50 protein-coding genes (2 of these 50 only partly in view) are annotated in these 56,461 nt (G+C 70.8%); 23 read left to right on the forward strand and 27 right to left on the reverse strand.

What is annotated here, in order from left to right:
* Window positions 1-169, reverse strand: the beginning of a protein-coding gene (locus ACFFJB_RS01350; protein ID WP_376828919.1) for an ABC transporter substrate-binding protein. 1,118 nt of this gene lie to the left of the window's left edge; 169 of the gene's 1,287 nt are visible here — the first part of the coding sequence; it begins with the start codon at window positions 167-169; its stop codon lies beyond the left edge, outside the window.
* Between the two features lie 230 nt (window positions 170-399).
* On the opposite strand from ACFFJB_RS01350, the gene ACFFJB_RS01355 reads away from it, so the two are divergent.
* The 6 genes from ACFFJB_RS01355 to ACFFJB_RS01380 all read left to right on the forward strand — a co-directional run bounded on the left by ACFFJB_RS01355 (window position 400) and on the right by ACFFJB_RS01380 (window position 5,749).
* Entirely contained in the window at window positions 400-906 is a 507-nt protein-coding gene (locus tag ACFFJB_RS01355) for an urease subunit beta (protein ID WP_376828921.1), read from the forward strand.
* A gap of 122 nt (window positions 907-1,028) precedes the next feature.
* Window positions 1,029-2,741 (forward strand): urease subunit alpha, encoded by a 1,713-nt coding sequence (gene ureC, locus ACFFJB_RS01360; protein ID WP_376828923.1) that lies wholly within the window; start codon window positions 1,029-1,031, stop codon window positions 2,739-2,741.
* A 7-nt stretch (window positions 2,742-2,748) separates the two neighbouring features.
* Window positions 2,749-3,435: an urease accessory protein UreE gene (locus tag ACFFJB_RS01365; protein ID WP_376828925.1), complete on the forward strand. Its 687-nt coding sequence runs from the start codon at window positions 2,749-2,751 to the stop codon at window positions 3,433-3,435.
* Entirely contained in the window at window positions 3,332-4,222 is an 891-nt protein-coding gene (locus ACFFJB_RS01370) for an urease accessory protein UreF (RefSeq protein WP_376828927.1), read from the forward strand. The genes ACFFJB_RS01365 and ACFFJB_RS01370 overlap by 104 nt, the downstream gene beginning before the upstream one ends.
* A gap of 52 nt (window positions 4,223-4,274) precedes the next feature.
* On the forward strand, window positions 4,275-4,889 hold the full coding sequence (gene ureG, locus ACFFJB_RS01375; protein WP_376828929.1) for an urease accessory protein UreG: 615 nt from the start codon (window positions 4,275-4,277) through the stop codon (window positions 4,887-4,889).
* Window positions 4,889-5,749: an urease accessory protein UreD gene (locus ACFFJB_RS01380; RefSeq protein ID WP_376828931.1), complete on the forward strand. Its 861-nt coding sequence runs from the start codon at window positions 4,889-4,891 to the stop codon at window positions 5,747-5,749. Before ureG ends, ACFFJB_RS01380 begins: the two co-directional genes overlap by 1 nt.
* Window positions 5,750-5,923: 174 nt before the next feature.
* Here ACFFJB_RS01380 and ACFFJB_RS01385 read toward each other — a convergent pair whose 3' ends face one another.
* The 16 genes from ACFFJB_RS01385 to ACFFJB_RS01460 form a co-directional block, all read right to left on the reverse strand.
* A complete protein-coding gene (locus tag ACFFJB_RS01385) occupies window positions 5,924-6,727 on the reverse strand; it encodes an ATP-binding cassette domain-containing protein (RefSeq protein ID WP_376828933.1) in 804 nt (267 codons plus the stop codon).
* Window positions 6,724-7,521, reverse strand: coding sequence for an ATP-binding cassette domain-containing protein (locus ACFFJB_RS01390; RefSeq protein WP_376828935.1), 798 nt, complete (start codon window positions 7,519-7,521; stop codon window positions 6,724-6,726). The genes ACFFJB_RS01385 and ACFFJB_RS01390 overlap by 4 nt, the downstream gene beginning before the upstream one ends.
* Window positions 7,518-8,351, reverse strand: a complete 834-nt coding sequence (gene nikC, locus ACFFJB_RS01395) for a nickel ABC transporter permease subunit NikC (protein WP_376828937.1) — start codon at window positions 8,349-8,351, stop codon at window positions 7,518-7,520. The genes ACFFJB_RS01390 and nikC overlap by 4 nt, the downstream gene beginning before the upstream one ends.
* Window positions 8,352-8,464: 113 nt before the next feature.
* Window positions 8,465-9,409: a nickel ABC transporter permease subunit NikB gene (gene nikB, locus ACFFJB_RS01400; protein WP_376828939.1), complete on the reverse strand. Its 945-nt coding sequence runs from the start codon at window positions 9,407-9,409 to the stop codon at window positions 8,465-8,467.
* A gap of 2 nt (window positions 9,410-9,411) precedes the next feature.
* Window positions 9,412-11,004 (reverse strand): nickel ABC transporter substrate-binding protein, encoded by a 1,593-nt coding sequence (gene nikA, locus ACFFJB_RS01405; RefSeq protein ID WP_376828940.1) that lies wholly within the window; start codon window positions 11,002-11,004, stop codon window positions 9,412-9,414.
* Between the two features lie 580 nt (window positions 11,005-11,584).
* The gene (gene folD / locus ACFFJB_RS01410; protein ID WP_376828942.1) at window positions 11,585-12,481 is read right to left on the reverse strand and encodes a bifunctional methylenetetrahydrofolate dehydrogenase/methenyltetrahydrofolate cyclohydrolase FolD; all 897 of its coding nucleotides are present in this window, start codon (window positions 12,479-12,481) and stop codon (window positions 11,585-11,587) included.
* Between the two features lie 118 nt (window positions 12,482-12,599).
* Complete coding sequence (locus tag ACFFJB_RS01415) at window positions 12,600-13,232, reverse strand: sarcosine oxidase subunit gamma (RefSeq protein ID WP_376828944.1); 633 nt, start codon at window positions 13,230-13,232, stop codon at window positions 12,600-12,602.
* Window positions 13,225-16,230: a sarcosine oxidase subunit alpha family protein gene (locus tag ACFFJB_RS01420; RefSeq protein ID WP_376828946.1), complete on the reverse strand. Its 3,006-nt coding sequence runs from the start codon at window positions 16,228-16,230 to the stop codon at window positions 13,225-13,227. Before ACFFJB_RS01420 ends, ACFFJB_RS01415 begins: the two co-directional genes overlap by 8 nt.
* A complete protein-coding gene (locus tag ACFFJB_RS01425; RefSeq protein ID WP_376828947.1) occupies window positions 16,227-16,466 on the reverse strand; it encodes a sarcosine oxidase subunit delta in 240 nt (79 codons plus the stop codon). Before ACFFJB_RS01425 ends, ACFFJB_RS01420 begins: the two co-directional genes overlap by 4 nt.
* Window positions 16,467-16,558: 92 nt before the next feature.
* Window positions 16,559-17,812, reverse strand: coding sequence for a sarcosine oxidase subunit beta family protein (locus ACFFJB_RS01430; RefSeq protein WP_376828949.1), 1,254 nt, complete (start codon window positions 17,810-17,812; stop codon window positions 16,559-16,561).
* Window positions 17,813-17,887: 75 nt separating this feature from the next.
* On the reverse strand, window positions 17,888-18,772 hold the full coding sequence (gene purU, locus ACFFJB_RS01435; protein ID WP_376828951.1) for a formyltetrahydrofolate deformylase: 885 nt from the start codon (window positions 18,770-18,772) through the stop codon (window positions 17,888-17,890).
* A 91-nt stretch (window positions 18,773-18,863) separates the two neighbouring features.
* Complete coding sequence (gene glnT, locus ACFFJB_RS01440) at window positions 18,864-20,171, reverse strand: type III glutamate--ammonia ligase (RefSeq protein ID WP_376828953.1); 1,308 nt, start codon at window positions 20,169-20,171, stop codon at window positions 18,864-18,866.
* 161 nt (window positions 20,172-20,332) lie between these two features.
* Window positions 20,333-21,667 carry an FMN-binding glutamate synthase family protein gene (locus ACFFJB_RS01445; RefSeq protein ID WP_376828955.1) on the reverse strand — a complete coding sequence of 445 codons (1,335 nt, stop codon included), beginning with the start codon at window positions 21,665-21,667 and terminating at the stop codon, window positions 20,333-20,335.
* 11 nt (window positions 21,668-21,678) lie between these two features.
* On the reverse strand, window positions 21,679-22,365 hold the full coding sequence (locus ACFFJB_RS01450) for a GltB/FmdC/FwdC-like GXGXG domain-containing protein (protein WP_376828957.1): 687 nt from the start codon (window positions 22,363-22,365) through the stop codon (window positions 21,679-21,681).
* A gap of 131 nt (window positions 22,366-22,496) precedes the next feature.
* A complete protein-coding gene (locus ACFFJB_RS01455) occupies window positions 22,497-23,399 on the reverse strand; it encodes a class II glutamine amidotransferase (RefSeq protein WP_376828959.1) in 903 nt (300 codons plus the stop codon).
* Between the two features lie 523 nt (window positions 23,400-23,922).
* Window positions 23,923-25,314 carry an ammonium transporter gene (locus tag ACFFJB_RS01460; RefSeq protein WP_376828961.1) on the reverse strand — a complete coding sequence of 464 codons (1,392 nt, stop codon included), beginning with the start codon at window positions 25,312-25,314 and terminating at the stop codon, window positions 23,923-23,925.
* A gap of 591 nt (window positions 25,315-25,905) precedes the next feature.
* Between ACFFJB_RS01460 and ACFFJB_RS01465 the strand changes: the two genes are divergently transcribed.
* Window positions 25,906-26,544 (forward strand): helix-turn-helix domain-containing protein, encoded by a 639-nt coding sequence (locus ACFFJB_RS01465; protein ID WP_376828963.1) that lies wholly within the window; start codon window positions 25,906-25,908, stop codon window positions 26,542-26,544.
* A 14-nt stretch (window positions 26,545-26,558) separates the two neighbouring features.
* On the opposite strand, the gene ACFFJB_RS01470 is transcribed toward ACFFJB_RS01465, so the two are convergent.
* Window positions 26,559-27,329, reverse strand: coding sequence for an aminotransferase-like domain-containing protein (locus ACFFJB_RS01470; RefSeq protein ID WP_376828964.1), 771 nt, complete (start codon window positions 27,327-27,329; stop codon window positions 26,559-26,561).
* A gap of 36 nt (window positions 27,330-27,365) precedes the next feature.
* Window positions 27,366-28,028 carry an aminotransferase class I/II-fold pyridoxal phosphate-dependent enzyme gene (locus tag ACFFJB_RS01475; RefSeq protein WP_376828966.1) on the reverse strand — a complete coding sequence of 221 codons (663 nt, stop codon included), beginning with the start codon at window positions 28,026-28,028 and terminating at the stop codon, window positions 27,366-27,368.
* A 377-nt stretch (window positions 28,029-28,405) separates the two neighbouring features.
* On the opposite strand from ACFFJB_RS01475, the gene ACFFJB_RS01480 reads away from it, so the two are divergent.
* The 13 genes from ACFFJB_RS01480 (at window position 28,406) to ACFFJB_RS01540 (ending at window position 41,809) form a co-directional block, all read left to right on the forward strand.
* Window positions 28,406-28,939 carry a CinA family protein gene (locus tag ACFFJB_RS01480; RefSeq protein WP_376828968.1) on the forward strand — a complete coding sequence of 178 codons (534 nt, stop codon included), beginning with the start codon at window positions 28,406-28,408 and terminating at the stop codon, window positions 28,937-28,939.
* A 5-nt stretch (window positions 28,940-28,944) separates the two neighbouring features.
* Window positions 28,945-29,931 carry a CobW family GTP-binding protein gene (locus tag ACFFJB_RS01485; RefSeq protein ID WP_376828970.1) on the forward strand — a complete coding sequence of 329 codons (987 nt, stop codon included), beginning with the start codon at window positions 28,945-28,947 and terminating at the stop codon, window positions 29,929-29,931.
* A 133-nt stretch (window positions 29,932-30,064) separates the two neighbouring features.
* The gene (locus ACFFJB_RS01490; protein ID WP_376828972.1) at window positions 30,065-30,787 is read left to right on the forward strand and encodes an orotidine 5'-phosphate decarboxylase / HUMPS family protein; all 723 of its coding nucleotides are present in this window, start codon (window positions 30,065-30,067) and stop codon (window positions 30,785-30,787) included.
* Window positions 30,788-30,855: 68 nt separating this feature from the next.
* Window positions 30,856-32,319: an aldehyde dehydrogenase family protein gene (locus tag ACFFJB_RS01495; protein WP_376828974.1), complete on the forward strand. Its 1,464-nt coding sequence runs from the start codon at window positions 30,856-30,858 to the stop codon at window positions 32,317-32,319.
* 28 nt (window positions 32,320-32,347) lie between these two features.
* Window positions 32,348-33,598, forward strand: coding sequence for a metal-dependent hydrolase family protein (locus ACFFJB_RS01500; RefSeq protein WP_376828976.1), 1,251 nt, complete (start codon window positions 32,348-32,350; stop codon window positions 33,596-33,598).
* 29 nt (window positions 33,599-33,627) lie between these two features.
* The gene (nadC, locus tag ACFFJB_RS01505; protein ID WP_376828978.1) at window positions 33,628-34,515 is read left to right on the forward strand and encodes a carboxylating nicotinate-nucleotide diphosphorylase; all 888 of its coding nucleotides are present in this window, start codon (window positions 33,628-33,630) and stop codon (window positions 34,513-34,515) included.
* A complete protein-coding gene (locus ACFFJB_RS01510) occupies window positions 34,512-35,246 on the forward strand; it encodes a pyrimidine 5'-nucleotidase (RefSeq protein ID WP_376828980.1) in 735 nt (244 codons plus the stop codon). Before nadC ends, ACFFJB_RS01510 begins: the two co-directional genes overlap by 4 nt.
* Window positions 35,247-35,412: 166 nt before the next feature.
* On the forward strand, window positions 35,413-36,600 hold the full coding sequence (locus ACFFJB_RS01515) for an ABC transporter substrate-binding protein (RefSeq protein ID WP_376828982.1): 1,188 nt from the start codon (window positions 35,413-35,415) through the stop codon (window positions 36,598-36,600).
* Between the two features lie 151 nt (window positions 36,601-36,751).
* Complete coding sequence (locus ACFFJB_RS01520) at window positions 36,752-37,636, forward strand: branched-chain amino acid ABC transporter permease (protein WP_376828984.1); 885 nt, start codon at window positions 36,752-36,754, stop codon at window positions 37,634-37,636.
* Window positions 37,633-38,529, forward strand: coding sequence for a branched-chain amino acid ABC transporter permease (locus tag ACFFJB_RS01525; protein WP_376828986.1), 897 nt, complete (start codon window positions 37,633-37,635; stop codon window positions 38,527-38,529). Before ACFFJB_RS01520 ends, ACFFJB_RS01525 begins: the two co-directional genes overlap by 4 nt.
* A complete protein-coding gene (locus ACFFJB_RS01530) occupies window positions 38,526-39,305 on the forward strand; it encodes an ABC transporter ATP-binding protein (protein WP_376828988.1) in 780 nt (259 codons plus the stop codon). Before ACFFJB_RS01525 ends, ACFFJB_RS01530 begins: the two co-directional genes overlap by 4 nt.
* Entirely contained in the window at window positions 39,298-40,014 is a 717-nt protein-coding gene (locus tag ACFFJB_RS01535; protein ID WP_376828990.1) for an ABC transporter ATP-binding protein, read from the forward strand. Before ACFFJB_RS01530 ends, ACFFJB_RS01535 begins: the two co-directional genes overlap by 8 nt.
* 508 nt (window positions 40,015-40,522) lie before the next feature.
* Complete coding sequence (locus ACFFJB_RS01540; protein ID WP_376828992.1) at window positions 40,523-41,809, forward strand: flavin-dependent oxidoreductase; 1,287 nt, start codon at window positions 40,523-40,525, stop codon at window positions 41,807-41,809.
* Window positions 41,810-41,883: 74 nt separating this feature from the next.
* On the opposite strand, the gene ACFFJB_RS01545 is transcribed toward ACFFJB_RS01540, so the two are convergent.
* Complete coding sequence (locus ACFFJB_RS01545) at window positions 41,884-43,632, reverse strand: thiamine pyrophosphate-binding protein (RefSeq protein ID WP_376828994.1); 1,749 nt, start codon at window positions 43,630-43,632, stop codon at window positions 41,884-41,886.
* Window positions 43,633-43,865: 233 nt separating this feature from the next.
* Here ACFFJB_RS01545 and ACFFJB_RS01550 point away from each other — a divergent pair, with 233 nt between their 5' ends.
* Window positions 43,866-44,552: a TetR/AcrR family transcriptional regulator gene (locus tag ACFFJB_RS01550; RefSeq protein ID WP_376828996.1), complete on the forward strand. Its 687-nt coding sequence runs from the start codon at window positions 43,866-43,868 to the stop codon at window positions 44,550-44,552.
* Between the two features lie 309 nt (window positions 44,553-44,861).
* On the opposite strand, the gene ACFFJB_RS01555 is transcribed toward ACFFJB_RS01550, so the two are convergent.
* The gene (locus tag ACFFJB_RS01555) at window positions 44,862-45,299 is read right to left on the reverse strand and encodes an acyl-CoA thioesterase (RefSeq protein ID WP_376828998.1); all 438 of its coding nucleotides are present in this window, start codon (window positions 45,297-45,299) and stop codon (window positions 44,862-44,864) included.
* A 385-nt stretch (window positions 45,300-45,684) separates the two neighbouring features.
* On the opposite strand from ACFFJB_RS01555, the gene ACFFJB_RS01560 reads away from it, so the two are divergent.
* Window positions 45,685-46,926 (forward strand): ABC transporter substrate-binding protein, encoded by a 1,242-nt coding sequence (locus ACFFJB_RS01560; RefSeq protein WP_376829000.1) that lies wholly within the window; start codon window positions 45,685-45,687, stop codon window positions 46,924-46,926.
* Window positions 46,927-47,350: 424 nt separating this feature from the next.
* On the opposite strand, the gene ACFFJB_RS01565 is transcribed toward ACFFJB_RS01560, so the two are convergent.
* The 5 genes from ACFFJB_RS01565 to ACFFJB_RS01585 all read right to left on the reverse strand — a co-directional run bounded on the left by ACFFJB_RS01565 (window position 47,351) and on the right by ACFFJB_RS01585 (window position 54,670).
* Entirely contained in the window at window positions 47,351-49,558 is a 2,208-nt protein-coding gene (locus ACFFJB_RS01565; RefSeq protein ID WP_376829002.1) for an amylo-alpha-1,6-glucosidase, read from the reverse strand.
* Window positions 49,534-50,667, reverse strand: a complete 1,134-nt coding sequence (locus ACFFJB_RS01570; protein ID WP_376829004.1) for a glycosyltransferase family 4 protein — start codon at window positions 50,665-50,667, stop codon at window positions 49,534-49,536. Before ACFFJB_RS01570 ends, ACFFJB_RS01565 begins: the two co-directional genes overlap by 25 nt.
* A gap of 185 nt (window positions 50,668-50,852) precedes the next feature.
* Window positions 50,853-51,866, reverse strand: a complete 1,014-nt coding sequence (locus ACFFJB_RS01575) for an NAD-dependent epimerase/dehydratase family protein (protein ID WP_376829006.1) — start codon at window positions 51,864-51,866, stop codon at window positions 50,853-50,855.
* Window positions 51,867-52,071: 205 nt separating this feature from the next.
* Window positions 52,072-53,280, reverse strand: coding sequence for an ABC transporter substrate-binding protein (locus ACFFJB_RS01580; RefSeq protein WP_376829007.1), 1,209 nt, complete (start codon window positions 53,278-53,280; stop codon window positions 52,072-52,074).
* Between the two features lie 193 nt (window positions 53,281-53,473).
* Complete coding sequence (locus tag ACFFJB_RS01585; RefSeq protein WP_376829112.1) at window positions 53,474-54,670, reverse strand: ABC transporter substrate-binding protein; 1,197 nt, start codon at window positions 54,668-54,670, stop codon at window positions 53,474-53,476.
* A gap of 221 nt (window positions 54,671-54,891) precedes the next feature.
* On the opposite strand from ACFFJB_RS01585, the gene ACFFJB_RS01590 reads away from it, so the two are divergent.
* A complete protein-coding gene (locus tag ACFFJB_RS01590; protein ID WP_376829009.1) occupies window positions 54,892-56,202 on the forward strand; it encodes a glycerate kinase type-2 family protein in 1,311 nt (436 codons plus the stop codon).
* 50 nt (window positions 56,203-56,252) lie between these two features.
* Here ACFFJB_RS01590 and ACFFJB_RS01595 read toward each other — a convergent pair whose 3' ends face one another.
* On the reverse strand, window positions 56,253-56,461 hold the 3' portion of the coding sequence (locus ACFFJB_RS01595) for a hypothetical protein (RefSeq protein ID WP_376829011.1). It continues 712 nt past the right edge of the window; the window shows 209 of its 921 coding nt (coding positions 713-921); the start codon falls outside the window, past its right edge; its stop codon occupies window positions 56,253-56,255.

A 56,461-nucleotide genomic window follows, 5' to 3' on the forward strand; every position in this document is an offset into this window, starting at 1 on the left:
TCGGCGTGGACATGATCGAGAAGTCGCCTGACAGGTCGTCGATGGCGCACACCACGATCCTGTCTTTCTTCTTCGCCGCTTCCGCGGCGGTGGGGGCCAGCACGGCGCCTGCCGTGAGCGCCAGGGCGAACATGGAGGTAGCGACGCCGTACAAGAAGGACTTGCTCACCTTAGGCTCCTGTTTGGTCACGAACGCTGGACAGGGATCGTTGACGTCAGCATGGAGCCTAGAAGCGCGGGGCGCCGCCTGGCACGCTACCCGATTGGGGAAGCTGCGGGCGGCCGCGGCGCGCGGCTTAATCGTGGGGAACAGCGGCGCCTGTTCCGTCCGCCGGCCCGGCAGCCAGGCCGGCCGCGTGAAACGCCCGGAAACCTGTGTCATCCCCACGGAGCTGATCCATGTCCGCCAGATGGGTTCGACCCCCGATCCCGCAGTCCGTCGTTCCGGAAGAAGCCTTCCCGGTCGGTGAGCCCGAAAAGTGCGGCGCCATCGCGTTCGCCGAGGGCGACATTGAGATCAACGCCGGCCGCCCGACCATCGAACTGGTGATGGTCAACACCGGCGACCGCCCGATCCAGATCGGCGCCCATTACCACATCGCCGAATGCAACAAGGCCATGGCCTTCGACCGGGAGGCGGCGTTCGGCTACCGCCTCGACATTCCCTCGGGCAGCGCCGTGCGCTTTGAGCCCGGCCAGAGCCGCAAGGTGCGTCTCACCACCTATGCGGGCCGCCAGGTGGCGTTCGGCATGAACAACATGACCAACGGCTCCGTGCGTTCGGACATCATCCGGGAGCTGACGATGCAGCGCCTGCGCGCCCACGGCTACTGCTTCGAAGGGGAGCGCTACAAGGTGCGCGAGCGGCCCGACAGCCGTTTCGGCGACTCCGCCAGCGACGGCTAGAGCCTGGCGCGGCGGCCCTGCCCGGCCGCGCTCCTTCCTTCACGCACGCCCACGCAACCGCGCCGCAGGCGCCGGCGGCCCGCCCCGCCCTTCGCGCCCGGCATGGCGAAACGGACCGATCCATGAGCATGAAGATTTCGCGCCCGGACTATGCGGCGCAGTACGGGCCCACTACGGGCGACAGGATCCATCTCGCCGACACCGGCCTCGTGGCCGAGATCGAGCACGACTTCACCGCCTATGGCGACGAGCTGGTGTTCGGCGGCGGCAAGACCATCCGTGACGGCATGGGACAGGCCTCCAAATGGAAGGCCCGCGACGGCGCGCTGGATCTCGTCATCACCAACGCCGTGATCATTGATCCGGTGCTGGGGGTGGTGAAGGGCGACATCGGCGTCAAGGACGGGCTCATCGTCGGCGTCGGCAAGGCGGGCAACCCTGACACCATGAACGTCACGCCCGGCCTCGTGGTCTCGCCGAACACCGACATCCTGTCGGTGGAGGGCATGATCGTCACCCCCGGCTTCATCGACATCCACCCGCACTTCGACAGCGTGCAGCAGCTGGCCGAATATCAGGGCGCCGGCTTCACCACGGTGATCGGCGGCGGCTCCGGCCCCAAGACGGTGGGCATCGAATGCCCCGGCGTCTACAACCTGCACCGCATGCTGGAGGCGATGGCGGACATTCCCCTCAACTTCGGCAATTTCGGCAAGGGCAACTCGGCGACCAAAGGGGCGCTGGAGGAGCAGATCATCATCGGCGGCGCCACCGGCCTGAAGATTCATGAGGACTGGTCGTCCTCGCCGGCGGCGATCGAGGCCTGCATGGACCTGGCGGACGAGCTGGACTTCCAGGTGCAGATCCACGCCGACACGCTGAACGAGACCGGATACTACGAGGACACGCTCGCCGCCATCAACGGCCGCGTGATGCACATCTATCACGCGGAAGGCGCCGGCGGCGGCAACGCGCCGGACATCATGCGCTGCGTGATGGAGCCAAACTGCCTGCCCAGCTCCACCAACCCCACCAATCCCTTTTCGATCAACACGTACGATGAAGAGATCGACATGTTGATCACCTGCCACAACCTGAACAAGTCGGTGCCGACTGACATGGCCTTCATCCAGGGCCGCGCCCGCGCCGAAACCATGCGCGCTGAAGACGTGCTGCACGACATCGGGGCCATTTCGATGATCGGCTCCGACAGCCAGGGCGTGGGCCGCGCCGCCGAGAGCGCCCAGCGCGCCTTCCAGCTCGCCGCGGTCAACAAGGTCCGCTTCGGCAAGCTGCCGGAGGACGCGCCGGGCAACGACAATTTCCGCATCCGCCGTTACCTCGCCAAGGTCACCATCAATCCGGCCATCGCCTTCGGCGTCGACTCCTATGTGGGCTCCATCGCCCCCGGCAAGCTGGCGGACCTGGTGCTGTGGCGGCCAAAATTTTTCATCGCCAAGCCGGAAACCACGGTGAAGGGCGGCTTCATCTCCCATGCGGTGATGGGCGATCCGGCCGGCTCGCTGATGACCTGCCAGCCGCTGAAGTACCGGCCGCAGTACGGCTCCTACGGCCCCAATCCGGCGCGGCTGAGCTATTCTTTCGTCACCCAGGCGGCCATCGACGCCGGTCTCGGCAACCGCCTGCGCGCCCACCAGACGCTGGTTCCGGTGAAGGGCACCCGCACGATCTCCAAGCGCGACATGTACCTGAACAACGCCATGCCGCACGTCGAGATCGATCCGGAGACCTACAACGTCTACATCGACGGCCGCCGCGCTACGGTGAAGCCGGCGCGCACGCTGCCCCTCACCCAGCTGTTCTACTTCCGGTGAGCCCGCCATGAGCGCCATTCCCGCGATCATCACCGGCGTTCTCGGCCAGTTCGACGCGGCCGCCGCGACAGGCGAGACGGACGTGCTGGAGCTGACCTCCGAAGAACGCGCCAGCCCGCACTTCACCGCGTACACGCGCGCCGGCCGCCGCCTGCGCCTGTCGCTGCCGCGCGGGACCGAACTTCAGGACGGCGACGTGCTGCACCGGGACGACGCGCTCACCATCATCGTGCGCGCCGCGGCGGAGGAGCTGCTGCTGCTGCGCCCCGGCGCCGACCCGGTGGAATGGAACGCCGCCTGCTACCAGCTGGGCAACCTGCACCGGCCGGCGCGTTTCCTGCCTGGCGGCGTGCTGACGCCGCGCGATCCCATGGTCGAACAGTTTCTCGCGCGCCTCGCCGTGCGCGTGGAGCGGACCACGCGCCCGTTCACCGGCCGGCGTTTCGGCGCCGCCGGGGCGCACCATCATCACGACCATGACGACGGCCACGGACATGCGCACGGGCGCGACCATGCGCATGTTCACACGCATACACATACGCACGCGCACAGCCACGTCCATTCGCATGCGCACGACCATGGTCACGCGCATGACCAGCGCCACGGGCATGGCCAGGCGCACGGCGACCACCATGATCCCCGGTCGCAGGACCATGCGCACGCGCGTCAACCCCACGGGCTGGCCCATGGCTAGGGTCGCGCCGGTGAGCCACGCCATGGGCCTGCGCGCCGCCGCGGGCGCCGGTTCCGGGGGCGGCGGCGGCAACCCCTTCCGCCCGCCCGCCGCCGGCAATGGCGGCGACCGGCTGCTGGCGCTGCTGCAGCTGGCCAGCGCCTCCTTCCCCACCGGGGCTTTCACCCAGTCATACGGCTTCGAGACCTGGATCAATGACGGCGTCGTCGCCGACGCCGCGACGGCGGAGGCGCGTTGCCGCGACTGGCTGCGCTTCAACGTCGCCACCTGCGACGCCGTGGCCATGGTCCACGCCCACCGCGCCGCCGGCGCCGGCGACGTGGCGCAGCTGCGCCTCCTGGACGGCATGTGCACGGCGCTGAAGCTGGGACGCGAGGCCCGCGCCGCTTCGACCATGACCGGGCGGGCGCTGGTCGCCGCCGTGCGCGACGTGTTCGGTCTCGAGGGGGCGCGGCTGTACGGCGAGATGGTGGACAGGGACGGGTGTCCCGGCAATCACGCCGTGGTCTACGGGGTGGCCGCCGCCGGGCTCGGGCTCGGCGAGGGCGAGGCGACCACGACCTTCCTGTGGAGCGCGCTGGCCAGTCTGGTGGCCATCTGCCAGCGGCTGACGCCCTTCGGCCAGGTGGAGGCGCAGCGCATCATCGCCCGGGCCGGCGACCTGATCGACGCCTGCGCCGACATCGCCCGCACCCGGCCGCTCCACGGCATGAGCGCCGCGTTTGCGGCGCTTGACGTCGCCGGCATGCGCCATGAGCGGATGCCGTCCCGCCTGTGCATCTCATAATCCTGTCTGGCGACGCGCGTCCGCAGGGGCCGCGTCCACCGGAGGCGCATCCATGAGGAAACCCGTACGCATTGGCGTCGGCGGTCCGGTCGGCTCGGGCAAGACGAGCCTGGTGACGCAGCTGTGCCGGGCCATGGCCGGCCGGCGCTCCATCGGCGTCATCACCAATGACATCTTCACCCGCGAGGACGCCGAGACCATGGCGGCCTCAGGCACCCTTGACCCGGCGCGCATCGTCGGCGTGGAGACCGGCGGCTGCCCGCACACAGCCATCCGCGAGGACGTCTCGATGAACCTGGTGGCGGTGCGCGACCTGACGCGGCGCTTTCCGGATCTCGACATCATCTTCATCGAGAGCGGCGGCGACAATCTGGCGGCCACCTTCAGCCCGGAGCTGGCGGACAGCCATATTTACGTCATTGACGTGGGAGCCGGCGAGAAGATCCCGCGCAAGGGCGGACCGGGCGTCGCGCGGTCGCCGCTGCTGGTGATCAACAAGACCGATCTTGCGCCCCATGTGGACGCCGATCTTTCCGTCATGGAGGAGGACGCGCGCCGCCAGCGCCGCGGCCGCCCGTTCTGTTTCACCAACATGAAAACCGGCGCCGGGCTTGAAGCCGTCGTGGCCTGGATCGAGCGGGACGTGCTGTTCGGGGAGGCGGAGTGATGGCCGCGATCGTGCGTCCCGATCCGCGCTGGATCATCGGCAAACACGCCCTGATGAACGTGCGCGCCGTGCGCCGGCGTGGGCGCACCGAAATGGACCCGCACTCCTGGCGCATTCCCTACCAGTGGCAGGGCTGCCATTACCAGGACAATGACGACCAGCCTTTCCTGCTGCTGATCAACAGCGGCGGCGGCTTCGTGGAGGGCGACGTGGCCGAGCTGCACGTCACGCTGGAGCCGCAGACGCGCGCGCTCGTCACCACGACCGCCGCGAGCAAGTTCTACAAGTGTGAAGGCGGCGGGGTCTCGCGCGAACTGGCGGACTTCGACGTGGGCGACGGGGCCACGCTCGAATACTGTCCCGACGAGTCCATTCCCTTCGCCCGCGCGAAGGTGGAGCGGCGCACCCATATCCGGCTGAAGAAAACGTCGCGCCTGTTCGCCACCGACATGCTGGCCGCCGGCCGGGTGCATCACCTGCGCGGCGAAGCCTTCGCCTTTGACATGCTGGATTCGGAATTCCGCGTCAGCCTGGAGGGCGAACCGCTGGCCATCGACCGGGTCATGGCCTTCGACAGGGACGAGGTCGCCGCCCTGCGCCGCCTGTGGGACGGCTGCAGCCATTCCGCCACGGTGATCGCCTATGCGGAAGACCTGCCGGAGGGGATCGAGGCGGAGGTGGAGAAGGCGCTGGACGCCGCGCCGGCAAGAGCGGCGGGCACCAGCCGCAGCGGCCCGCTGCTCACCTGCCGCATCCTCGCCGACGAGGCGTGGGCGTGTCACGAAGCGGTCTTCGCCTGCTGGCGCGCGCTGCGACCGGCCATCGCCGGCAAACCGGCGCGGCCGGTCCGCAAGTGCTGAGCCCGCGCAGGCCGCCGGGGTTCAGGGGAGGCGTCGCTCCCCGCGTCAGCTGTCGTTTCCCCTGCAACAGCGCGTCCGCCTTCCCCCCGGCGGACGCGTCTTGCGTTGGCGGCGGCCGTTCCGTGGCGCGCCATCGCCGGCGCGCGCCGGCGGCCGGCGGACAGGGCGGCGCATTCACGTCGGCCGGTCAATGGCCCGCGCCGGAAAGGGCGGCAGCACCGCGGCGGCGAGGGCGGCGCCCTCGGGCGAGGTCAGGCGCAGGTGCGGTCGCGCCGGCGCCTCCTCCACGATGCGGCCGGCCTGCATCACCAGCACCCGCGAGCAGAAACGCGCGGCGAGGCGCAGGTCATGCGTGATGAACAGCCAGCTGACGCCCTGCTCGCGCTGGATGCGCGCGAACAGCTCCAGCATCTGCAGCTGCAGGCCAAGATCAAGACTGGCCACCGCTTCGTCGAGGATCACCAGTTCCGGCTGCGGCGCCAGCGCCCGGGCGATGCAGACGCGCTGCAGCTGGCCGCCGCTCAGCTGGCCCGGCCGGCGACCGGCGTCGGCCGCCTGCAGGCCCACCAGCTCCAGCAGACGGGCGACGCGCTCGCGCGCCGCCGCGCGGCCGAGGCGGAGGAGATTGCGCAGCGGCTCGCCGACGATCTCTCCGACGGTCGCGCGCGGATCCACCGCCTCCGCCGCGTCCTGGAACACCATCTGCACGGCGCGGCGCAGGCCCAGCCAGTCGTCGCGGCGAAAGGCGCCCAGCGGCCGGCCGCGAAACCACACCTCCCCGTCGTCCGGGGGCTCAAGCCCGGTGAGCAGGCGCGCCAGGGTGCTCTTGCCGCAGCCGCTGCGTCCCACCAGGCCTACGGTCTCGCCGGCGCCGATGGCGAGGCTGACGCCCTGCAGGGCGCGGCGCGCCCGCGCCGGGCCAATCAGCGGATAGGTGCGGAAGACGCGCGAGACATTGCTGGCCCTGAGAACCGTCATGAGACCTCCGCGACGCCATAGAGCGCCATATGGGCCTGCAGCAGCCGCCGTCCGGCCGGAGACTGCGGCCGGCGAAACACGCCGTGGACGGAGCCGGTCTCGACGATGCGGCCGCCGTCCATCACCGCCACCTCGTCGGCGAGGCGGGCGACCACGCTCATGTCATGGGTGATGAGCAGCACGCCGAGACCGCGCCCGGCGCAAAGCCGTTCCAGCAGGTCGAGGATCTCGCGCTGCACGATCAGGTCGAGGCCGGTGGTCGGCTCGTCGGCGAACAGGAAGGGGCTGCCGCTGGCCAGGGCGATGGCGATCATCATGCGCTGCAACATGCCGCCGCTCATGCGGAAGGCGTGCAGGCCCAGCGCCTGCTCGCCCCCCTCCAGCCCCGCCGCCGCCATGGCCGCGAGGATGCGCCCGCGCCGCTCCTCACGCGGCACGCCAAGGGCGCGCAATGTTTCGAAGGCATGCCCGGCCATGGTGGCCATGGGGTTAAAGGCGGTGCGCGGATTTTGCATGATCGCGGCCACATGGCGGCCGCGCAGCGTCCCGAAGGGTACTGGCGCGCCGTCGAGGGTCGCCGTTCCGGAAAGGCGGCGCACGCCGGCCGGCAGCACGTCCAGCGCCGCGCCGAAGGCGAGCGACTTGCCCGCGCCGCTCGGTCCCACAAGGGCCAGCACCCGCCCGCGCTTGACCCGGAGGCTGACGTCCTCCACCAGCGCCTGCGCCGCGCGACCATGGCCGCGGCCGGCGAGACCCACGGAAAGACCTTCGATGGCCAGCACGTCCGCGCTCAATGTCCATGCTCCATGCGCAGGCGCGGATCAAGGTGATCGCGCAGGGCGTCGCCTGTGAGGTTGAGCGCCATGACGCTGAGGCACAGCGCAAGCCCCGGCCACAGGACGAGCAGCGGGCTGGTCCAGACGTAGGGCCGGGCGTCGGCGATCATCACGCCCCACTCGGCGGCCGGCGGCGCCACGCCAAGGCCGAGGAACGACAGGCTGGAGACATGCAGCATGATGTGGCCGATATCGAGCGTGGCCAGGGTGAGCAGCTGCGACAGGGCCGCGGGCGCCATGTGACGCAGGAAAATGCGGACGCGGCTCGCCCCGGCCATGCGCGCCGCCAGCACATGGTCGCGGCTGCGCAGGGCGATCACGGCGCCGCGCGCCGTGCGCGCATACCAGGCCCAGTGCGACAGGGCGATGGCGATGATGACGTTGGTCATGCCGGCGCCGAGCACGCCAATCAGGAACAGCGCCAGCACCAGGGTGGGAAAGGTGAGAAACACGTCGGCGAGACGCATGATGGCCTGGTCAGCGCGCCCGCCGAGCAGCGCCGCGGCGCCGCCGAGCGTGACGCCGGCGGCGAGGATGAGCGCCATGGCGGCGGCCACCGCGCCCAGCGATACCCGCGCCCCGGCGATGAGACGCGAGAGCACGTCACGCCCCAGGTGATCCGTGCCCAGCCAGTGCGCGGCTCCCGGCGGCTGCAGCCGCTCCGCCAGCGCAATGGCGTCAGGATCCCAGGGCATGAGCGCCGGGCCAAAGGCGACGACCAGCGTGATCAGGCCGGTGAGCACGAAGCCAAGCCGGCCGGACCAGGCGGCGCCGCGCCACAGGCGCACGGGAAAGCTCGCTCCGGCGCGGCGCAGGACGGCCGCCGCCAGCCGCACGGGTGGGCGTGACGCGAAAGACCGGCCGGAAGCGGACGCGGGGAGACTGTCAGGAAACGCCGGGGTCATCGCGCCGCCTCCATGGTCGCGCGGATGCGGGGATCGACCCAGGCGCTGATGAGGTCCGCGATCAGGTTACAGATTACAAAAATCGTCGCCATCATCAGGATGAAGCACTGGATCACCGGATAGTCGCGGTTGTAGATCGCCGTCACGGCGTAGCGGCCGATCCCCGGCCACGCGAAAATGCTCTCGATCACCAGGGCGCCGCCGAACAGCTCGCCCGCATGCAGGCCGATGGACGTGACCACCGGCGTCAGCGCGTTGCGAAGGATGTGGGCGCGCTCCACCTGCCGCTCCGGCAGGCCGCGCAGGCGGGCATAGGCCACATGGCGCTGGCCGGCGCATTCCAGCAGGCTGGCGCGCAGCAGCCGGGCGTTGACGGCGACGGACATCAGCGAAACCGCCAGCGCCGGCAACACCGCGTGGCGCCAGTCGCCCCGGCCCATGGACGGCAGCCAGCCCAGCTGCGCCGAAAACACCGCCACCAGCAGGAAGCCCACCCAGAAATTCGGCGCCGACACGCCAATGAAAGCGATGAGGCGGACCAGATGGTCCGGCAGACCGTCGCGGCGGCGCGCCGCCCATGCCCCGAGCGGCAGCGAGACCGCAAGAGTGATGAGCAGCGACAGGCCGGCCAGCTCCAGCGTGGCCGGAAGCCGGGCGAGCATGTCCGGCAGCACCGGCCGCTGCAGCGCCCAGGAGGAGCCGAAATCGAGGCGTAGCGCCCGCCACAGCCAGTCGCCGTATTGCGCCAGCATGGGCTGGTCGAGCCCGAGCAGACTGCGCGCCGCCGCCAGCGCCTCCGGCGTCGGGGGCGTGCGCGACAGGCGCAGATAGTCCATGGCCGGATCGGACGGCGCGAGGCGCAACAGCAGGAAGATCACCGCCGAGACCGCCAGCAGGACCGGAGGCAGCAGCAACAGGCGTCGCAGCGCGTATCTGGCCATGGCTAGCGCGTCTCCGGGCGGAAATGGCGGACCGGAATTTCGCCGGCCGTCGGCGAGAACGGCGCGTCGGCGACGCCTGGGCCAGCCAGCGACATGTCCGCCACGTGAACAAGGGGGAGATAGATCGCCTCCTCATGCAGGCGCGTGAGCACGCGCCTGCACAGTGTCTCGCGCTCCGCCGCGTCGCCGGCGGCGAGGAGCGCGGTGATCGCGGCGTCGATCTCCGCCTTGTCCGGCAGGCCCGACTGGGCCTGGTAGTCGGCGTGGGCCGGCGCGCGCATGGCGCTCATGAAGGCATAGGGATCATAGGGCGCGCCCCATGTGCGGTGAAAGGCCATGCCGAAGCGTCCCTCGCGCTGGCGCGCCTCCGCGGCGCCCCTGTCTTCGCCGACCAGCCGCGCGGCGACGCCAATGTCCGCAAGGCTGGCCTGCACGATCTCCGCCAGCATTTTCTCCAGCGGGTCATCGCCGGTGAAGGCAAGATCCAGTTGCAGGGGCTGACCGTCGCGGCTGCGGACGCGGGCGCCGGGCGCCAGCGTCCAGCCCGCTTCGTCCAGCAGGCGACGGGCGAGCTGCGGATCATGGCGGTATGGCTCAAGATCCACTTCGGCGCAGGACATTGCCGGGGCGAACAGGGCGTCGGCCCGGACGCCGGCTCCCTGCAGCACGCTGGCGACAATGGCGTCGCGATCAACGGCGTGACCAAGGGCGCGCCGCACGGCGCGATCCGCGGTGGGGCCCCGGCCGCTGTTGAGCGCGAACATCAGCGTGACGGCGGGCGCCGAGAGGCGCGCCTTCACCCCGGGCAGCGCCGCAAGCCGGCGGAACATGTCCGGGGAGACCAGGCCGGACGGGCCATGGATCACGTCGATTTCGCCGGTTTCGAAGGCGATGGCGCGGGCGTTGGCGTCGGGAATGATCCGCACCTGCGCTTCGTCAAAAGCAGGAGCGGGCCCGCGATAGGCGGGATTGCGGCGGAATACGGCCCATTCGCCTGGCCGCGTTTCATGAAGGGTCCACGGGCCCGTTCCGGCCGGCGCAAACTGTCCGGGAGGCGCGGAAAGCTGCGAGGGCGCGATGAAGCGGAACGGTCGCGGCAGGGACAGTTCGTGCAGGGTCGGCTGGTATGGAGCGGAGAGGGTCAGCCGCACCGTATGCGGGTCCACCGCCTCCACCGCCCGCAGACGGCGCGCCAGCCCCAGCCAGGCGTGACGCGGCCGGTCGGCGAGAATGGCGTTGATGTTGGCCACGACCGCCGCGGCGTCGAACGGCTCGCCGTTGGCGAAGGTCACGCCCTTGCGCAGGCGAAACAGGTAAACGCGCCCGTCCGGGGAGATTTCCCAGGATTCGGCGAGACAGGGCGCGAAGCCGCCGCCGGCCTGGTAACTGACCAGCGGCTCATACACCATGGCCTGCGCGAACATCTGGTTGGGGGCGTAGCCATGGGGATGCAGCGGGCCGACGTCAGAAGGCCAGGCGAGGGTGACGCGGCGCGTCTCCGCTTCGGCGGCCGGGGCGGAGAAGGCAGGAGCGAGCGTGAACGCCAGCGCCAGCAGGGCTGGCCGTACGTCGCGCGCTGGCCGGAACCTGACCATGTCGCCTCCACTGGCGTCGCTGGCGCAGACGTCCGCTTCCGGACAACGGCGCCGTCCGGCTCAGCAAGCGTCTGCAGATGAAGACGGGAGCCAGGGGGCGGTCCGCGCCCGGCCTGCTCCGGTATGAAAATGTGTAAGAAACATCATATGGTCTGCCTACTACGCAAAAGGGGTGGTTGCGTCCGGCGCACGGGCTGCTCCAGCGTCGCGCGGCTTCGTCGCGCCGGAGCGCACGGCCTGCAGCCGCGGCATGAGGTCCGCTCCGCGCCGTTCCGCCGTCCGCCGCGTCTCTCCCCGGCCCGCCCCGCCAGCCTGATTCCGCGGCGGCCGCCCCGGCTCGGCTCCTCTCCCTCCCTCACCTCCCCTTCCGCACTCCCGCCTCGCCGCCCGTCACGCCCGGCCGTTCACGCCGCGGCGACGGAGACGAACGCCGGGGAAAGCCCCGTCATGACGCCGGCGCGCGCACGGTTCTCGGCGATGCGCCAGGCATGCGGCGCGGCGGGCCGGGGGCGGAGCCGGGCCGGCCGTTCCGCGCCGGAACGGTTGCTGCGCGGGCGGACCGGGACGCGGACGCTCCGGTTCAGGCGGCGCGGGCCTGGCTTGCTTCGGCGAAGCGTCGCTCGGCCGCCGTCAGCGTGTTTTTCAGCAGGCAGGCGATGGTCATGGGGCCGACGCCGCCGGGCACCGGCGTGATATGGCCCGCGACTTCGCTCACCTCGTCAAAGGCGACGTCGCCGACGATCCGCCCCTTCGGCGCGCCAGGCTCCGGCGGCAGGCGGTTGATGCCCACGTCGATCACCACCGCCCCGGGCTTGATCCAGTCCCCGCGCACGAGGCCGGGACAGCCGGCCGCCACAACCACGATGTCCGCCTGGCGGCAGAGCGCCGGCAGGCCCACCGTGTCAAGATGGGTGACGATGATGGTGGCGTCGGCGTTGAGCAGCATCTGCGCCGCCGGCTTGCCCACCAGAACCGAGCGGCCGACGACCAGGGCGTTGAGACCGCGCAGGTCGGGAACCACGCTGCGGATCAGCATCATGCAGCCCATGGGCGTGCATGGCGCGAGCCCCGGCAGGCCGTTGGCGAGACGCCCGGCGTTCTCCGGGTGCAGGCCGTCCACGTCCTTGCCCGGCGCGATCGCTTCGATGACGCGGCCAGGATTGACGTGCTTCGGCAGCGGCAGCTGCACCAGAATGCCGTCCACCAGCGGATCGGCGTTGAGGCGGGCGATGAGCGCCAGCAGGTCCTGCTCGCTGGTCTCCTCCGGCAGGCGGTGCTCGAAGCTCTCCATGCCCGCCTCACGCGTCATTTTCACCTTGGAGGCCACATAGACCTGGCTGGCCGGGTCCGAGCCGACGAGCACCACGGCCAGACCCGGCCTGCGACCCATGCGGCGCGCCAGCTCCGCGGCGCCCTGGGCGACTTCCGCGCGCAGGCTGGCGGCGACAGCCTTGCCGTCGATGATCGTGGCGCTCATGGTTCGCGCACTCCTCTCCATCTGCTTTGGTTGAACAGGCGCGCCGCAGGGGCGCGCGGGCCCACATGCGGGGAAGCCGGCGCTCCCCGCCGCCCGTCTGCGGACTGCAGGCGGGCGTTCAGTCCACGGCGAGGCCGAACTCCTCGGCGCTCTCCTCCAGCCAGTGGAAGAAGCTGCCGGCCAGCGAGCGGAACACGGCGACGTCAAAGCTTCCGCCGGACATGTCGCCGGGCTCCGCCAGCGCCGTGCCGTCCACCCGCCAGAGCACGCCGCCCACATGGGCGATGTCGGTGACGGCCGAACGGCCGGGCGGAAATTCGCGCGGGTGCAGGTCCAGCGGCGCGCCCTTGGCCAGCACGTCGCGCACGGCCGGGCCGGAAAGACGCAGCACGCCGTAACCGGACGACTGGTCCGACACCGAGGCCAGCCCCTGCAGCCGCTGCGCCAGCTCCCTGGCGAAGCGCCAGCCGCCCCCCGGCGAAACCGCCAGCCAGCCGCCAGGCGAGATGCCGACGAAGGCGACGCGGCCGTCGCCGCTGACCGCCGGTTCATCGCGCAGCGCCATGCCCCACAGGGACTGCGCCGCCTGCTGCAGCTCCGGCAGCCGGCCCTTGCGGACGAGCACGGTGGCGAGGCCAAGGCCGGCGCGCTCGCGCACGCTGAGGCCCGGGGCCGCGGGGCGGCCATGCGCCGCCGCCCGCGCCAGCAGACCGGAAAATGGCGAAATGGCTTGCAGGGTGATCTCAGCCATGCTGACGGCTCCCGTCCGGATCAAAGAATGCTGGCGAACACACCTCCACGGCGACGTCGACGCCGCGCAGCAGATCCACCACGCGCAGCTTCTCGCCGATGCGCTGCGGGCCGCGCTTCACCAGGGCGAGGGCGATGAAGGTGTTGAGCGTCGGCGACCAGCAGGCGGAGGTGACATAGCCCTGGTCGTTCTCCGTCGTCGGCGCCGCGCCGGGCTCCAGCACATGGGCGCCGCCGGGCAGCTGCTGCGCCGGATCGAGCGGCTTCAGGCCCACCAGCTGCATGCGTCCGGGATCGGTGAGCCCCTCCCGATACGCCAGCGCCTTGCCGACGAAATCCTTCTTCGGCGACATCATGCGGCCGAGACCGACGTCATGGGCGGTCGTGCCGGTCATTTCGGGACCGCCGACATGGCCCTTCTCGATGCGCATCACGCCCAGCGCCTCGGAGCCGTAGCTGCAGGCGCCGTACTTCTCGCCCGCCGCGTCCAGCGCCCGCGACAGCGCCTCGCCATAATTGGCCGGAACCGAGATCTCATAGGCCAGCTCGCCGGAGAAGGAGATGCGCGCGAGGCGCACCGGCGCGCCGGCCCACTCGAACTCCGCCACGGCCATGAAGGGGAAGGCCTCGCCGGACAGGTCGATGACGTCCCCGAGCAGGTCCTGCAGCAGCGCCCGCGACTTCGGCCCCGCCACCGCATAGCCCGCCCACGCCTCGGTGACCGAGGCCAGCTGCACGTCCAGCTGCGGCCACAGCTTCTGGGCGCAGTAGCAGAGGTGCTTCATCACCCGCGCCGCGTTGGCCGTGGTGGTGGAGATGACGAAATGGTCCTCCGCCAGGCGCAACGCCGTGCCGTCGTCGAGGATGAAGCCGTCCTCGCGCAGCATCACGCCATAGCGCGCCTTGCCGACCGGCAGCCTGGCGAAGGCGTTGATGTACACGCGGTCGAGAAACACGGCGGCGTCCGGCCCCTGCACGTCGATCTTGCCGAGCGTGGAGATGTCGCACACGCCCACATGCGTGCGGGTCGTGGTCACCTCCCGGTTCACAGTGTCGCGCCAGAAGGTCTCGCCCGGGCGGGCGTACCACTGCGGCCGCAGCCACTGCCCGGTCTCGACGAAGGTCGCGCCCCTGGCCTTCGCGTGCTCATGGCCGGACACCAGCCGCGTCGGCCTGAACGCCGCGCCGCGGGCGTGGCCGGCGAACGCGCCTACCGCCACCGGAACGGACGGCGCGCGCGCCGTGGTGGTTCCCACCTTCTCCATGGGGCTGGCCAGCAGCCCGGCGAGGATGGCGTGGCCGTTGACGTTGGAGAGCTTGCCCTGGTCGGTGGCCATGCCGAGCGTGGTGTAGCGCTTCAGCAGCTCCACCGAGCGGAAGCCCTCGCGATGCGCCAGCTCCACGTCGGCGGCGGTGACGTCGTGCTGGAAGTCGACGAAGGCCTTGCCCTTCAGCCGGCGCCCGCCTGGCCCCGTGACCCGCCACAGCGGCGTCATGGCGGCGGGCGCGTCGGCGGCCTGGGGCGCGCCGCCCACGGCGCCGCTGAAGCCGCAGGCCCGGGCGGCGGCGAGGCCCGTCTCATGCCCCGAGCGCAGCGCCGCGCCAAGACCGCGCGCGCCGGCGGCGGCGCCGGCCACCGCCATGCCTGGCGGCAGGTCGCCGGGAAGGAAGGCGGCGTGCGCCTCCGACCACACCGGCCGGTGGTTGAGATGTGTGGTGAGGGCGATCTGCGGGTTGAATCCGCCGGACATGGCCAGCAGGTCGGCGTGGACGTGGTGGCTGCGGCCGTCGGCGTCCAGCACCGTCACGCCGGTGAGCGCCCTGCCGCCGGACGTGCCGGCGGCCACGGCGCCGGTCATGGTCCGCAGGCCCAGCGCCCGCGCCCGCTCCAGCAGCTGCGGGGCGACCTCGCGGCGGGAGTCGACGATGGCCGCCACATTGGCGCCCAGCGCCGCCAGATCGAAGGCGGCCCGCCATGCCTCGTCATTGTTGGCGAAGAACACGGCGTCGCGGCCGGCCAGCACGCCGAAGCGGTTGGCGTAGGCGCGCACGGCCCCGGCCAGCATCACCCCGGGCCGGTCATTGCCGGGGAACACCAGCGGCCGCTCGATGGCGCCGGCGGCCAGCACCGTGCGCTTCGCCACGATACGCCACAGGCGCTGGCGCGGCTTGCCGGCCTGCGGCTGCGGCAGGTGGTCGGAGACCTTCTCCAGCGCGCCGTACGTGCCGCCGTCATAGGCGCCAAACACCACGGCGCGCGGCATCAGCTTCACCTCCGGCATGGCGGCGAGCTCGCCCAGCGCCGCCTCCAGCCACTCGAGGCCCGGGCGGCCGTCGATCTCGCCGCCGGTTTCGGCCAGCAGCCGGCCGCCGAAGCGGAAGTCCTCCTCGCACAGGATGACGCGCGCGCCCGAGCGGCCGGCGGCCAGCGCCGCGGCCACGCCCGCCGGCCCGGAGCCGATCACCAGCACGTCGCAGAAGGCGTAGGCCTTCTCGTAGCGGTCCGGATCGGCCTCTTCGGCGGCGCGGCCGAGGCCGGCGGCGCGGCGGATGGCCGGCTCGTACACCTTCTCCCAGAAGGCGGAGGGCCACTTGAAGGTCTTGTAATAGAAGCCGGCGACGAAAAACGGCGACAGCAGGCTGTTGACGGCGCCGATGTCGAACGTCAGCGACGGCCAGCGGTTCTGGCTGGCGGCGACGAGACCGTCATACAGCTCCACCGTGGTGGCCTTGGCGTTGGGCTCGCGCCGCGCGCCCACGCCAAGCTCGACGAGGGCGTTGGGCTCCTCCGGCCCCGCGGTCATGACGCCGCGCGGCCGGTGATACTTGAAGGAGCGGCCGACCAGCTTCACGCCGCTGGCCAGCAGCGCCGAGGCGAGGGTGTCGCCGGCGCGGCCCTCATAGCTGCGGCCGTCGAAGGTGAAGCGCAGCGGCCGGCCGTGATCGACGAGGCCGTGGCCGGGCACGCGCAGCGGGGCGCCATGGACAGGCGGGGTCATCGTCCGGCCTCCTCTCGCGCCAGGGAAACGGAGAAAATCTCGTGGGTGCGGTTGTCGCGCTCGATCAGCAGCCAGGAGCGGCAGCCATGGTCGTGGAACCACCAGCCGCGGCTGCGCCCCATGGGGTTGTCGCGCAGGTAGACGGCCTCGAACGGGTCTCCGGCCTCGCAGGCCTCGCCGAGGAAGGTGAATTCGCGCAGATCGCGTGATCCGCAATAGGGGCAGTTGATGCGCATGGGTGGCGCTCCTGTCGGGTCTCGCTTGGCGGACCTGCGGGGTCCGCCGCATCCCTGGGGCGCCGCCGGAGGGGCGGCGGCGCTCCGGCCGGTCAGTGCAGGTTTGGCTGCGCGCCCTGGGCTTTCTCGTCGATCATCAGGCCGCGCGCGAAGCGGTCGAGCCGGTAGGCCGCGGCCACGTCGACCGGCTGGCCGGTGGCGATGAGATGGGCGAAGCAGTGGCCGGAGGCGGGCGTGGCCTTGAAGCCGCCGTAGCACCAGCCGGCGTTGAGATAGAGGCCCTCCACCGGCGTCCGGTCGATGATGGGCGAGCCGTCCATGGACATGTCCATGACGCCGCCCCAGGAGCGCAGCATGCGCACGCGGCCGATGCGCGGCATCAGGCTCATGGCGCCCTCGCATACGTCCTCCACCGTCGGCAGGTTGCCGCGCTGGGCGTAGGAGTTGTAGCCGTCGATGTCGCCGCCGAAGACGAGGCCGCCCTTGTCCGACTGCGAGATGTAGAAGTGGCCGGCGCCGTAGGTGACGACGATGTCTATGAACGGCTTGATCGCCTCGGTGACGAAGGCCTGCAGCACGTGGCTCTCGATCGGCAGGCGCAGCCCGGCCATGGCGGCGACGCGCGAGGAGGCGCCGGCCACGGCCACGCCCACCTTTTTCGCCATGATGCGCCCGCGGGTGGTCTCCACCCCGGCGACGGCGCCGCGGGCGTCGCGGATGAAGCCGGTGACCTCGCAGTTCTGGATGATGTCCACGCCGCGTGCGGAGGCGGCGCGGGCGTAGCCCCACACCACGGCGTCGTGGCGGGCGGTGCCGCCGCGGCGCTGCATCAGGCCGCCGCGGATGGGGAAGCGGGCGTTGTCGAAGTTCAGGAACGGCAGCTCGCGGCGCACGTCCTCCGCCGTCAGGTGTTCGGCGTCGACGCCGGCGAGGCGCATGGCGTTGCCGCGGCGGATGAAGGCGTCGCGCTGGGCGTCGGAGTGGTAGAGGTTGAGCACGCCGCGCTGCGACACCATCACGTTGTAGCCGAGATCCTGCTCCAGCCCCTCCCACAGCTTCATGGACAGCTCGTAGAAGGCGGTGTTGCCGGGCAGCAGGTAGTTGGAGCGGATGATGGTGGTGTTGCGGCCGGCGTTGCCGGAACCGATCCAGCCCTTCTCCAGCACCGCGACATTGGTGACGCCGTGGTTCTTCGCCAAGTAATAGGCCGTGGCGAGGCCATGGCCGCCGCCGCCGACGATGATGACGTCATAGGCGTCCTTCGGCGCGGCGTCGCGCCAGGCTGGCTTCCAGTGACGGTGACCGGTCAGCGCGTTGACCGCCAGGGAGAGGAATGAATAACGCATGGGAAGCCCGTTTCCCTGAATGGCTCCGGAGCGGCGCGCGCGGCCCCGGAGCCGCAAGACGATGAAGGAGGCGCCTCAGCCCATGCGGGCCGACGCGTAGTCGCCGGGGCTGGCCGGGAACACCACCGTGCGGTCGCCGTTCAGGAACACGCGGTGGTGGATGTGGGCGTGGATGGCGCGCGACAGCACCTGGGCCTCGATGTCACGGCCGATCGACACATAGTCGGCGGCGTTCTGGGCGTGGGTGATGCGGGCGACGTCCTGCTCGATGATCGGCCCCTCGTCGAGATCGGCGGTGACGTAATGGGCGGTGGCGCCGATGAGTTTCACGCCGCGCCGGTAGGCCTGCTTGTAGGGATTGGCGCCCTTGAAGCTCGGCAGGAACGAGTGGTGGATGTTGATGATCCGCCCGGACATGGCCTGGCACATCCCGTCCGAGAGGATCTGCATGTAGCGGGCGAGCACGATCAGCTCCGCCCCCGAGGCGCGCACGATCTCCATGATGCGCGCCTCGGCCTCCGGCTTGTTCTGCGGCGTCACCGGAATGTAGTGGTAGGGAATGTCGTGGTTCACCACCAGCTTCTGGTAGTCCAGATGGTTGGAGATGACGGCCACGATGTCGATGGGCAGGGCGCCGATCTTCCAGCGGTAGAGGATGTCGTTCAGGCAGTGGCCGAAGCGCGACACCATCAGCACCACCTTCATGGGGCGGGCGGCGTCGTGGAACTCGGCGTGCATGCCGAATTCGGCGATCACCGGCGCGAAGGCCTCGCGGATCTCGTCAAGGCCCGCCCCCTCCTCCGAGGTGAAGGCGATGCGCATGAAGAAGCGGCGGCTTTCGACGTCGTCGAACTGCGCGCTGTCGTCGATGTTGCAGCCCTTGCCGGCGAGGCAGCTGGAGATGGCCGCGACGATGCCGCGGCGCGAGGCGCAGGTGACTGTGAGAATGTACTGGCTCATGGCGTGGACTTTCGTCGTCGCTGCGCGCGGAGCGGCGCGCGCCCGGGAGACGGGCGCCGTGGGCGACGGCGCCGCGTGAGCATCCGGGACGTCAGACATCGAGGGTGTTTTCGCGCTCCCAGGCGGTCAGGTGGCTGCAGTAGCTCTGCCATTCCTGCATCTTCAGCTTGACGTAGGCGGCCGAAAAATCGGCCCCCATGGCCTGGTTGAGGCTTTCGTCGGCCTCATAGGCCCGCAGCGCGTCGAGCAGGTTCAGCGGCAGCTTCGGCGCGTCGGTGATGGTGTGCCCCTCCTGGTACATGTCGATGTCGTGGTGCGGCCCGGGGTCGGCCTGGGTGCGCAGGCCGTCGAGACCGGCGGCGATGATCACCGCCTGCAGCAGGTAGGGGTTGGCGGCGCCGTCGGGCAGGCGCAGCTCGAAGCGGCCGGGGCCGGGCACGCGCACCATGTGGGTGCGGTTGTTGCCGGTCCAGGTGACCGAATTCGGCGCCCAGGTGGCGCCCGAGATGGTGCGCGGCGCGTTGATGCGCTTGTAGGAGTTGACCGTCGGGTTGCAGATGGCCGCCATCGCCGGGGCGTGCTTCATGATGCCGCCGAGAAAGTGCCGGCCGCTGTCCGAGAGGCCGAAGGGCTTCGACGGGTCGGCGAAGGCATTGGTCTTGCCATCCAGGTCCCACACCGAGATGTGGACGTGGCAGCCGTTGCCGGTGAGGCCCATGAACGGCTTGGGCATGAAGGTGGCGCGCAGCCCGTGCTTCTCGGCGATGGACTTGACGAGGAACTTGAAGAACGAGTGCCTGTCCGCGGTGTTGAGGACGTCGTCATACTCCCAGTTCATCTCGAACTGGCCGTTGGCGTCCTCATGGTCGTTCTGGTAGGGCTTCCAGCCCAGCCCGATCATGGCGTCGCAGATCTCGGCGATGACGTCGTAACGGCGCATCACCGCCTGCTGGTCGTAACAGGGCTTCACCGCGGTGTCCTGCGGGTCGGAGATCTGCTGGCCGTCGCGGGTGGTGAGGAAGAACTCGGGCTCGACGCCGGTCCTGACGCGCAGGCCCATCTGCGCCGCCTCGTCGATAAGGCGCTTGAGCACCACGCGCGGCGCCTGCATCACCGGCTTCTTCTCCATGACGCAGTCGGAGGCGACCCACGCCACGTCCGGCCGCCACGGCAGGCGGATGACGGAGGGCGCGTCCGGCACGGCGAACAGGTCCGGATGCGCCGGGGTGAGATCCAGCCAGGTGGCGAAGCCGGCGAAACCGGCGCCGTCCGCCTGCATGTCGGCGATGGCCTGGGCGGGCACCAGCTTGGCGCGCTGTCCGCCCATCAGGTCGGTGTAGCTGACCATGAAGTACTTTACGCCAGTTTCCGCGGCGTAGGCGGCGAGATCAGTGATCATGACAGCCCTTGACTGAACCTGGGTGAGAGCGCCGCGCCGCCCGGTGGCGCGCCGGCAGCCGCAACCCCCTGTTGGATGACTTGCCTCCGGTCCTGGCGGCGGCGCGCCGTCAGGACCGCGCTCCGGTGACGGAAGGGCCGGGACGGCCCTCCGGCGACGGCTCACAGGCCGCCGGCGACCCCCGGGATCCAGCTGGTGCCGGCGAGCGGCACCCTGGCCATGGCGGCCGCCTCGATGGTGAGGGCCACCAGGTCCTCCGGCTCCAGGTTGTGGACGTGGTTGTGGCCGCAGGCGCGGGCGATGGTCTGCGCCTCCAGGGTCATCACCTTGAGGTAGTTGGCGAGGCGCCGGCCGGCGGCCACCGGATCAAGGCGCGCGGCCAGCTCCGGGTCCTGGGTGGTGATGCCGGCCGGATCGCGGCCTTCGTGCCAGTCGTCATAGGCGCCTGCGGTGGAGCCGAGCGCCTGGTACTCCGCCTCCCAGCGCGGGTCGTTGTCGCCGATGGCCACCAGGGCGGCGGTGCCGATGGCCACCGCGTCGGCGCCCAGCGCCAGGGCCTTGGCCACGTCGGCGCCGGAGCGGACGCCGCCGGAGACGATGAGCTGCACCTTGCGGTGCATGCCAAGGTCCTGCAGGGCCTGCACCGCCGGACGGATGCAGGCCAGCGTGGGCATGCCGACATGCTCGATGAACACGTCCTGGGTGGCGGCGGTGCCGCCCTGCATGCCGTCGATCACCACCACGTCGGCGCCGGCCTTCACGGCGAGGGCCGTGTCGTAATAGGGCCGCGCGCCGCCCACCTTCACGTAGATCGGCTTCTCCCAGCTGGTGATCTCGCGCAGCTCGAGAATCTTGATTTCGAGATCGTCCGGGCCGGTCCAGTCCGGATGGCGGCAGGCGGAGCGCTGGTCGATGCCCTTCGGCAGGTCGCGCATCCGGGCGACGCGGTCGGAGATCTTCTGGCCCAGCAGCATGCCGCCGCCGCCGGGCTTGGCCCCCTGGCCCACCACCACCTCGATGGCGTCGGCGCGGCGCAGGTCGCGCGGGTTCATGCCGTAGCGCGACGGCAGGTACTGGTAGACCAGGATCTGGCTGTGGCCGCGCTCCTCGTCGGTCATGCCGCCGTCGCCGGTGGTGGTGGAGGTGCCCGCAAGGGTGGCGCCGCGGCCCAGCGCCTCCTTGGCCGGGCCGGACAGCGCGCCGAAGCTCATGCCGGCGATGGTGATCGGGATCTTCAGCGTGACCGGCTTCTTCGCGTAGCGCGTGCCGAGCACCACGGTGGTGTCGCACTTCTCCCGGTAGCCCTCGAGCGGATAGCGCGAGATCGAGGCGCCGAGGAACAGCAGGTCGTCAAAGTGGGGCAGCCTGCGCTTGGCGCCGCCGCCGCGAATGTCATAGATGCCGGTGTTCGCGGCGCGACGGATCTCGGCGAGCGTGTAGTCGTCGAAAGTCGCGGACTTCCGCGGCGGGGTGCGGAAAGAAGATTGCGCCGTCATGGCCCCCTCCGTCAGTAAGAGTCGACGTTGTCGATGTGGAAGTTGTAGAGCTTGCGGGCCGAGCCGTAGCGGCGGAATTCTTCCGGCTTCACGCCGGTGATCCCCGCCTTTTCAAGAAGGTCCGCGACGATGGCTAGGTGTTCCGGCCGCATTTCCTTCTCGATGCAGTCGGCGCCGAGGCTGTCCACCCTGCCGCGCACGAACAGGCGCGCCTCATAGAGGCTGTCGCCGAGGGCGTCGCCGGCGTCGCCAAGCACCACCAGATTGCCGGACTGGGCCATGAAGGCGGACATGTGGCCGATGGAGCCCTCGACGACGATGTCGATGCCCTTCATCGAGATCCCGCAGCGCGAGGAGGCGTTGCCGCGGATCACGAGCAGGCCGCCATGGCCGGTGGCGCCGGCGTACTGGGAGGCGTCGCCCTCCACCACCACCTTGCCGGACATCATGTTCTCGGCGACGCCCGGCCCGGCCGAGCCGTGGACGATGATCTCGCCGCCGTCGTTCATGCCGGCGCAGTAGTAGCCGACCGGGCCGTGGATGCGCACGGTGACGGGCCGGTCCACGCCCACGGCCACCGCATGGGCGCCGCGCGGGTTGTAGACGTCGAATTCGGTGTCGTTGGCGGCTGCGGTGACGGAGTGCAGGGCCTCATTCAGGCTGCGCAACGGCGTTTCCGCCAGGTCGAACGCGGGCATGGTCATGCTCCAGGAACCGGCGCAGTTTCGCGGGAGCGGCGCGGCGCTCCGGCGCCGAAACTGCGTTCATCAGGGACAGGGACGGCGGCCGCCGCCGCGGGACGGCCGCGCTTGCGCGCGGGAAGCGGGGCTCAGGCGGCCTCGCGCTCCCAGAAGTAGACGGTGGCCGGACGCGGCTCCCACACGCGGGCGCGCTCGACGCCCGGCAGGCCGGCGAAGGCGCGGTATTCGGAGCCGAAGGCCACGTACTGGTCCGTCTCGGCCATCACCGCCGGCTTGCAGGCGATGGGATCGCGCAGCACGCCGAAGCCGCTCTTCGTGCCGACCACGAAGGTGAAGAAGCCGTCCAGCTCCTGCAGGGCGCCGGTCAGCGCCTCGCCAAGGCCGAGGCCGGCGGCGATCTGCTGCGAAATGAAGGCGGCGGCGACCTCGGAGTCGTTCTCGGTCTCGAAGGTCATGCCGAGGGCCTTCAGGCGCCGGCGCAGGTTGTTGTGGTTGGACAGCGAGCCGTTGTGCACCAGGCACTGGTCCGGGCCGGTGGAGAACGGATGGGCGCCCAGGGTGGTGACGGCGGACTCGGTGGCCATGCGGGTGTGGCCGACGCCGTGCGTGCCGGACATGGCGGCGATGCCGAAGCGCTTCACCACGTCGGCCGGCAGGCCCACCTCCTTGAAGATGGCGATGTTCTCGCCGGCGCTCATCACGCGCAGGCGCGGGCTGATCTCGCGCAGGGCGGCGCGGGCGGCCTCCAGCCGGCTGGCGGCGACGGTGATGATGGCGTGGGTGTCGCGCACGTCCACGTCCGCTTCCCCAACAGTCGCGGCCAGCTTTTCCGCAAGTCCGGTGTAATCGCGGGCAGGATCCGGCGTCTGGACAGTAATGCGCGCCATTCCCTCCACGCCGCCGCCGTAAATGGCGATGCCGGCGCTGTCCGGTCCACGGTCAGTCATCGTAACCAGCATGTCCGCAAGCAGTGCGCCAAGGCGCGGCTCCAGCGCCTTGTCCTTCAGAAACAGCCCAACAATGCCGCACATTGGTAGCGCCTTTCGTATGAACCTGTCGGATTCAACCTTGCAGGGAACGCGGCCAAATTCAACTAAAAAGAATAAAAGTTTCCTGAATGGCAAAAATTTCCGCAAACCGGTCCGCAGGCGGGCGCCGTTCGCCCGCCTCGTGGGCAGAATCCGCGGCCCGTCGCCCAATTGGCGGGCAGCGACAGTCCACAGGGGACGGCGCGCCCCGGCGCGGGGCCGCGACGCGCCGCGACTGTCGCGCCTTCCGCCGCCGCGCGCCCCCTCCCCGACCGGGTAGGGGACGGCGGGTTCCGGCGCATGCCCGGCCCGCACGCGCCGCCATGGGCAAGGGCAGCAGCTGGGGACGAGCGGGCGCCGCGGCCGGAATGCGGCCGGCGGACCGGGCGCGCGGAGCGCTGGCGCCGCGCCGGCCCGCGGCGACAAAAAAGGCCCCACGCCGGGACGTGGGGCCGTCGGGATCAGTCCGCGCGGACGCCGCGTCCGCGGGGAGCCGGCGGCGCCGCGCGGGGCGGCGCCGCCACTCTCATTCGGCGCCGGCCGGCTTCAGCACGCCCACCGTGGCCGCGGCGCCCGGAGCGGCCGTCACCGCCTCGCCCAGCTGGGCGTCGTCGAGGCGGTAGCCGCGTTCGCCGTGCGAGGCGAGGTCGAGGCCCATCTGCTCGTCCTCGGGGCTGACGCGCAGCCCGACCAGGGCGTCGGCGATCTTCAGGCAGATCCAGGTGCTGACCGCCGAATAGGCGGCGCTGAACGCCAGCAGCAGGGCCTGCACGCCAAGCTGGGAGACCAGGTCGCGCCCCTCGGCGAAACCGAGGCCGCCGAGCACCGGCAGGGCGAACACCGAGGTCAGCAGGCAGCCGGCGATGGCGCCGACGCCATGCACGCCGAAGGCGTCGAAGGAGTCGTCGTAGCCGAAGCGGTGCTTGAGCGACTCAACGGCCCACACGCACGGCAGCGCCGACAGGAAGCCCACCGCCAGCGAGCCGGCCGGACCGACGAAGCCGCAGGCCGGGGTGATGCCGACGAGGCCTGCCACCAGGCCCGACACGGCGCCCAGGGTGCTGGCGCGGCCGCGGTGCGCGCGCTCCGCCGCCATCCAGCCAAGCGCGCCGCCGGCGCCGCCGAGGAAGGTGTTGAGCATCACCAGCGAGGAGAAGCCGTTGACCACCAGGGCGCAGCCGCCGCAGAACGCCAGCCAGCCGACCCACAGCAGGCAGGCGCCGGTGGTGGTCAGCGTCAGGTTGTGCGGCGCCATCATGGTGGAGCCGTAGCCCATGCGCGGGCCGATGACGAGCGCGGCGACCAGCGCGGCGACGCCCGCGTTCAGGTGCACCACATTGCCGCCGGCGAAGTCCTGCGCGCCCATCTGGAAGGCCCAGCCGTTGGCGCTCCAGCCCATGTGCGCCATGGGCGCGAAGTTCAGCACCAGCCACAGCGCCATGAAGATGAGCACGGCGGAGAAGCGGATGCGCTCGGCGAAGGCGCCGACGATGATCGCCGGGGTGATGCCGGCGAACATCAGCATGAACATCGCGTAAGCGTATTCGGAGACCGTGCCGGTGACGCTCTCCTGGGTGATGTTGGCGAAGAACGCCTTGGACAGGCCGCCGATGACCGGCTGGAAGCCGCCGGCTTCATCGAAGGCGAGCGAATAGCCGATGATCACCCACGCCACGGCGACGACCGCACAGGTGGCGACGACGTGGGTCATCACCGAAAGCACGTTCTTGGCGCGGCTGAGGCCCGCGTAAAACATGGCGAGGCCCGGAACCGTCATCAGCATGACGAACATGGCGCACATGATGACGAAACCGGTGTCCGCACCGTTTATCGTGGGCCTGGCGGCTTCCTCCGCCAGCGCGGGCGCAGCGAACAGAAGGCCGGGCGCGAGCGCGCCCCAGTATCTCGCTCTTGTCATCTCCCCACCTCGCTGACTTGCCGACGCGCGCCAGAGGCGCCTCCGGCGTCGATTGCTGTCGAGCGAATTAGTGCGGAGGGGCGCAGAGCGAACAACGTCAAATCCGGCGGAGGCGCCCATGAAACGCCCAGCCGGCGCCTGAATAACATGCGAAATAATCATGACGCGCGCCTGCCGGCGAAAGTTGTCCGGCAAGAATTCCGGGCAATTACAGCGTCATCTGTTATGGGGAGCGCGCGCCGGGGACGAAGACGCGCAAGGCTTCACGCCGGCGTCATGACTTTGTTACAAAGCTGTTTCCGGGACGCGGGCGGGCGGCGGGCGCGCCGCGGGCGCAGCCGCCAAATTGGGCGCCGCGCCGTCGCGCGGGCGACCGGCCTGGGGCGGAGACGGGAAAATTTCTTCATACGAAATTTTTATTCCTTGCGCGGCCGGAACGCCCGTGCCAAAGATGGACGGACGGCGCCGGGCCTGCCAGCGCCGGTGAGGCCGCGCCGGCGGGCGGCGACGCCTCTCCCGGGAGACGCCATGCCTGCACGCCGCCGTTCCAGCTCCGCCCTCCCCGCCAGCGTCGCCGTTCAGGACGCCGAGATGAACGCAAGGCTCCAGCAGAATCCGCACGCCGTCCGCGAGCCGCGGAACAACAATCTTGAAGCGGCCATCGGCCATGAGGTGCGCGCGCTGCGGCGCAAGCTGGGCATCACGGTGGCGGAGCTGGCGGCCAACACCGGCCTCTCGGTGGGGATGCTGTCGAAAATCGAGAACGGCAACATCTCGGCGTCGCTCACCACGCTGCAGGCGCTGTCGCGGGCGCTGGGGGTGCCGATCACGGCGCTGTTCCGCGGTTTTGAGGAGAAGCGGGCGGCGGTGTTCGTGAAGGCCGGAACCGGCGTGGAGCTGGAGCGGCGCGGCACCCGCGCCGGCCACCAGTACAGCCTGCTCGGCCACATCGGCGACAACACCAGCGGCGTGACGGTGGAGCCCTATCTGATCACGCTCACCGACCGTTCGGACGTGTTCCCCACCTTCCAGCACAGCGGCCTCGAGTTTCTTTACATGCTGGAAGGCGAGGTGGTGTACCGCCACGCCGACGACACCTTCCGCATGCAGCCGGGCGACAGCCTGTTTTTCGACGCCGACGCCCCGCACGGCCCGGTGGAGCTGGTGAAGCTGCCGATCCGCTATCTCTCCATCATCTCCTACCCGCAGGGCCGCGGCGAGAACGACTGATCCCGGCGGGCCGGTCAGCGCGCGCCGCCGGCGCCCAGAATCTGCGCCAGGCGCGCCACGCCCACCCGCACCTGCAGGGGCGTGAGGCTGGCGTAACCCATCAGCACCCAGCCGGCCGCGTAGCTGACGCCCGGATATTCATGGCCGCCGCCGGCCTGCACCGTATACAGGCCGATGTTGCGGCTGCGGGCGCGGGCGCACAGGCTGTAGGCGCCGCCGAAGCGCTCGGGAAAGCGCACGGCGACATGGGTTCCCGCCTCGGCGCCCATCACCGGCAGGCGGCCAAAGCGCTGCTCCAGCTGCGTCTTCAGCATGTCGCGGCGGGCCAGATACTGCTGGCGCATGCGGCGCAGGTGGCGCACGAAACCGCCAGACTGGATGAAGCGCGCCAGCGCCACCTGCTCCAGCCACACATGGCCGTTGTCAAGCAGCGCCTTGGCCGTGGCCGCCGCCTGCGCCAGATGCTCGGGAAAAATCATGTAGCCGATGCGCAGCCCCGCCCCGAGCGTCTTGGAGAAGGTGGCCAGGTAGATGACGTTGTCCGGGCTCATGGCCTTGAGCGCCGGCAGCAGCGCGCCGTCGTAACGGAATTCGGAATCATAATCGTCCTCGATGACATAGGCGCCGTTGCGCGCGGCCCAGCGCAGCAGCGCCTGGCGCCGCTCCAGCGCCAGCGTCGGCCCCATGGGAAACTGGTGCGAGGGCGTCACATAGGCGAGGCGCGCCCGCTCCCCCTCCAGGCGGTCTGTCTGCAGGCCGCGGGCGTCCACCGGAACCGGCCGCAAGCGCAGGTTGTAGCTCTCGAACAGGTAGGCCGCGCCCTAGTTGCAGGGATTCTCGACCACGATCTCCCCGGCCTCGCGCATCAGCAGCCGCAGGGTCAGGTTGAGGGCGAGCTGTGCGCCGGCGACGATGACGATCTGCTCCGGCCGCGCCTGCACGCCGCGGGCGCGCGCCACATGGTCGGCGATGGCGCAGCGCAGCTCCATCAGTCCGCAGGGATCGCCATATTCGGTGAGCCCGGAGCCGGGATTGGCCAGCGCCTGCTGCACGATGCGCCGCCATGTCCTGACCGGAAACGCCGCCGGATCGGTGCGCTGCGGCCAGAAATCGATGGGGATCGTCTCGCTGTTGAGAATGGTGTGGGCGCGGCCGGTGAACTGCGGCGCCGGCGGGCGGCTGTGGCCGGCCGTCCCGGGCTGCGGCGCCGGGCGGGCGCTCACCGCCTCGTCCGGCAGCACCTGGCTGACGAAAGTGCCGACCATGGGCCGGGTGGTCAGATAGCCCTCGTTAATGAGCCGCTCATAGGCGAAGATCACCGAATTGCGCGATACGCGCAGCTCGCTGGCCAGCGCCCGCGACGACGGCACCGGCGCGCCCGGCGCCAGCCGGCCGGAGACGATCTGCTCCCGAATCCGCTCGAATATCTGTTCCTGCAGGCTGCGTTCGCCAGCACGGTCCAGCGTGATCAGCAGGCTTGTCACCGGATGTGCGCTCCTTCCTGCGGGCGCCGCCGCCCGCGCCGCGCCCGGCGCCGGCGGGCCCGGACCAGCGCGGATGCTAGCGCCGCCAGGGCCATGGCGCCACTGGCGCCGCCGCCGCCCGTGAATGCGTCAGCGCCTGCCGGGATTCGTGCGCATTGTCATGGACATGCGCCGGAAACGGCGCCGCCGCGGCGGCCCGCCGGCGCGACGGCTGATGGGTCCAGTCCGTCCCCGCGGCGCAGGTCCAGCGCCGCCGCCACATTGACCTGGCGGCGGCCGCGCCCGCTAATCGCAGCCAGCAAGCCTCCCGGGCGCGGACCCGCGGCGCCGGCCTCCGGCGCAGGCGCGGCCGGCCCGCGCCACGCCCCGGTATGTTCATGTCCGATAACGCAGATTGCCCGGCCACGGCGCCGGGCGCGCTGTTCCCCCCCGCCCTGCTGGACGCCGCCTCCCGGGCCCTTGCGGCGGCGCGCCGGCAGGGCGTCCGCATCGTGACGGCCGAGACCGTGACCGCCGGCCTGGTCAGCGCCTGCCTGACCTCGGTGTCCGGCGCCTCGGACGTGTTTGAGCGCGGTTTCGTGCTGTACCACGCGAGCGCCAAGGCCACGGGGCTCGGCGTCGACGCGTGCGTCGCCCGGCTCCATGGCGCGGTGAGCGCCGAGGTGACCCGCGGCCTCGCCGAAGGCGCGCTCGCCAGCTCCACCGCCGGCGTGTCGGTGGCGGTCACCGGCTACGCCGGGCCGGGCGGCGGCAATGGGCGCAATCCGGTGGGCACCGTGTATCTGGCGGCGGCGCGCCAGGGCCATCCGACCCTGGAGACGCGGCGCCAGTTCCCGGGCCCGCGCGACGCCGTGCGCATGGCCGCCCTCTCCGCCGCCCTGGAGCTGCTGGTCGTCCGGCTGGCGGACTGACGGCCGTGAGCGGCGCGCGCATCCCCGTCCTGCTGCTCACCGGCTTTCTCGGCGCCGGCAAGACCAGCGCCCTGCGGCGCGCGCTCGCCGCCGGCGCCTTTCGCGACGCGGCGATCGTCATCAATGAGGCGGGCGCGGCGGGCGTCGACCACCTGCTGGTGGAGAAAGGCGACGAGGAGGTCACGCTGCTGGAAGGCGGCTGCCTGTGCTGCCGCGCGCAGGGCGGGCTTCCCGCCGCCCTCGCCGGGCTGCTGCGCCGGCGCGACGCCGGCGCGGCGCCCCCGTTCAGCCGGGTGATCGTGGAGACCAGCGGCCTCGCCAATCCGGCGGCGCTGCTCGCCTCGGTCATGGCCGGCGGTCCGGCGGCGCGCCGCTTTGCGCTCGCCGGCGTGACGACCGTGGTCAACGCGGCCGCCATCCGCGAGGTCTGGGAGCGGTTTCCCGAGGCGCGCGCCCAGACGGCGCTGGCCGACGCGCTGCTGGTCACCCATGGCGACCTGATGACGGAGGCGGCGCTGGCCGGGGTGACGGCGTGGCTGCGCGGGCTCAATCCGGCCGCGTCCGTCGCGGACGCGCGTCCCGGCCGCATGGCTCCGGCCGCCCTGTGGCCGCAGGCGGCCCCCGCGGCGGGCGCCGCCGGCTGCATGACGGCGCGGCCTGTCGCCGACGACGCCGGCGCCAGCGACTTCTGCGTGCGCGCCCGGCGCTTCGGCGGCTGGCTGGATCCGGAGGCGCTCGACGCCTGGCTGGAGCGCTGGACCGGCCTGCTCGGCCCGGCGCTGCTGCGCGTGAAGGGCGTGGCGCGCGTGCGCTCCGTTCCGGCCCCGGTCGCGCTGCATGTGGTCCAGGGATATGTCCACGCCCCGCAGACGGCGCCGGGCCTGCCGACGGGCGCGGCCGGCTGCCGCATGGCGCTCGTCGCTGCCGGCGTCGACGGCGCGATCCTCGACGACGCCCTCGACGAGCTGGAGGCGCTGGCGACGCCCGCATGACGGCGCCCGCCGCGGCGACTGGCGCCAGGAACCAGCCAGCAGCCGGCTCTACCCGATGGCGCCAGCGCCCCCTACCGTCAGCGTCCAGACGTTCCGGCGCGCGCCGCCGGGGCCCGTTTCTCCCGAGGATTCCATGGTCAGGCAGTTCACCGGAACATGCGGCGTCGTGCCCGCTCTCGACAGTGATTCCGTCGAACGGATTGAGGAGGTCGTCCGGGCGACCAGCGGCGTGGAGGGCGTCGCCGGCTACAAGATCGGCCTGTCGTCGGCGCTGCGGCTTGGTCTTGCGGAGTCGGTCCGCCGCCTGCGCGACCTCACTGACCTGCCGTTGCTGTATGACCACCAGAAGGCGGGCCCGGACATGCCGGACATGGCGGGCACGTTCGCCCGGCTGTGCGCCGAAGCCGGCGTCGACGGGCTGGTCCTGTTCCCGGTCGCCGGTCCCACGGCCGTGCGCAGGTTCACCGGCGAGGCGCGCGCCAGCGGCCTCATTCCGGTGGTCGGGGGCGAAATTCCCGCGCCCGATTACTGCGTCTCCGGCGGTGGCTATCTGGCGGACGACGCCCTCGACCGGATTATCGCCGAAGCCGCCGGAGCCGGCGCTGACCACTTCGTGCTGCCGGCGCGCGCGCCCGGGCGCATCGCCCGCTGGAGCGGCTGGATCAGCGCCCGTGTGGCGGACCCGGTGGTGTTCCTCACCGGTTTCGGCCCGCTCGGCGGCGCCATCGCCGACGCCTTCGCCGCCTCAGCCGCCTGTCCGCGCCGGTTCGCCATCGTTGGCCGGCTGGTCACCGCCGCGGCGGACCCCGCCGACGCCGTCAGGCGGCTTTACGCCGAAATGCAGGCTGCCGGCTGAAGGCCGCGGCGGCCGCGCGCGGCCGGATCCGTCCGGCGGCAGCCCGCATCCATCAGGAACACGCGTCCATGAACGTCACCGCTCCGTCCTGGCCGGCGGCATCTTACGTCAACGGCGCCTTTGTCTCCGCCGGCGACGGCGCGACGCTCGCGGTGCTCAATCCGGCCACCGGCCGGGAGATCGCGCGGGTCGCCGGCACCGGCCCGGCCACCGTCGACGCCGCGGCGGCGGCGGCGAGGGCCGCTTTCGACGAGGGCCCGTGGCCGCGCACGCCGCCGTTCGAGCGTGGCCGCGTGCTGCAGAAAATCAGCGACGCCATCAGCGCGCGGCTGGAGGAGCTCGCGGTTATCGAGGCGCTGGACGCGGGCAAGCCCATCGCCGCCGCCCGCCGCGAGGTCGCCGGCGCGGCGCGGGTGTTCGCCTATTACGCCGGGGCGATGGACAAGTTCCCGGGCGACACGCTGCCGGTGGACCGCCACCTGCTCAGCCTCACCCTGCGGGAGCCGCTCGGCGTCGTGGCGCAGGTCACGCCGTGGAACTTTCCGCTGCTGGCGGCGGCATGGAAGCTGGCGCCGGCGCTGGCTGCCGGCTGCGCGGCGGTGCTCAAGCCCTCGCCGCTGACGCCGCTGTCGACGCTCGTGCTGGCGCAGATCGCCGGCGAATGCGGCGCGCCGCCCGGCGTGGTGAACGTCATCCCCGGCGACGGGGAGGCGGGCGCGCGCCTCGTCAGTCACCCGCAGGTGGACGGCGTCTCCTTCACCGGCTCCACCGCCGTGGGCGTGGCCGTGGCCAGGGCGGCGGCCGCGGGCGTGAAAAAGGTGGCGCTGGAGCTTGGCGGCAAGAACGCCTGCGTGATTTTCGCCGACGCCGACATGGAGCGGGCGGCGCAGGCGGCCGTCGCCGCCGCCTTCGGCAACGCCGGCCAGTCCTGCTCGGCCCGCTCGCGCATTCTCGTGCAGCGCACGGCGATGCCAGCGTTTGAGGCGGCGTTTCTGGCGGCCGTCGCCGCGCTGCGCCCCGGCGACACCATGGATGAGGCCACGACGCTGGGGCCGCTGGCGTCGCAGGCCCAACGCGACGCGGTGGAGGCGCATGTGGCGGCGGCGAAGGCCAGCGGCCTGCGCCTGCTGTGCGGCGGCGGCCGCATCGCCGGCCTGCCCGGCTTCTATCTGGAGCCGGCGGTGTTCAGCGACGTCGGTCCGGAGCATCCGCTGTTCCAGACCGAAGTGTTCGGACCGGTGGCGAGTCTCACGCCGTTCGACGACGAGGCCGGGGCCATCCGCCTCGCCAACGCCACCGACTACGGGCTGAACGGCTCGGTGTGGTCGCGCGACCTCGGCCGGGCGCTGCGCACGGCCCGGGCCATGCGCGCCGGCTCGGTGGCGGTCAACGGCCTGCCCAGCGCCAGCATGCACGCCCTGTTCACGCCGTTCGGCGGCTACCGCCGCTCCGGCGTCGGGCGCGAGCTCGGCCTGGCGGCCATCGATTTCTACACGGAGCTCAAGACCATCACGCTCGATCTGGCGGCGTGACGGCGTCTCCTGGCGGAGGAACCTGCAGATGCTGACGGCGATAACGGGCGGCGTGCTGATAGACGGTCTTGGCGGCGATCCGGTGCGCGACGCCGTGGTGGTGATCGGGGACGACCGCATCCTTGCGGCCGGCCCCGGGCGCAGCGTGCGGGTTCCGGCGGGCGCGCGGGTGCTCGACGCCGCCGGGCGCACCATCCTGCCGGGGTTCATCGACACCCACGTGCACTGCACCTACCGCGCGCGCGACATGCGCCAGCACCTGCTCAACCCGCCCACCTACAACGTGCTGAAATCCATCGAGATCCTGCGCGAAACGCTTGCCTGCGGCGTCACCACGGCGCGCGACATGGGCGGCGCTGACGCCGGCTTCCGCCAGGCCCTCGCCGAGGGGCTGGTGGACGGGCCGCGGCTGATGATCGCCATCGGCATGGTGTCGCAGACCGGCGGCCACGGCGATTACTGGACGCCGGCGGACCTGCGGGTGAAGAAACGCGCCTGGCTGCCGGACACCGTCGCCGACGGCGTGGACGGCATGCGCCGCATGGTGCGCGAGCTGCTGATGCGCGGCGCCGACTTCATCAAGATCTGCGCCACCGGCGGCATCACCTCGGTGACCGACAGCTGGGACGAGCCGCAGTTCACCGTGGAGGAGATCCGCGTGGCCGTAACCGAGGCGGCGGCCCGGGGCAGGCATGTGGCCGCGCACGCCGAAGGCCGCGCCGGCATCAACAACGCCCTTCGCGCCGGCGTGCACAGCCTGGAGCACGGCTGGTTCATCAATGAGGAGAGCATCGACCTGCTGCTGCAGACCGGCGCCTGGTGGACGCCCACCCTCGCGCTGGTGCCGCTCTCCGTCGCCCGCCGCCAGAAAGACAGCACGTGGGCCGCCAGCCAGCTCGGCCGCGAGGACGAGAAGGACGCCCAGATTTACGCCCTGATGCAGCGGCAGGTTCCGCTGTGGAAGGAAGCGGTGCGCCGCGGCGTGAAAGTGGCGTTCGGCACCGACCAGTCGCACCGCCTGCTGGTGGGCGAAAACCTGGTGGAGCTCGGCTTCATGGTCGACTGGCTCGGCATGTCGCCGATGCAGGCCATTGTCTGCGCCACCAGCCGGGCGGCCGAGTGCATCGGCATGCCCGACGCCGGCGCCGTCGCGCCCGGCAAATACGCCGACATTCTCGTGGTGGACGGCGATCCGCTGGAGAACATCCGCATTCTTGAAGAGCGCGCCCGCCTGCACCTGGTGATGAAGGGCGGCCGCCCCTTCACCTGCGCGCTGTGACCGCGCCAAGAACCTGGAGGAGCAGAACCGTGCAGCTCAACCGTTTCATGATCCGGCAGCTCGTTCAGGCGGCGCTGGACGAGGAGATCGGCGCCGGCGACACCACCGGCGGCTTTCTTGTGGGAGACGATCCGGTGCAGACCGGCCAGATCTACGCCAAGGCCCGCGGCGTCATCTGCGGCCTGCTGCTCGCCGACGAAACCATCCGCCAGATCGAGCCGGCGGCGACCGTCGAACATCTCGTGCGCGACGGCGACGTCGTCGAGCCCGGCCAGGTGCTGATGAAGGTGACGGCCCGCGCCTCCACCTTTTTCATCGTCGAGCGCCCCGCGCTGGACTGGATCCAGCAGATGTCCGGCGTCGCCACCAGGACCCGCCGCTACGTCGAGCTGGTGCGCCACACCGGCGTGCGGCTCACCGACACCCGCAAGGGCTGGCCGGGCCTGCGCCGGGTGATGAAATACGCCGTGCGCGTGGGCGGCGCCCACAACCACATCTTCAACCTCGGCAACTGCATCCTGGTGAAGGACAACCACATCAAGATCGCCGGATCCATCACCGAGGCGGTGCGCATCCTGCGCGAGCGGGCGCAGCACACCTTCCGCATCGAGGTGGAGTGCGAGACCCTTGACATGGTGCAGGAGGCGCTCGACTGCGGCGTCGAGGTGATCATGTTCGACAACATGGACCTCGACGAGATCCGCGAGGCGCTGAAGCTGGTGAACGGCCGGGCGATGACCGAGGCCTCCGGCGGCATCAACGAGAACACCATCGTGCCCGTGGCCGAAACCGGCGTCGACATCATTTCCGTGGGAGAACTCACCCACACGATCAGGGCCCTCGACTGTTCGCTGGACGTGAAGGACATCAAGCCCAGCGCCCGCCGGACCATCGGGCGGCTGCGCGCCGGCGCATGACCGGGCGGTCGCGCAGCGAGGGCGCCGCGGCCGCCGTCCGCCGGACCGCCGCCGGCGCGGCGCCGGCGGCGGGACTGGCCGCGCTGCCGGGCGCGGACCGGATCCGTTACTGGCTGCTGGACCTCGACGACACCCTCTACCCCCGCTCCGCCGGGCTGCATGAACAGATGCGCCGGCGGGTGGTCAGCTTCATCATGGCGCGGCTGTCGCTGGACGAAGCCGCCGCGGCGGCGCTCCACCAGGCGTATTACGCGCGTTTCGGCGCCACCGTGCGCGGGCTGGCGCAGCTGCACGGCGTGGCGCCGGAGGAGTTCCTCGCCCACGTCCACGCCGTCGATCTGGCGCCGCTGGCGCCAAATCCCAAACTGAAACAGGTACTGTCGGCGCTGCCCGGCCGGCGCATAATCGTCACCAACAGCCCCCGGGCGCACGCGGAGCGCGTGCTGGCTGCGCTCGGCGTGGCGGACGCGATCGACGGCATTGTCGCGATCGAGGACAGCGCGTACCGGCCCAAGCCGGACGCCGCCGCCTGCGAGGCCTGCATCCGCCGCCACGGCGTCGCGCCAGAGCGGGCGCTGATGGCGGACGACCGGCTCATGAACCTGCGTGCGCCGGCGGCGCTGGGCATGCGGACGCTTCTGGTGGACGAAGACGGCGTCTCCACCGGGCAGGACGCGGGCTTCACCGTCGACGCAACCGCAAGATCGCTGGTTTCATTCCTGACCTCATGAAAAGACCCGCAAGAAATGACAGGTCTTTTCATTTGCGTCTTTTCGTGCGGCAAAACCATTTCCAATTTCATCGGAATGTGAAAAATTTGTTCACGGAGCGCGCAAACTAAGAAAACACCTTGCGCAGTCCCCTGTGTTATTATCCGATGAAACAGGGGGAACAGCGATGACGCACGTTCACGACAGGCTTCACCTCCCGGTCTCCCGCCGGATACTGGCGCGCTGGCTGGGCGCGCTCGCCGGCGCCCTGCTCGCGGGGGCCGCCCTGACCGCCGCGCCCGCCATGGCTGAAACGGTGGTGAAGATCGGCATCGTCCAGGCCACATCCGGCGGTTCCGCCGCCCTGTACGGCACGATGCAGAAAAACGGCGCTCTGCTGGCGATCGACGAAATCAACGCCTCCGGCGTCCTCGGGGACATCCGGCTCGTGGGCCTGCATGAAGACGACGCCGGCGACCGTGGCCAGAGCGTCAACATCTTCCAGCGCATGATCAACAAGGACAGGGTGGCGGTCATCCTCGGCCCAACCCTGGCCAACTCCGCTTTCGCCGCCGATCCGCTGGCCCAGCGCGCGAAGGTGCCGGTGATCGCCAGCTCCAACACCGCGCCCGGCATCACCGCCATCGGCACATATATTTTCCGCACCAGCCCGCCGGAGAACGTGGTGTTTCCCGGGGTGCTGAAATGGGCGCGCGAAAAACACGGCGTCCGCACCGCCGCGCAGATCTACGGCATCGACGACATGCTGATGAAGACCGCCTATGCGGTGCAAAAGCAGGCGCTGGAAACGGCGGGGATCAGGATCGTCGCCACCGAGACGTTCCAGAAGGGCGACGTCGACTATTCGGCGCAGCTCACCAAGATCCGGGCGGCCAGTCCGGACGCGATCGTCATCGGCGGCCTCGCCGAGGAGACCGCCAACATCGTGCGCCAGGCGCGCCAGCTCGGCATCCCCCCGGGCACGGTGATCATGGGAGCCAACGCCGCCATCTCCAGCAAGCTGGCGGAGCTCGCCGGCAAGGCGGCGGACGGCTTCCTCGTCGGCTCGGGCTGGTTCATCGGCTACGACGACCCGGTGAACCGCAGGTTCGTGGAGGCCTACAAGGCGCGCTACAACAGCCTGCCCGACAATTTCGCCGCCCAGGCCTACACCGCCGTCTACGCCTTCGCCGACGCGCTGAAGCGGGCGGGCGGCGCAGGCGACAGCGAGAAGCTCCGCGACGCGATCGCCAGCGTCAGGGACCTGCCCTCGCCGTCCGGCCCGTTCAGCTTCGACAGGGACCGCGAGCCGGTCATCACTCCCAAGGTGCTGACAATGCGCGACGGCAGGTTCGTTCTGGCCGGCTCTGAATGAGCCGGTCCGCGCCCCCGCGGACCAGGGGCGCGCGCGCAACTGACGGCGCGGCGGAACATGGCGCGCGGCGCGGCCGCGGGCCTGGCCGCGCCGGCGATGTCCCTGCCGCCGGACGGAGGCGACTCCGCCGGTCAATGCTGGCGGAGCCGTCATGTCCACATTCCTGCAGCAGATCGTAAACGGCCTTTCGCTGGGCTCCACTTACGCCGTGTTCGCCATGGGGTGCACGCTCATCTTCGGCGTGCTGAACATCATCAACATGGCCCAGGGCGCGTTCTTCATGGCCGGCGCCTATTTCGGGCTGGAGGCGACGCGCCTCGGGCTGCCGGTTCCGCTGGCGCTGCTGACGGCGGCCGCAGGCGGCGGCGCGCTCGGCGTGCTCTCGGAGCTGGTGGTGTTCCGCACCATCCGCCGGCGCGGCGGCCACAAATGGGTCGGGCTCGTGGCCTCGCTGGCGCTGGCGCGCATTCTGGTCGGGCTTGCCCAGGAGGTCTTCGGCACCGAGGTCCAGGGCTATCCGGCGGCGCTCAATCTCACCGCCTCCTGGGAGGCAGGCGGCGTTCGGGTGCAGCTCATCCAGCTCGCCATCATGGCGGCGTCAGTCGCGCTGATGGCGGGCCTGTACGTGCTGCTGCAGAAGAGCGCCGCCGGGCGGGCCATCCGCACCGTAGCGTTCAGCGAGGACGTGGCGCGCATCGTCGGCGTGCCGGTGGGCCGCACGATGACGCTCACCTTTCTGGTGGCGGGAGCGCTGGCGGGCGCGGCCGGCATGCTGCTCGGCGTGCTGTTCAACGTGGTGTCTCCGTTCATGGGTGAACACATGCTGGTCAAGGGACTGACGGTGATGATCCTCGGCGGACTCGGCAACGTGCCGGGCGCCATGGCCGGCGGCCTGCTGCTCGGGCTGATCGAGGTGTTTTCGGTGGCGTGGGTGTCCTCGGCCTTCCGGGACGCCATCGGCTTCGGCCTCGTCTTCCTGATCCTGCTGGCGCGGCCGACCGGCCTGTTCTCCGGCTTCGTGGAGCGGCGCGCATGACTTTTCTGGCGGAATTTTACGGCGCTTACGGCAACATCGTCGACCTGTGCCTGCTCAACGGCATTCTCGCCTATGGCGTGTATCTGGCGCTGTCGGCCAACATGTTCACGCTGGGCACGGGCGGCTTCATGGCGGTGGGGGCCTATTGCGCGGTGTATCTCACCATGCAGCTGCAGGCGCCGTTCGCCATCGCGGTGGTCGCCGGGGGCGCGCTGGCGGCGCTGGCGGCGGCAGCCATCGGCGCGCCGGTGCTGCGGCTGCGCGGCGACTATTTCATGCTCGCCACCTTCTCCTTCACCGAGGTGGTGCGGGTGATCGCCCTCAACTGGGAGAGCGTCACCGGCGGCGCCACGGGCATCGTCGCCATTCCCGATTACACCAGCACGCCGGCGCTGGCCGCGCTGCTGCTGGTCACGGTGGCGCTGGTGTACGCGCTGCGCCGCTCGCGCCATGGCCGGGCCATCGACGCCATCCGTCATGATGACACCATCGCCGAGGCCATGGGCGTCAACGTGTTCCGCTACCGGATGGCGCTGTTCGTGGCGAGCGGCTTCATCTCCGGCGTATGCGGCGGCCTGGCCGCGCACCTCAATTTCTTCATCGGCCCCACGGACTTCGGCCTGCTGCGTTCGGTGGACGCGCTGGCCAGTCCCATTCTCGGCGGCGTCAACGCCCTGCTGGGCCCGGTCACCGGCGCGGTGATCACCACGGTGCTGCCCGAAGCGCTGCGCTTCTCGAACCAGCTGCGCGAGATCCTGATGGGCGCGCTCATCCTGGTGGCGGCGCTGTATCTGCCGGGCGGGGCGGCGTCGCTGTTCCGCCGGCGCCGGCCGGGCGCGCCCGCCCCGTCGTCGCCGCTGGCGAAGATCCTGCTGGCGGGAGCGACGCGATGAGCGCGGCGCCGGCGGGTCTGCGGGTCAGCGCCGTCCGCAAGCGGTTTCAGGGCGTCATCGCCGTGGACGGCGTGTCGTTCACGGCCCCGCCTGGCCGCGTCACCGGCCTGATCGGACCGAACGGCTCGGGCAAGACCACGACCATGAACGTCATCACCGGCCTCTGTGCGCCGGACGCCGGCGAGGTGCTGCTGGACGACGCGCCTCTCGGCGCGCTGAAGCCGTTTGAGATCGCGCGGCGCGGCGTGGCGCGCACCTTCCAGAACATCCGCCTGCTGCCGGACGCCACGGCGCTGGACAATGTGATCGTCGGCGCCATCGCCGCCCAGAAAGCGGCGCTGCTGGCGTCTCTGGCCCGGCTGCCCAGCGCGCGGCGCGAGGAGGCGGCGGCCCGGGCGCTGGCGCAGGCGATGCTCGAGCGGGTGGGCGCCGGCGCCCTGGCGGACCGGCCGGCCGGGGCGCTCTCCTATGGCGACCGCCGGCGGGTGGAGATCGCCCGCGCCCTCGCCACGCGGCCGCGCCTGCTGCTGCTGGACGAACCGGCCGCCGGCATGACCCACGCCGAACGGCGCGCCCTCGCCGTGCTGATCCGGTCGATCCGCGAGGAGGGCGTCACGGTGCTGCTGGTCGAACATGACAGCGATCTGGTGGCGGCGGTCTGCGACCATGTGGTGGCGCTGAACTTCGGCCGCGTCATCGCCGCCGGCGCGCCCGCCGAAATCCGCGAGGATCCGGCGGTGATCGAAGCCTATCTGGGGACCGACGACGATGCTTGAAGCGCGCAACCTGCGTGCCGGATACGGACAGCTGCCGGTGCTGCACGGCGTGTCGTTCCGCGTGCCGGCGGGCGCGTGCGTGTGTCTGATCGGCGCCAACGGCGCCGGCAAGACCACGACGCTCTCCGCCATCTGCGGCCTGGTGCGCCCGTCTGGCGGCGAGATCCTGCTGGACGGCGTCCCCATCACCGGGCGGCGGGCGGAGGCCATCGTGCGCGCCGGCGTGTCGCTCGTGCCGGAAGGGCGGCGCGTCGTGGCCGGCATGAGCGTGCAGGACAACCTGCTCGTCGGCGCCTACGCCCGCCGCGACCGCGCCGCGGCGCAGCACGATCTCGCCAGCGTCTACGGGCGTTTCCCGCGGCTGGCGGAGCGGCGCGACCAGTTCGCCGGCTCGCTCTCCGGCGGCGAGCAGCAGATGCTGGCCATTGGCCGGGCGCTGATGGCGCGGCCGCGCCTGCTGCTGCTGGACGAGCCGTCCATGGGCCTCGCGCCGCATGTGGTCAACGCCATTTTCCAGACGATCCGCGAGATCAACCGCCAGGGCGTCACCGTGCTGCTGGTGGAGCAGAACGCCCGCAAGGCGCTGTCGGTCGCCTCCTACGGCTATGTGCTGGAGGCGGGCGCCATCTGCCTCGAAGGGCCGGCGGAGGAGCTGCGGCGATCGAAACTGGTGATCGACGCCTACCTCGGCGAACGCCACGCGACGTGAGCGACCCGCGCGCATGTCGCCTGCGCCGGGCGGCCCCGGCCCCACGCGCCTGATGACGGCGGCGCCCCGCGCCTGCGTCTGCGCCGGGGGCGCAGGGCCGGTAGCGGCTATGGGGTTTGCAATAGCCGCGGCGCGGCTGCATCGTGGCCGGAACGACACCCGCACGGGAGAACGCCGCCATCATGACAGGCCGCGCGCACACCGCTTCCGGAGCCGGCGACGGCCGCGCCTCCGCCCCCCGCCCGACCGCGGACCTTCCGGGCCGGCGCGGTCCTCGCCGGCTGCCGTACGCCATCTACGCCGCCAGCGACCCGGAGACCATCGGCGCTGGCGTCGCCAGCGGCGGCGGCGGCCTGCTCACCCAGGGCGCGATCCACTTCCATGACCACGCCGGTGAAAACGGAAGTGACCGTCCTGCCGGCCTGAACCGGCGCCGCGCCCGCGGCTCCCGGCCGACTCCGGCGACCGCCGGGCGCGGCCCCGTCCATGCATCCGGATGGAGCTCCCCATGTCGCGACCCCATGTCCTGATCGCCGGCGGCGGAATCGCGGGCCTCACCATGGCCCTGACGCTGCGCCAGATCGGCGTGTCCTGCGTCGTCTACGAGCGCGCGCGCGAGCTGCGCCCGCTTGGCGTCGGCGTCAATCTCCAGCCCAACGCGGTGCGCGAGCTCGAGGACCTCGGCATCGGGCCGCAGGAGCTTGACGCGGTGGGCGCGCCGGCGCGGGAATGGGCGCTGGTCGGCCTCAACGGCCGCGAGATCTACGCCGAACCGCGCGGCGAATACGCCGGCTACCGCTGGCGCCAGTACGCCGTGCACCGCGGCGCCTTCCACATGCTGCTGTACCGCAAGGTCATCGAGCGCCTCGGCGCCGACGCGGTGCGGCTGGGACGGCGGGTGACCGGCTACCGGAAAACGCCGCAGGGAACCGTGGAGGCGCAGATCGAAACCGCCAGCGGACAGACGCACACGGCGGAAGGAACGCTGCTGGTCGGCGCCGACGGCATCCACTCTCGGGTGCGGGCGCAGATGCATCCGGACCAGCCGCCGGTTCACTGGGGCGGCGCCATCATGTGGCGCGGCGCCACGCGGGCGCGGCCGGTCCGCACCGCCTCCTCGTTCCTCGGCGTCGGCGGCAGCCGGCGGCGCATCATTCTTTACCCGATCTCCCGTCCGGACGCTGACGGCTACGTGCTGCTCAACTGGATCGCCGAAAAGACCGTGGACGCGACGCACGACTGGTCGCGCTCCGGCTGGTTCAGGGAGGCGGCGACGTCGGAATTCGCGGACGCCTTCAGCGACTTCGTCTTCGACTGGCTGGATTTTCCGGCGCTGCTGGCGCAGGCGGACGCGGCCTATGAAAACCCGATGATCGACCGCGATCCCCTGCACTCCTGGGTCGACGGCCCGGTGGCGCTGATGGGCGACGCGGCGCATCCGATGTATCCCACCGGCTCCAACGGCGCCACCCAGGCGATCATGGACGCACGCCTGATCGGCAGGTCCATGCTGACGCACGGCGTCACCGCCACGGCCCTGCAGGCGTGGGACGCGGCGCACCGCGAGGCCGTCAACGCCGTGGCGCTGCGCAACCGCGAGGCCGGCCCGTTTGGCCTGCTCAACCTCGTGGAGGAACGCTGCGGCGGCCAGTTCGACGACATCAATGACGTCATCCCGGCCGCGGAGCGCGCCGCCTTCATGCAGGCCTACCAGCGCGCCGCCGGTTTCGCGCGCGACGCGCTCAACGCCGCGCCGCCCACCATTCCGCCCGGCGCCCGCGTCCGCGACGCCTGACCCGCGCGCCCCGGGCGCCGCACGCCCTGCGGCGCAGCGGTCTGCCCCCGCAGGCGGGCGGACGGCGCCTGCCGTCAGGTTTCTTTCCGGTATCCCGGAACCGGAATGTTCTCGTAATACGGCACAGGAATCTGGCCTTCGCTCTCCACGTCGCCGACCATGGTCACGGTCACCGGATGCACCACGTCCGGATCGGTGACGATGTTGACGCAGGCCGGCAGATCCTGCGCCTGGGCGCGGCGGATGGCCGGGGCGATGTCTTCAAGGCGCGTCACCTTCTCGCCGTAGCAGCCGAAGCCGCGCGCAACCTCGTGATAGTCCGTGGCGGCCAGCTTCACCGCCGTGAGATGCTGGCGGCCGAACACCAGCTCCTGGCCATGCTGCGACATGCCCCAGCAGGCGTTGTTGAATATCACCGTGGTGACCGGCAGCCGGTGACGGACCATGGTGTCGAACTCGGCGATGTGGAAGCCGGCGGCGCCGTCGCCAAGGAACAGCGCCACGGGACGGCGCGGCCGCGCCCGGGCGAGACCGATGGCGAAGCCCTGGCCAACGCCCAGACAACCGAGATAGCCGTTGCCGGCGTTGAGCCCCACCTCAGGCGTGCGCACGAGCGGCCGGATCCAGGCCGGGGCCTCGCCGCCGTCCCAGGCGATGGCGGTGTCCGGAGCCAGCGCCTCCGCCACGGCGCGCGCGGCATGGAAGGGATGGAGCAGGCCGTTCGGTCCCAGCGGCGGGGCGCCGGCGAAGGGGGCCGCCGCCAGTTTCGGCGCCTCCTGCAGCAGTTTCGTCCAGGCGCCGCGATCCGGCCAGGGCGCGTCGCCGCCGCGCGCCAGCAGCGCCTCCAGGGTTTCGGCGGCGTCGGCGACAATGGCCAGATCAACCGGACGCAGGCGGCCGATCTCCGCCCCGTCGACGTCGATCTGCGCCACGCGCGCCCCGTCCGGAATGATGGCCCCGCTGCGCCCGCCCAGAAACAGCCCCATGCGCGCGCCAAGCAGCACCACCAGATCCGGCCGCTGGTCATGAACCATGGCGGCGACAGCCAGCGCGCCCGCGCCGCCCACATATTGCGGATGCTCCGGCGGAAGCACGCCGGCGCCCTTGAGGCTCTCCAGCACCGGCACGCCGGTCAGGCTGGCGAAGCGCCGCAGCAGCCCGGCAGCCCGGACGCTGGCGGCGCCGCCGCCGGCGATGATCACCGGGCGCTCCGCCTCGCGCAGCATGGCGAGAAGCCGGTCGGCCGCGGCGGCGGACGGGGCCGGACGCCCCTCGAACGCCGGCCGCGCCGGCATGCGCATGCCCGCCTCGTCGGCGCGGCCGAACATGACGTCGATGGGAACCTCGAGAAACACCGGGCCAGGCCTGCCGGACCGGGCGAGGCGCACCGCCTTCTCCACCAGGTCGGGAATGCGCTCCACATGGGTGACGCGGTGCGCCCATTTGGTCACCGGCGCGGCCATGGCCACCTGGTCGAAACCGCCCTGCAGCGGATTGGTCTCCACTTCGCGCAGCGGCGGCGCGCCGGCGATGTAGAGCACCGGCGTGGCGTCCAGCCAGGCGTTGACGATGGAGGTCAGGACGTTGGCGAAGCCGGGACCGGCGGTGATGACGCAGACGCCGACCTCGCCGGCGGCGCGGGCGAAGGCTTCGGCGGCGTGACCCGCAGACGCCTCGTGACGGGTGTCGGTCAGGCGGATGTCATTGTCCTGGCAGGCGACCAGAAAAGAATCGAGGTGGCCGCCATGCAGCGTGAACACCTCCGAGACTCCAAGCGCCTTCAGGCTGCGCGCAAGCGCGACGCCGCCGCTGATTTCGGCCATGTGCGTTTCCTCCCGGTTATTGCGGGCTGGGCCCGGCCCGTCACGCGCCGCCGGCGGACAGGCGCCCGCCTGTCGCCTCCGGCCCGGGCGCGCCACGGGTCCGGAAAAATTTAGAGTCGGCTCTAAACTTGTCAACGCGCCCCGGAAACGGCGCCGCCGGCCGGGATGCGCGCCGCAAACGCCGCTGTTATGGTCATGCGGCCCCCCTGCCCCAGACTGTGGACCGCCCTGCCATGGCTCCGAAATCCGGCCAGACCGCTGATGACGACGCCGGCCTGAGCGCGCTTTCCGGCCACGCCGCCGGCAAGATGGAGCGGCGCAACCGCATTCTGGCGGCGGCGGAAGACCTGGTGCGGCTGCATGGCGTGGAAGGCGTCCCGGTGGAGGCGATCGCGCGGCGCGCCGGCGTCAGTCCGGCGACGGTTTACAACCTGTTCGGCAGCCGCGGGGCGATTTTCAGCGAGCTTTTCGACGCGGACCTGGCGCGGTTTGAGGCGCTTGTGGCCAGCCGGCGGGAGGCGGGGCCGGTCGGGCTGTTTTTCGAGGCCATCGACGTCGCCGTCAGCCTGTACGCCGCCGAACCGGCCTATTACCGGGCGCTGCTGGGGCTGACGCGGCGGGACGGCGCGCTGTACGCGCGGTTCAGCCAGCCGCGCCTCGCCTTCTGGCGCCGCCTGGTCGCAGAGGCGCATGCGGCCGGGGCGTTGCGGCCGGGGATGGATCCGGGCTTCGCCGGCGACACGCTGGCGTCGGTCGCCCGCGGGGCGCTTGATTTCTGGGCCGACGGCCGCGCCAGCCTCGCCGAACTGCGCCGCCGGCTGGCGTGGGGCTTCGGCGTGGTGCTGCTGTCGCTGGCGACGGAGAACGAACAGGCGGAAATCCGCCGGCGCATGGCCGCAGCCGGCGACGGCGGCGCCTGAACCTGCCCGCCGGCGCAACGCCGTTCCGCGGTCCCCGCCTGTCCGCGCCAGCGCCGCGCGTGAACGCGCCCGCGACAGACGTTCCCGCAAAAACAGGCGAGGCGGAACGCCGGACGTGGGCGCAGCCCCCGGATACGCCCCCCCACGACGGCGCGGACGGGCGGCACGACACGCGCGGATGGCCTGCCGGAGCGGACCAGTGAATCCGGCCCGCCCGCATCGCCGGCCGTAACGGCGACAGTGTCCCGGCGCCGCGGCGCCCGCCATGTGTCTGTCCCGGCGCCGGAACGGCCCGCGCCGCCGGCCCGCTCAGGCCGGCTCCAGCTGGCGGACCAGCATCTCCTCCAGGGCGGCGCGCAGGGACGCGGTCAGCGGCGCCGGCCGGTCGTCGGCGATGAACACGATGGTCGAGGCGCAGATTCCCCGGCATTCCGCGCCGACGAACAGCGCCTGGCCGATCTCGCAGGAGGAATTGCCGACGCGCAGCACGCCGGTGCCGACCTCCACATTCTCCATGTGGAACACCTCCGCCAGATAGCTCTGGCGGCTTTCGGCCGTCACGGTGCGGCCCCGCATGGGGACGCCCGCCTGCGCGAACAGCTCGCGCGTGAAGCGCCAGCGCGCCTCGTCGTAATATCCGACGATCGAGACGTTGTTGATGTGCAGCAGTTCGTCCCGGTAGCGGGTCTGGATGCGGGTGAAATAGGGATAGGTCGCGCGCTCAAGGCGCCACGCCGGCGGTCTCATGCGAATTGTCCAGACTGTTTTGTGCGTTGCGTCAGGCGTTTAGCCCGTGGCCGCCCTCATCGCAACAACCATGCGCCCCCGGCATGGCTTTCATGCACACCTGTGTCGGGCGAATGCCTCCGGCGACGGCGCGATGCGCGGCGGGCGCGCCCTGCGGCGCAATGCCCCTCCCCGCCCCGCAGACGCCGGCGACGGCGCATGTCGCCGCCCGGCGCCGGCATGTGGCGCGCCGGCCGGCGCGACGCTACTGGTTGCAACCGCACGTAATTGGGCTAGATGCTGCAGGCACGTTGCGGCCGGCCGGCGGAGGGCGGCTGGAGCCGCAGGCGAATGGCCCGCCCTTTTGCGCTGGACGCAGGGGCCACACACGTTTCGGGAGGACACCATGCGCATTGACCGGCGCTGGCTCAACATGATGGGCGCAACCATGCTGCTTTCGGCGGCGCTCGCCCCTGCGGCGGCGCTCGCAGGGAAAAAATATGGTCCTGGCGCCAGCGACACCGAGATCAGGCTCGGCAATTTCGTGCCCTACAGCGGTCCGGTATCCGCTTACGGCGTGGTCGGCAAAACCATGGACGCCTATTTCCGCATGATCAATGACCAGGGCGGGATCAACGGGCGCAAGATCACTTTCATCAGCTATGACGACGCCTACAGCCCGCCGAAAGCGGTGGAGCAGGCGCGCAAGCTCATTGAGAACGACGAGGTGCTCGCCCTGTTCGGCACGCTGGGCACGCCCTCCAACACCGCGATCATGAAATATGTGAACGCGAAGAAGGTGCCGCACATCTTCCTGTCGTCCGGCGGCACACGCTTCGGCAACGATCCGCAGACCTATCCGTGGACCATGCCGTTCAACCCCTCCTATGAGACCGAGGGGCGCATCTACGCCAATCTGATCCTGGAGCGGTATCCCGACGCGAAGATCGCCGTGCTGGTGCAGAACGACGATTACGGCAAGGACATCTACAAGGGCGTGAAGGAGGGCCTTGGCGACAGGGTCAGCATGATCGTCGCGGAAGCGCCCTATGACCTTTCCGACGCCACCGTCGACTCGCAGATGGTGAAGCTGAAGGCCTCCGGCGCGGACCTGTTCCTGAACCTGTCGACGCCGAAGTTCGCCGCCCAGGCCATCCGCAAGATGGGGGAGCTGAACTGGAAGCCCGTGCACATTCTCAACAACGTGGCCTCGCAGGTGGGCGCGGTGCTGGCGCCGGCGGGCCTGGAGAACGCCCAGGGCGCGATCACCGCGCTTTACCTGAAGGACCCGACCGACCCGGCGCTGGCCAATGACGACGACGTCGTGAAGTTCCGGGAGTTCCTGCAGAAATACATGCCGGACGCCGACCTCAACAACAGCCTCTACACCATCGGCTACGCCATGGCGGAGTCGATGGCGCACGTGCTGCGCGAGGCGGGCGACGACCTGACGCGCGAGAACGTCATGAAGGCGGCGCTGAGCCTGAGGGATTTCAAGCCGGGGATGATCTACGAGGGCATCACCATGAACACCGGCCCGGGCGACCATTTCCCGTTTGAAGAGATGCAGATCATGGTGTTCCGCGGCGACCGCTGGATTCCGGAAGGCGGCGTGATCTCGGCGAAGCCGAAGGTGAAGGACCGGTAAGACCGCGCAGGTCGCCGCCGGAACGCGCAGGCCCGCCGGTTCGGGCGGGCCTTTTTCCCGACACGGGCCGCCCCGGCCATGACGCGGCGACGGCCGGCGGCCTGGCCCGGACATGCGGGGCGCCTTTCCCGCCCTGTCAGCGACAGGAGAGACGGCCGGCTACGATGGCGGCGCAAGGGCTCCGTTTGGTCTTCCGCCTTGCGGGCGGAGCGGATGCATGCGGCGCCCGCGCGGAAACTCTTGCCCTCACAATCCCCTGGCCGCGGCGGGCCTGCGACGCTGCGACGACGCCGCGCGTGAGCCGCGGCCGCAAGGAGACGGCATGCGCGGCCAGGGCGCGTCTCCAGGGCCGCCACACGCGGGGCGCGGGCCTGCCCTCGCGCAGACGGCGCGCAGGCGACCTGGCCACTGCTGCGGTTGCGGCTCAGGCGGTGGTCGTCACCCGTACGTCGCCGGAGCGGTCCAGCACCTGCAGCATCACCTGCGAGTCCACCCGGCGCAGGTGCACGTCCAGCCGCCCCTGCGGCAGGCGCACGCCGCGCAAGATCACCTCGTTCAGGAATTCCGGCAGCATCGGCTCGCGGAACGCAAGCTCGCCGGCCTCCGGGTCAAACCCCATTCCGAGGCAGGACTGCAGCAGGAACAGCGGCGTCACCGCCGCCCACGCCTGCGGCGAACAGGCCACCGGATAGAAGGTCGGGCCGCGGCTGCGCTGGCGCGGAAAGCCGCAGAACAGCTCCGGCAGCCGGCGCATGTCGGTATAGGTCGAGGCCATGAACAGCCCCTCAAAGATCCGCGCCGCCTCCGCCCGGAAGCCATAACGCACGAACCCCGCCGCGATCAGCGCATTGTCATGGGGCCATACCGAGCCGTTGTGGTAGCTCATCGGGTTATAGCGCGCCTCCGTGGTCGCCACCGTCCGCACACCCCAGCCGGAGAAGGCGGCCCGGTCCATCAGCGAGGCGACCACCCGCGGCGCCCGCTCCGGCAGGGCGAGGCCGGTGAACAGCGCGTGACCGGCGTTGGAGGCGCGCACCCGGCAGGGGCGTTTCTCCCCGTCCAGCGCCAGCACATAGGAGCCCAGCGCCGGGTCAAAGAAGGCGGCGTCGAAGCGCGCGCGCAGCTCCCTCGCCTTCCGCTCCAGCTCCAGCGCCCGGTGGCGCAGCCCCATGTCCCGCGCCACCTGCGCCGCCGCCAGCCAGGCGCCGTACACATAGGCCTGCACCTCGCAAAGGGCGACCGGCCCCCGCGCCAGACGCCCGTCTTCATGGAACACCGCGTCGAAACTGTCCTTCCAGCCCTGGTTGACCAGCCCGTCGTCCGCGCGGCGGCCGTATTCCACGAAACCGTCGCCGTCGCGATCGCCGTACCGGTCAATCCAGGCGAGGGCCGCCTCCACATGCGGCCACAGCCGCCGCAGCGTCTCAAGGTCCGCCGTGCGCCTGTAATAGGCGCCCGCCAGCATCACGAACAGCGGCGTGGCGTCGACGCTGCCGTAATAGCGGCGGAACGGCACCTCCCCCAGCTCCGCCATTTCGCCGTGGCGCACCTCGTGCAGGATCTTGCCGGGCTCGGCGTCCGCCTCCGGAATCTCCTCCGTGGCCTGGTTGGCGGCCAGATAGCGCAGCACCCCGCGGGCGATGGCCGGGTCCAGCCACAGCGTCTGCAGCGCCGTAATCAGGGCGTCACGGCCGAACACGGTGCTGAACCACGGAATGCCTGCATAGGGATATGGCCCCTCGCCGGTCACCGTGACCAGCATGTACAGGTCGGCGACGGCGCGGCGCAGGGCCTCGTTGAACACGTCGTTGGAGGTGATCACCGCCGCGGTCTGCGCCGTCAGCGCCCGCATGGCGCGGCGGGCGTCGCGCAGGCGGGTGAAGAACGCCCGCTTCGGCGCCGCGGGCTGCTCCTGCCCCTGCCCGAAGCTGATCTCCAGGAAGATCTGGCGCGTTTCACCGGGCGCGAGGGCGATGTCAAAGGTCGCCTCCGCGCCGGTGAGCGAGGCGGGCTGCGGATCAAACCGCAGCGTCGTGCGGCGCAGCACGCCGTCCAGCCCGCCATAGGCGAGGGTGACGCTGTCCGCCGTCACCTGCGGCTCACGCATGGCGCCGCGCCGGGGCCGGCGCGCGCCGCGCACCTCGAACAGGTCGGAGAAGTCGGCCGCGAACGACAGCGCCAGCCGCACGCGCCGCGGCTGCTCGTCGAAATTGCGCAGGCTGATGCGCTCGCAGCAGCTCGCCTCCCACAGGAACCGGGTGCGGCGGATGTGGATCAGGTCATGGGGCAGCGTCAGGACGCCGTTCTCGTAAAGATCGGGGTTGGTGAGATCGAAGGTGAGCAGGGCGTTGTCGTCCCGCGCCATGGAGCTGAGCAGCAGCGGCCGCTGGCCGCCGATGGTCAGGTACAGGCGCGACAGATGGCGCGTGTCGCGATGGTAGACGCCCTCGGGGCTGCCGGGCCCCGCGATGGCGTCGCCATTGGGATCGAACATCGAGAAGGTGTCGCCGTGCTTCTGCGTGCGCGGGCGCCGCTCCTGCAGCGGCGCCGTGGCGACGATGAAGAACTGCGGCGACTGCGCCGTGGCGAACGGGTCCGGCCGCGGCGTCAGCGGATCGGCGCGTTCGTCCATGGGCCCCTCGTCGCAACGCCAGGCGCATGGGCCGCCAGCGCGGCGGCCTGCTCCGCCGGGAGCGGCGCGGCGGCCGCGCCCTTGCGGGCGATGCGCCGGTAAATCTCCAGATAGCCGTCCGCCATGCGCCGCACGGTGAAGCGCCGCTCAAAGCAGCCGCGCACGGCGGCGCGGTCCAGCGCCAGCACGCGCGGCAGCGCCGCCAGCGCCTCGTCCACCGTATCGACGAGCACGCCGGAGACGCCGTCGTCGATGACCTCCGGCGCCGAGCCGCGCCGGAAGGCCAGAACCGGCGTGCCGCAGGCCATGGCCTCAATCATGACGAGGCCGAAAGGCTCAGGCCAGTCGATCGGGAACAGCAGCGCCGCCGCCTGCCCGAGGAACTCCGCCTTGGTCCGCTCGTCCACCTCGCCCACGAACTCCACCTGCGGATGGCGCTCCACCATGGGCCGGATGACCCCGTCCCAGTAGGCCTGGTCGGCGCGGTCCACCTTGGCGGCGATTTTCAGCGGCATGCCGGCGCGGACGGCGATCTCGATGGCCCGGTCAGGCCGCTTCTCCGGCGAGATGCGGCCAAGGAAGGCAAGATAGCCGCCGCCGGCTCCGGGGCTGAACGGCAGCAGCCCTTCCGGCAGGCCGTGATGCACCGTGCCCGCCCAGTTGGCCATCGGCAGCGGCGCGCGCTGGTCGTCAGAAATCGAGACGACGGGGATGTCCGGGAAGGCGGCGTAGAACGGCTTGAGGTCCGGCAGGTCGAGGCGCCCGTGCAGGGTGGTGACCGTGCGGTGGGCGAAAGGCCGGATCAGCGGGAAATGCAGCAGGTCGATGTGAAAATGGATGACGTCAAACTCGTCGGCGCGGGCGCGCAGCTGCTCGAGCATGACGAGATGGTGCGGTATGGGGTCGCGGACCGCCGGATTGAGGCGCAGCGCCCGTTCGCAGGCGGGCGCCAGCTCGGCGGCCGTGAGGGAGTCGCCGGAGGCGAACAGCGTGACCCTGTGACCGCGGCGGACAAGTTCTTCTGTGAGATAGGAAACGACGCGCTCCGTTCCTCCGTAAAGACGCGGTGGAACGCTTTCGGCGAGCGGAGCTACCTGGGCAATCCTCATGACAGTACCTCCCCGGAGGGCGAGACAGCATCACGTGAAATGCAGGAGCGCGACACGCGCCAAGGGGGTCGCTCCGGAGATGTAGGCGCGCGGGCGGCGTTTTGAAGGGGCGGACGGCCGCGGGCGCCTTCCCTGGGGAACGCGCCGCCCGGCGGGGAGCGGCGGACGGTCCGGCGCGGGGTTTGTTATTTGCCGTAGTAGTCCCGGAACCAGGCGACGAAGCGGGCGATGCCGTCGCGCACGTCAGTCTGCGGGCGGTAGCCGGTGAGCCGCTGCAGCAGGCTGCAGTCGGCCCAGGTGGCGGGCACGTCGCCCTTCTGCATGTCCATGTAATTGCGGATGGCCTTGCGTCCGAGGCATTCCTCGATCGCCTCGACGAAATCGAGCAGGCGCACCCTGTCGGAGTTGCCGATGTTGACGATCCGGAACGGGGCGACCGGAGAGAGCGAGTCGCCCGGCACGGCTTCGCCGCGCGCGTCCGGCTTCGGGGGCGGAACGTCGATCAGCAGGCGGATGCCGCGCGTCAGGTCGTCGACATAGGTGAAGTCCCGGTACATGTCGCCGTGGTTGTAGATGTCGATGGGCCGGCCATCGAGAATGGCGTCGACAAAGCGGAACAGCGCGAGGTCCGGCCGTCCCCACGGGCCGTACACCGTGAAGAAGCGGAACATGGTGGTGGGCAGGCCCCACAGGTGCGCGTAGGCGTGGCCCATGCTTTCGTTGGCCTTTTTGGTGGCGGCGTAGATGGTGAGCTGGGCGTCGGCCTTGTCGGTTTCGGCGAAGGGCATGGCCTCGTTGGCGCCGTAGACGGAGGAGGTGGAGGCCATCAGCAGGTGGCGCACGCCGAGGCGGCGGGCCGCCTCCATGACGTTGAAGGTTCCGGTGATGTTGGAGTCGAGATAGGCGCGCGGGTTCTCGAGGCTGTACCGGACGCCGGCCTGGGCGGCGAGATGCACGATGATTTCCGGCCGGACGCGGTCGGCGACTGCGTCCAGCAGCGCCGCGTCCTCGAGCATGCCCTCGGTGGCGGAGAAATTGGGGTGCTCCCGCAGGATGGCGTGCCGGCGCTGCTTGAGCCGCACGTCGTAATAGTCCGTCATGCCGTCATAGCCATGGACGCGATGGCCCTCGTCCAGCAGCAGACGCGCAAGATGGAAGCCGATAAAACCGGCGGTGCCGGTCACCAGGATGGCGGCCATGTCGTCCTGTCCCCGAGGCGGCGGTTGTCGTCGAAGCGGCAATAGCCCCTCGCCTCCGGCGTGGCAATGATGGGGCGCGCCAGGACCGCGCCGGCCGGCCCGGCGCCCGGGCGTGTCAGGGCCGGACGCGGCCGGACGGCCCGCCATCAGAAAACCCCGCCGGAGGGCCGGCGGGGCGGAAACGCCAGGGTTGATGCGGCGGCGGTCAGCGGGCGCTGATCACCTCGCCCACCGGCGCGTAGTCGTCGCCCTCAAAGCGCACCAGCTGCAGCTCGCGGATCGGCGTGTAGTTCTGCGGGTTGTTCTCATACTTCACGCCCGGCAGCAGGCCCGGAACCTTCACGTCCTTCAGGTTGGTGGCGATGCGCAGGATGTTCTCGCGGGTGAGGTTGTCGCCCGCCTCGCGCAGCACGTGGGCCATCACATGCGACAGCATGTAGGTGGTGAAGCCGATCTCGTTGGTGATGTCCTCATTGGGCAGGTACTTCGCCATGAACGCCTTGTAGGCCTTCACGTCCGGATCGTCGGCCCAGCGCGGGCTGGAGACCTGCTTCAGCGCCTGGGCCGTCATCAGGCCCTGCACGTTGTCAAGGCCGGCGGCCTCAAGATAGATGCGGCCGGCGGAGGGGCTGACGATGAAGTGCAGCGGCTTCCAGCCGATCTCGGCCATCTTCTTCAGCGACTGCGACGTCGCCTTGCCCAGGGTGACGTTGAACAGCGTATCGGCGCCGGAGGCGCGGGCGGCGAGCACCTGGCTGTCGATGGTCGGATCGGTCAGCTCGTAGGTGATCTCCTTGATGATCATGTCGCCGGCCCGGTCGCCGAGGCCTTCCTTGAAGCCCTGCACGTAATCGCGGCCGAAGTCGTCGTTCAGGTAGAGAACGGCGATCTTCGCGTCCGGCTTCTCCTTCGCCAGATACTTGCCGTAGATCTTGCCCTCATCCCGGTAGGTGATGGAGCTCGGCGTGGTCCACGGGTAGACCTTGGGCTGGTCGAACTTGGCCGCGCCGGTGGAGACCATCAGCTGCGGGATCTTCTTCTGGTTCAGGTAACGCTGCACCGCCGACTGGGCCGCGGTGCCGACGCTGGCGAAGGTGGCCAGAACCTCCTCCTGCTCCACCAGCTTGCGGGTCTGCTCCACGGTCTTGGGCGGAGAGAAGGCGTCGTCAAGCGAGATCAGCGTGACCTTGCGGCCGTTGACGCCCCCCTGCTCTTCATTGAGCATCCTGAAATAGGCCACCTCCACCCGGCCCTGGATGCCGTGGGCGGAGAGCGGTCCGCTGTACGGAATGGTGTTGCCGAGGCGAATTTCCGTGTCGCTGGCGCCGGGATCGTATTTTTTCTCGCCCGCGTGCGCCAAGCCTGCGGCCAGCGCAAGGCCCGCGACCGCCATCGCCATCCGGAACAGTTTCATCGTGTTTCCCCCTGTGCTCCCGTTGCGGGAGCTGCTGTTGTGTGTCGGCAAGGTCTTGCCGGGCGGGGAAACTACTGGGCCGCGGCCACGCTGGCCAGACGGGCAGAACGCCCGCCAGCGCATGACTGGCGGGCGTCTCATGCATTGCGCTCAAGGCGGCGGCGGGCGCGCGCGGCGGCCAGGCCGGCGCGGCTCAGTCAACCGACAGCTTCTCGACTGGCTTCCACAGCCTGCCGTCGTATTCGGCGACGTAGAGCGTCTTGAACGGCGAGTAATCGTCCGGCGTGGTGTTGTAGGAGATGCCCTCCAGCAGCGCCGGCGAGGTCACGTTCTTCATGTTGGTGGCCTGCTTCAGGATGTTTTTGCGCGTCAGGTCGTCGCCCGCCGCCTCAAGAATCCGTGCCATCACCACCGCCTGGGCGTAGCCGATGAAGGCGAGGTCGTTGTTGGGGTCGACGTTGGGCAGGTACTTCGCCCGGAACGCCTCATACTCCTTCATCGCCGGATCGTCGGCGAACTGCGGGTCGCCGGCGTTCTTGCGGTACTTGATGGTGATGATGCCCCTGGCGTTCTCCTGGCCGGCGGCCTGCAGGATGTTGGAGGCGGTGGAGCCGCTGAACAGGATGTGCAGCGGATTCCAGCCGAGCTCCTTCACCTTGCGGATGGACTGCGAGGTGGCCTTGCCGGTGGTGACGTTGACGAACACGTTGGCGCCGGAGTTCATCAGCTTGACGATCTGGCTGTCCACGGTCGGGTCAGACAGTTCGTAGCTTTCCTCGGCCACCACGATCCTGTCGGCGTCGGGCCCCAGCGCCGCCCGCAGCTCGCGCGAGAACTCCTTGCCCAGCTCGTCATGCTGGCCAAGGATGGCGACCTTCGGATCCTTGACGTGCTCAAGGATATATTTGGCGTAGATCTTCGCCTCGGTCGCATACATGGGCAGGCCGGGCGTGGTCCACGGGAACTCCTTCGGATTGTTCCAGCGGCCAGCGCCAGTGTTGAGCAGCAGCTGGGGAACGCCCTTGCTGTTCAGATATTTCTGCACGGCCGCCTGGGTGGCGGTGCCGAGCGAGGAAAACAGCGCAAGCACCTGGTCCTGCTCCACCAGCTTGCGGGTCTGCTCCACCGTCTTGGGCGGGCTGTAGGCGTCGTCGTAGGACAGCAGCGTCACCTTGCGACCGTTGATGCCGCCCCTGGTCTCGTTCAGCATCTCGAAATAGGCGACGGCGGCGCGGCCCAGCGCGCCATAGGGCGAACCCGGCCCGCTGTGCGGCACGGTCTGGCCAAGCTTGATGGAGGTGTCGGTTGCGCCCGGGTCGTATTTTTTCTCCGCATAAGCGGTCGTGACGCCGAACGCCATCGCCAGCGCCACGCTGGCGCAAAATTTCATCAGTCGCATGACGGCGCTTCCCCTCAGCCTTGTTGTATGGTCCGTCGTCGCCAGGGCGGCGCGAAACCCCGTCATCGCCGGGCGTTCCCGTGCAGCTGACAGCGCAGACCAGAGCGCCGGCGGCGCGGCCGCGCGGGGCATGTCCCCGCGGCGGCCGCATGCCGGCTGCGGCGGGCATGCTCGCCGCGTTCGCCCTTTTTTTCAAGTGCATAAAGGTCGCCATGATCGCCGCAGCCTCGCCCCTCGCCGGCCCCGTCGCCTTCCTGCGCCAGCTGTTTGAGGCGGCCGTCGCCGCCGCCGACCCGGCCCGCGTCGTCCCTGCGGCGCTGCCGGACAAACCGGCCGGACGGGTGGTGGTCGCCGGCGCCGGCAAGGCCTCCGCCGCCATGGCGCAGGCGCTGGAGCGCGCCTGGCGGGCCCGCTACGGCGAAACGCCTGAGGGACTGGTGATCACCGCCTATGGCCACGCGGCGCCCTGCGAACGAATCATCATCCGCGAGGCGGCCCACCCCACGCCGGACGCGGCGGGGGCGCGCGCCGCGCAGGAGATGCTCGCCCTGCTCGACGGCCTCGGGCCGGACGATCTCGTCATCGCCCTCATCTCGGGCGGCGGCTCGGCGCTGGCTCCAGCCCCCGCGCCCGGCCTCACCCTCGCCGACAAGCAGGCGGCGACGAGGGCGCTGCTGGCCAGCGGCGCGACGATCAGCGAGATCAACACGGTGCGCAAACACCTGTCGCTGCTGAAGGGCGGACGGCTGGCGGCGCGGGCGGCGCCGGCGCGGGTGGCGGCGCTGATGATTTCCGACGCGCCCGGCGACGATCCCGCCGTCATCGCCTCCGGCCCCACGGTCGCCGATCCGACCACGCGGCGCGACGCGCTCGCCGTTCTCGACCGTTACGCCATCGCGGCGCCGGCGGCGCGCGCCTGGCTGGACAACCCGGCCAGCGAAACCATCAAGCCGGGCGATCCGCGCCTCGCCCGGGCGGAGAACCACATCATCGCCGCGCCGCGCCTGTCGCTGCAGGCGGCGGCGGAGCTGGCGCGGGCGCGGGGCGTGACGCCGCTCGTGCTCGGCGACGCCATCGAGGGCGAGGCGGCCGAAGCCGGCCGGGTGTTCGCCGGCGTCGCCCGGTTCGCCGCCGGACCGGACGCGCCCTTTGGCCGGCCGTGCGTCATTCTCAGCGGCGGGGAGACCACGGTGACGCTGCGCGAACCGCCGCCCGCCGGCGCGCGCGGCGGCCGCAACGTCGAGTTCCTGCTGTCTCTGGCGCTGCATCTCGACGGCGCGCCGGGGATCTGGGCGCTGGCGGCGGACACGGACGGCGTGGACGGCGCGGCGCCCGTGGCCGGCGCGACCATCACGCCGGACACGCTGGCGCGCGCCCGCGCCATCGGGCTGGACGCCGCCGCCAGCCTCGCCCGTCATGACGCCCACGGCTTTTTCGGCGCGCTGGGCGACAGCCTTGTCACCGGACCGACCCGCACCAACGTGAACGACTTCCGCGCGATTCTGGTGGGACCAATTGGATGATTGCTCCCAAAGCTCAAGTCTCGGGATCGCCTTTGGGACAGTCAAAGAAGCTAGTCGGGTAGCGACTGGTCCAGCCCCGTAACCGGGAAGCTCAGGCGCACTCGTGGATCAAGGGCTTTTTGCCAGACCGGATTACGCGTATTGAACAGCATATCCTCTCGGCGCGGGTGATGCGCGTATTCCTGCTCAGGCATGTCCACGCGCCCATCCCAACCAGCCACAAAATCCTGCACGTGACTTGCGAGAATCGGCGTCACCC

Origin of the sequence: Camelimonas abortus (assembly GCF_042432745.1) — a bacterium.
GTDB lineage: Bacteria > Pseudomonadota > Alphaproteobacteria > Rhizobiales > Beijerinckiaceae > Camelimonas > Camelimonas abortus.

Excerpts from the sequence above, each read along its gene's own strand:
- ACFFJB_RS01355 (WP_376828921.1), top strand. The coding sequence starts at position 400 with ATGTCCGCCAGATGGGTTCGACCCCCGATCCCGCAGTCCGTCGTTCCG.
- ureC (WP_376828923.1), top strand. The coding sequence starts at position 1,029 with ATGAGCATGAAGATTTCGCGCCCGGACTATGCGGCGCAGTACGGGCCC.
- ACFFJB_RS01365 (WP_376828925.1), top strand. The coding sequence starts at position 2,749 with ATGAGCGCCATTCCCGCGATCATCACCGGCGTTCTCGGCCAGTTCGAC.
- ACFFJB_RS01370 (WP_376828927.1), top strand. The coding sequence starts at position 3,332 with ATGACCAGCGCCACGGGCATGGCCAGGCGCACGGCGACCACCATGATC.
- ureG (WP_376828929.1), top strand. The coding sequence starts at position 4,275 with ATGAGGAAACCCGTACGCATTGGCGTCGGCGGTCCGGTCGGCTCGGGC.
- ACFFJB_RS01380 (WP_376828931.1), top strand. The coding sequence starts at position 4,889 with ATGGCCGCGATCGTGCGTCCCGATCCGCGCTGGATCATCGGCAAACAC.
- ACFFJB_RS01385 (WP_376828933.1), bottom strand. The coding sequence starts at position 6,727 with ATGACGGTTCTCAGGGCCAGCAATGTCTCGCGCGTCTTCCGCACCTAT.
- nikB (WP_376828939.1), bottom strand. The coding sequence starts at position 9,409 with ATGGCCAGATACGCGCTGCGACGCCTGTTGCTGCTGCCTCCGGTCCTG.
- nikA (WP_376828940.1), bottom strand. The coding sequence starts at position 11,004 with ATGGTCAGGTTCCGGCCAGCGCGCGACGTACGGCCAGCCCTGCTGGCG.
- folD (WP_376828942.1), bottom strand. The coding sequence starts at position 12,481 with ATGAGCGCCACGATCATCGACGGCAAGGCTGTCGCCGCCAGCCTGCGC.
- ACFFJB_RS01415 (WP_376828944.1), bottom strand. The coding sequence starts at position 13,232 with ATGGCTGAGATCACCCTGCAAGCCATTTCGCCATTTTCCGGTCTGCTG.
- ACFFJB_RS01420 (WP_376828946.1), bottom strand. The coding sequence starts at position 16,230 with ATGACCCCGCCTGTCCATGGCGCCCCGCTGCGCGTGCCCGGCCACGGC.
- ACFFJB_RS01425 (WP_376828947.1), bottom strand. The coding sequence starts at position 16,466 with ATGCGCATCAACTGCCCCTATTGCGGATCACGCGATCTGCGCGAATTC.
- ACFFJB_RS01430 (WP_376828949.1), bottom strand. The coding sequence starts at position 17,812 with ATGCGTTATTCATTCCTCTCCCTGGCGGTCAACGCGCTGACCGGTCAC.
- purU (WP_376828951.1), bottom strand. The coding sequence starts at position 18,772 with ATGAGCCAGTACATTCTCACAGTCACCTGCGCCTCGCGCCGCGGCATC.
- glnT (WP_376828953.1), bottom strand. The coding sequence starts at position 20,171 with ATGATCACTGATCTCGCCGCCTACGCCGCGGAAACTGGCGTAAAGTAC.
- ACFFJB_RS01445 (WP_376828955.1), bottom strand. The coding sequence starts at position 21,667 with ATGACGGCGCAATCTTCTTTCCGCACCCCGCCGCGGAAGTCCGCGACT.
- ACFFJB_RS01450 (WP_376828957.1), bottom strand. The coding sequence starts at position 22,365 with ATGCCCGCGTTCGACCTGGCGGAAACGCCGTTGCGCAGCCTGAATGAG.
- ACFFJB_RS01455 (WP_376828959.1), bottom strand. The coding sequence starts at position 23,399 with ATGTGCGGCATTGTTGGGCTGTTTCTGAAGGACAAGGCGCTGGAGCCG.
- ACFFJB_RS01460 (WP_376828961.1), bottom strand. The coding sequence starts at position 25,314 with ATGACAAGAGCGAGATACTGGGGCGCGCTCGCGCCCGGCCTTCTGTTC.
- ACFFJB_RS01465 (WP_376828963.1), top strand. The coding sequence starts at position 25,906 with ATGAACGCAAGGCTCCAGCAGAATCCGCACGCCGTCCGCGAGCCGCGG.
- ACFFJB_RS01480 (WP_376828968.1), top strand. The coding sequence starts at position 28,406 with ATGTCCGATAACGCAGATTGCCCGGCCACGGCGCCGGGCGCGCTGTTC.
- ACFFJB_RS01490 (WP_376828972.1), top strand. The coding sequence starts at position 30,065 with ATGGTCAGGCAGTTCACCGGAACATGCGGCGTCGTGCCCGCTCTCGAC.
- ACFFJB_RS01495 (WP_376828974.1), top strand. The coding sequence starts at position 30,856 with ATGAACGTCACCGCTCCGTCCTGGCCGGCGGCATCTTACGTCAACGGC.
- ACFFJB_RS01500 (WP_376828976.1), top strand. The coding sequence starts at position 32,348 with ATGCTGACGGCGATAACGGGCGGCGTGCTGATAGACGGTCTTGGCGGC.
- ACFFJB_RS01510 (WP_376828980.1), top strand. The coding sequence starts at position 34,512 with ATGACCGGGCGGTCGCGCAGCGAGGGCGCCGCGGCCGCCGTCCGCCGG.
- ACFFJB_RS01515 (WP_376828982.1), top strand. The coding sequence starts at position 35,413 with ATGACGCACGTTCACGACAGGCTTCACCTCCCGGTCTCCCGCCGGATA.
- ACFFJB_RS01520 (WP_376828984.1), top strand. The coding sequence starts at position 36,752 with ATGTCCACATTCCTGCAGCAGATCGTAAACGGCCTTTCGCTGGGCTCC.
- ACFFJB_RS01525 (WP_376828986.1), top strand. The coding sequence starts at position 37,633 with ATGACTTTTCTGGCGGAATTTTACGGCGCTTACGGCAACATCGTCGAC.
- ACFFJB_RS01530 (WP_376828988.1), top strand. The coding sequence starts at position 38,526 with ATGAGCGCGGCGCCGGCGGGTCTGCGGGTCAGCGCCGTCCGCAAGCGG.
- ACFFJB_RS01535 (WP_376828990.1), top strand. The coding sequence starts at position 39,298 with ATGCTTGAAGCGCGCAACCTGCGTGCCGGATACGGACAGCTGCCGGTG.
- ACFFJB_RS01540 (WP_376828992.1), top strand. The coding sequence starts at position 40,523 with ATGTCGCGACCCCATGTCCTGATCGCCGGCGGCGGAATCGCGGGCCTC.
- ACFFJB_RS01545 (WP_376828994.1), bottom strand. The coding sequence starts at position 43,632 with ATGGCCGAAATCAGCGGCGGCGTCGCGCTTGCGCGCAGCCTGAAGGCG.
- ACFFJB_RS01550 (WP_376828996.1), top strand. The coding sequence starts at position 43,866 with ATGGCTCCGAAATCCGGCCAGACCGCTGATGACGACGCCGGCCTGAGC.
- ACFFJB_RS01555 (WP_376828998.1), bottom strand. The coding sequence starts at position 45,299 with ATGAGACCGCCGGCGTGGCGCCTTGAGCGCGCGACCTATCCCTATTTC.
- ACFFJB_RS01560 (WP_376829000.1), top strand. The coding sequence starts at position 45,685 with ATGCGCATTGACCGGCGCTGGCTCAACATGATGGGCGCAACCATGCTG.
- ACFFJB_RS01565 (WP_376829002.1), bottom strand. The coding sequence starts at position 49,558 with ATGGACGAACGCGCCGATCCGCTGACGCCGCGGCCGGACCCGTTCGCC.
- ACFFJB_RS01570 (WP_376829004.1), bottom strand. The coding sequence starts at position 50,667 with ATGAGGATTGCCCAGGTAGCTCCGCTCGCCGAAAGCGTTCCACCGCGT.
- ACFFJB_RS01575 (WP_376829006.1), bottom strand. The coding sequence starts at position 51,866 with ATGGCCGCCATCCTGGTGACCGGCACCGCCGGTTTTATCGGCTTCCAT.
- ACFFJB_RS01580 (WP_376829007.1), bottom strand. The coding sequence starts at position 53,280 with ATGAAACTGTTCCGGATGGCGATGGCGGTCGCGGGCCTTGCGCTGGCC.
- ACFFJB_RS01585 (WP_376829112.1), bottom strand. The coding sequence starts at position 54,670 with ATGAAATTTTGCGCCAGCGTGGCGCTGGCGATGGCGTTCGGCGTCACG.
- ACFFJB_RS01590 (WP_376829009.1), top strand. The coding sequence starts at position 54,892 with ATGATCGCCGCAGCCTCGCCCCTCGCCGGCCCCGTCGCCTTCCTGCGC.